At 61.8% G+C, this 57,671-nt stretch carries 47 protein-coding genes, 1 tRNA gene and 1 pseudogene (1 of these 49 running past the window's edge); 26 read left to right on the forward strand and 23 right to left on the reverse strand.

Annotation, left to right across the window (positions count from 1 at the left end):
• Positions 1-100 precede the first annotated feature (100 nt).
• Positions 101-1,612, forward strand: a complete 1,512-nt coding sequence (locus HLH25_RS08880) for an efflux transporter outer membrane subunit (RefSeq protein WP_375288966.1) — start codon at positions 101-103, stop codon at positions 1,610-1,612.
• Between the two features lie 18 nt (positions 1,613-1,630).
• On the opposite strand, the gene aqpZ is transcribed toward HLH25_RS08880, so the two are convergent.
• From aqpZ to HLH25_RS08920, 8 genes are all read right to left on the reverse strand, one after another.
• A complete protein-coding gene (gene aqpZ, locus HLH25_RS08885; RefSeq protein ID WP_182973731.1) occupies positions 1,631-2,323 on the reverse strand; it encodes an aquaporin Z in 693 nt (230 codons plus the stop codon).
• Between the two features lie 281 nt (positions 2,324-2,604).
• Positions 2,605-3,381: an ABC transporter ATP-binding protein gene (locus HLH25_RS08890; RefSeq protein WP_182973732.1), complete on the reverse strand. Its 777-nt coding sequence runs from the start codon at positions 3,379-3,381 to the stop codon at positions 2,605-2,607.
• Complete coding sequence (locus HLH25_RS08895; RefSeq protein ID WP_182973733.1) at positions 3,375-4,376, reverse strand: ABC transporter permease; 1,002 nt, start codon at positions 4,374-4,376, stop codon at positions 3,375-3,377. Before HLH25_RS08895 ends, HLH25_RS08890 begins: the two co-directional genes overlap by 7 nt.
• Positions 4,373-5,410, reverse strand: coding sequence for an ABC transporter substrate-binding protein (locus HLH25_RS08900; protein ID WP_182973734.1), 1,038 nt, complete (start codon positions 5,408-5,410; stop codon positions 4,373-4,375). Before HLH25_RS08900 ends, HLH25_RS08895 begins: the two co-directional genes overlap by 4 nt.
• A 421-nt stretch (positions 5,411-5,831) precedes the next feature.
• The gene (locus tag HLH25_RS08905; RefSeq protein ID WP_182973735.1) at positions 5,832-6,092 is read right to left on the reverse strand and encodes a hypothetical protein; all 261 of its coding nucleotides are present in this window, start codon (positions 6,090-6,092) and stop codon (positions 5,832-5,834) included.
• Between the two features lie 172 nt (positions 6,093-6,264).
• On the reverse strand, positions 6,265-7,128 hold the full coding sequence (locus HLH25_RS08910; RefSeq protein ID WP_182973736.1) for a hypothetical protein: 864 nt from the start codon (positions 7,126-7,128) through the stop codon (positions 6,265-6,267).
• The gene (locus HLH25_RS08915; RefSeq protein ID WP_182973737.1) at positions 7,125-8,117 is read right to left on the reverse strand and encodes a ferritin-like domain-containing protein; all 993 of its coding nucleotides are present in this window, start codon (positions 8,115-8,117) and stop codon (positions 7,125-7,127) included. Before HLH25_RS08915 ends, HLH25_RS08910 begins: the two co-directional genes overlap by 4 nt.
• A 111-nt stretch (positions 8,118-8,228) precedes the next feature.
• On the reverse strand, positions 8,229-8,903 hold the full coding sequence (locus HLH25_RS08920; protein WP_114729646.1) for an ATP-dependent Clp protease proteolytic subunit: 675 nt from the start codon (positions 8,901-8,903) through the stop codon (positions 8,229-8,231).
• Between the two features lie 186 nt (positions 8,904-9,089).
• Between HLH25_RS08920 and HLH25_RS08925 the strand changes: the two genes are divergently transcribed.
• The 9 genes from HLH25_RS08925 to HLH25_RS08965 all read left to right on the forward strand — a co-directional run bounded on the left by HLH25_RS08925 (position 9,090) and on the right by HLH25_RS08965 (position 18,609).
• A complete protein-coding gene (locus tag HLH25_RS08925; RefSeq protein ID WP_246401807.1) occupies positions 9,090-10,100 on the forward strand; it encodes an OmpA family protein in 1,011 nt (336 codons plus the stop codon).
• A 166-nt stretch (positions 10,101-10,266) separates the two neighbouring features.
• The gene (locus HLH25_RS08930) at positions 10,267-11,529 is read left to right on the forward strand and encodes an LL-diaminopimelate aminotransferase (protein WP_182973738.1); all 1,263 of its coding nucleotides are present in this window, start codon (positions 10,267-10,269) and stop codon (positions 11,527-11,529) included.
• A 117-nt stretch (positions 11,530-11,646) separates the two neighbouring features.
• On the forward strand, positions 11,647-12,999 hold the full coding sequence (locus tag HLH25_RS08935; protein WP_182973825.1) for a homoserine dehydrogenase: 1,353 nt from the start codon (positions 11,647-11,649) through the stop codon (positions 12,997-12,999).
• Positions 13,000-13,066: 67 nt separating this feature from the next.
• Positions 13,067-14,062: a class II fructose-bisphosphatase gene (glpX, locus tag HLH25_RS08940; protein ID WP_114729634.1), complete on the forward strand. Its 996-nt coding sequence runs from the start codon at positions 13,067-13,069 to the stop codon at positions 14,060-14,062.
• 39 nt (positions 14,063-14,101) lie between these two features.
• Positions 14,102-15,919 (forward strand): single-stranded-DNA-specific exonuclease RecJ, encoded by a 1,818-nt coding sequence (recJ, locus tag HLH25_RS08945; RefSeq protein WP_182973739.1) that lies wholly within the window; start codon positions 14,102-14,104, stop codon positions 15,917-15,919.
• A 90-nt stretch (positions 15,920-16,009) separates the two neighbouring features.
• Positions 16,010-16,085: transfer RNA gene (locus tag HLH25_RS08950), tRNA-Glu, on the forward strand.
• Between the two features lie 95 nt (positions 16,086-16,180).
• Positions 16,181-17,368, forward strand: coding sequence for a site-specific integrase (locus tag HLH25_RS08955; RefSeq protein WP_182973740.1), 1,188 nt, complete (start codon positions 16,181-16,183; stop codon positions 17,366-17,368).
• On the forward strand, positions 17,358-17,702 hold the full coding sequence (locus tag HLH25_RS08960; RefSeq protein ID WP_182973741.1) for a helix-turn-helix transcriptional regulator: 345 nt from the start codon (positions 17,358-17,360) through the stop codon (positions 17,700-17,702). Before HLH25_RS08955 ends, HLH25_RS08960 begins: the two co-directional genes overlap by 11 nt.
• 139 nt (positions 17,703-17,841) lie before the next feature.
• A complete protein-coding gene (locus tag HLH25_RS08965; RefSeq protein WP_182973742.1) occupies positions 17,842-18,609 on the forward strand; it encodes an NYN domain-containing protein in 768 nt (255 codons plus the stop codon).
• Here the strand turns inward: HLH25_RS08965 and HLH25_RS08970 are convergent.
• Positions 18,599-18,925, reverse strand: a pseudogene (locus tag HLH25_RS08970) (SOS response-associated peptidase family protein); the annotation flags it as partial. The gene HLH25_RS08965 and the pseudogene HLH25_RS08970 sit on opposite strands and share 11 nt — an antisense overlap.
• 32 nt (positions 18,926-18,957) lie before the next feature.
• Positions 18,958-20,976, reverse strand: coding sequence for an ATP-binding protein (locus tag HLH25_RS08975; RefSeq protein ID WP_182973743.1), 2,019 nt, complete (start codon positions 20,974-20,976; stop codon positions 18,958-18,960).
• A gap of 576 nt (positions 20,977-21,552) precedes the next feature.
• On the opposite strand from HLH25_RS08975, the gene HLH25_RS08980 reads away from it, so the two are divergent.
• Genes HLH25_RS08980 through HLH25_RS08990 form a run of 3 tightly spaced genes read left to right on the forward strand, consistent with a single transcriptional unit; the run spans position 21,553 to position 26,952 of the window.
• On the forward strand, positions 21,553-22,335 hold the full coding sequence (locus HLH25_RS08980) for an ImuA family protein (RefSeq protein ID WP_182973744.1): 783 nt from the start codon (positions 21,553-21,555) through the stop codon (positions 22,333-22,335).
• Positions 22,265-23,785, forward strand: coding sequence for a DUF6504 family protein (locus HLH25_RS08985; RefSeq protein WP_310889079.1), 1,521 nt, complete (start codon positions 22,265-22,267; stop codon positions 23,783-23,785). Before HLH25_RS08980 ends, HLH25_RS08985 begins: the two co-directional genes overlap by 71 nt.
• Positions 23,782-26,952, forward strand: a complete 3,171-nt coding sequence (locus tag HLH25_RS08990; protein ID WP_246401810.1) for an error-prone DNA polymerase — start codon at positions 23,782-23,784, stop codon at positions 26,950-26,952. The genes HLH25_RS08985 and HLH25_RS08990 overlap by 4 nt, the downstream gene beginning before the upstream one ends.
• Before the next feature lie 305 nt (positions 26,953-27,257).
• On the opposite strand, the gene HLH25_RS08995 is transcribed toward HLH25_RS08990, so the two are convergent.
• Entirely contained in the window at positions 27,258-27,842 is a 585-nt protein-coding gene (locus HLH25_RS08995) for a recombinase family protein (protein ID WP_182973746.1), read from the reverse strand.
• A 110-nt stretch (positions 27,843-27,952) separates the two neighbouring features.
• Between HLH25_RS08995 and HLH25_RS09000 the strand changes: the two genes are divergently transcribed.
• The 5 genes from HLH25_RS09000 to HLH25_RS09020 all read left to right on the forward strand — a co-directional run bounded on the left by HLH25_RS09000 (position 27,953) and on the right by HLH25_RS09020 (position 32,022).
• Entirely contained in the window at positions 27,953-28,561 is a 609-nt protein-coding gene (locus HLH25_RS09000; protein WP_182973747.1) for a hypothetical protein, read from the forward strand.
• Positions 28,562-28,628: 67 nt separating this feature from the next.
• Positions 28,629-29,282 (forward strand): hypothetical protein, encoded by a 654-nt coding sequence (locus tag HLH25_RS09005; RefSeq protein ID WP_182973748.1) that lies wholly within the window; start codon positions 28,629-28,631, stop codon positions 29,280-29,282.
• A 29-nt stretch (positions 29,283-29,311) separates the two neighbouring features.
• Entirely contained in the window at positions 29,312-30,298 is a 987-nt protein-coding gene (locus tag HLH25_RS09010; protein ID WP_182973749.1) for a hypothetical protein, read from the forward strand.
• Between the two features lie 77 nt (positions 30,299-30,375).
• On the forward strand, positions 30,376-31,020 hold the full coding sequence (locus HLH25_RS09015; RefSeq protein WP_182973750.1) for a hypothetical protein: 645 nt from the start codon (positions 30,376-30,378) through the stop codon (positions 31,018-31,020).
• 204 nt (positions 31,021-31,224) lie between these two features.
• On the forward strand, positions 31,225-32,022 hold the full coding sequence (locus HLH25_RS09020; RefSeq protein ID WP_182973751.1) for a hypothetical protein: 798 nt from the start codon (positions 31,225-31,227) through the stop codon (positions 32,020-32,022).
• A gap of 55 nt (positions 32,023-32,077) precedes the next feature.
• Here the strand turns inward: HLH25_RS09020 and HLH25_RS09025 are convergent, their stop codons facing one another.
• The 7 genes from HLH25_RS09025 to HLH25_RS09055 all read right to left on the reverse strand — a co-directional run bounded on the left by HLH25_RS09025 (position 32,078) and on the right by HLH25_RS09055 (position 38,511).
• Positions 32,078-33,169, reverse strand: a complete 1,092-nt coding sequence (locus HLH25_RS09025; protein ID WP_182973752.1) for a hypothetical protein — start codon at positions 33,167-33,169, stop codon at positions 32,078-32,080.
• Between the two features lie 93 nt (positions 33,170-33,262).
• Complete coding sequence (locus HLH25_RS09030) at positions 33,263-33,880, reverse strand: hypothetical protein (RefSeq protein ID WP_182973753.1); 618 nt, start codon at positions 33,878-33,880, stop codon at positions 33,263-33,265.
• A gap of 174 nt (positions 33,881-34,054) precedes the next feature.
• Positions 34,055-34,255, reverse strand: a complete 201-nt coding sequence (locus HLH25_RS09035; RefSeq protein ID WP_182973754.1) for a hypothetical protein — start codon at positions 34,253-34,255, stop codon at positions 34,055-34,057.
• A gap of 70 nt (positions 34,256-34,325) precedes the next feature.
• Positions 34,326-37,100, reverse strand: coding sequence for a TraM recognition domain-containing protein (locus HLH25_RS09040; protein ID WP_182973755.1), 2,775 nt, complete (start codon positions 37,098-37,100; stop codon positions 34,326-34,328).
• A 76-nt stretch (positions 37,101-37,176) separates the two neighbouring features.
• Positions 37,177-37,329, reverse strand: coding sequence for a hypothetical protein (locus tag HLH25_RS09045; RefSeq protein WP_182973756.1), 153 nt, complete (start codon positions 37,327-37,329; stop codon positions 37,177-37,179).
• Positions 37,330-37,382: 53 nt separating this feature from the next.
• A complete protein-coding gene (locus tag HLH25_RS09050) occupies positions 37,383-37,823 on the reverse strand; it encodes a hypothetical protein (RefSeq protein WP_182973757.1) in 441 nt (146 codons plus the stop codon).
• Positions 37,824-37,827: 4 nt separating this feature from the next.
• On the reverse strand, positions 37,828-38,511 hold the full coding sequence (locus HLH25_RS09055; protein WP_182973758.1) for a hypothetical protein: 684 nt from the start codon (positions 38,509-38,511) through the stop codon (positions 37,828-37,830).
• Between the two features lie 611 nt (positions 38,512-39,122).
• Here HLH25_RS09055 and HLH25_RS09060 point away from each other — a divergent pair.
• The gene (locus HLH25_RS09060; RefSeq protein WP_220791746.1) at positions 39,123-40,883 is read left to right on the forward strand and encodes a ShlB/FhaC/HecB family hemolysin secretion/activation protein; all 1,761 of its coding nucleotides are present in this window, start codon (positions 39,123-39,125) and stop codon (positions 40,881-40,883) included.
• A gap of 266 nt (positions 40,884-41,149) precedes the next feature.
• Here HLH25_RS09060 and HLH25_RS09065 read toward each other — a convergent pair whose 3' ends face one another.
• Together HLH25_RS09065 and mobF are read right to left on the reverse strand one after the other, a co-directional pair.
• Positions 41,150-41,782, reverse strand: coding sequence for an EcsC family protein (locus tag HLH25_RS09065; RefSeq protein WP_182973760.1), 633 nt, complete (start codon positions 41,780-41,782; stop codon positions 41,150-41,152).
• 121 nt (positions 41,783-41,903) lie between these two features.
• Positions 41,904-45,089 (reverse strand): MobF family relaxase, encoded by a 3,186-nt coding sequence (gene mobF / locus HLH25_RS09070; protein ID WP_182973761.1) that lies wholly within the window; start codon positions 45,087-45,089, stop codon positions 41,904-41,906.
• A gap of 110 nt (positions 45,090-45,199) precedes the next feature.
• Between mobF and HLH25_RS09075 the strand changes: the two genes are divergently transcribed.
• From HLH25_RS09075 to HLH25_RS09105, 7 genes are all read left to right on the forward strand, one after another.
• On the forward strand, positions 45,200-45,481 hold the full coding sequence (locus HLH25_RS09075) for a hypothetical protein (protein WP_182973762.1): 282 nt from the start codon (positions 45,200-45,202) through the stop codon (positions 45,479-45,481).
• Between the two features lie 372 nt (positions 45,482-45,853).
• Positions 45,854-46,360 carry a hypothetical protein gene (locus HLH25_RS09080; protein WP_182973763.1) on the forward strand — a complete coding sequence of 169 codons (507 nt, stop codon included), beginning with the start codon at positions 45,854-45,856 and terminating at the stop codon, positions 46,358-46,360.
• 180 nt (positions 46,361-46,540) lie between these two features.
• Positions 46,541-47,308, forward strand: a complete 768-nt coding sequence (locus tag HLH25_RS09085) for a P-loop NTPase (RefSeq protein ID WP_182973764.1) — start codon at positions 46,541-46,543, stop codon at positions 47,306-47,308.
• 15 nt (positions 47,309-47,323) lie between these two features.
• A complete protein-coding gene (locus HLH25_RS09090; protein ID WP_182973765.1) occupies positions 47,324-47,944 on the forward strand; it encodes a hypothetical protein in 621 nt (206 codons plus the stop codon).
• 26 nt (positions 47,945-47,970) lie between these two features.
• Positions 47,971-48,225 carry a hypothetical protein gene (locus tag HLH25_RS09095; RefSeq protein ID WP_182973766.1) on the forward strand — a complete coding sequence of 85 codons (255 nt, stop codon included), beginning with the start codon at positions 47,971-47,973 and terminating at the stop codon, positions 48,223-48,225.
• Entirely contained in the window at positions 48,222-48,443 is a 222-nt protein-coding gene (locus HLH25_RS09100; RefSeq protein WP_182973767.1) for a hypothetical protein, read from the forward strand. The genes HLH25_RS09095 and HLH25_RS09100 overlap by 4 nt, the downstream gene beginning before the upstream one ends.
• Positions 48,444-48,447: 4 nt before the next feature.
• Positions 48,448-53,700, forward strand: coding sequence for a beta strand repeat-containing protein (locus HLH25_RS09105; protein ID WP_182973768.1), 5,253 nt, complete (start codon positions 48,448-48,450; stop codon positions 53,698-53,700).
• Positions 53,701-53,965: 265 nt separating this feature from the next.
• Here HLH25_RS09105 and HLH25_RS09110 read toward each other — a convergent pair whose 3' ends face one another.
• The 3 genes in view from HLH25_RS09110 to HLH25_RS09120 are tightly spaced (each overlapping or abutting the next) and all read right to left on the reverse strand, a layout consistent with a single transcriptional unit that may run on beyond the window.
• Positions 53,966-55,174 (reverse strand): GIY-YIG nuclease family protein, encoded by a 1,209-nt coding sequence (locus HLH25_RS09110; protein ID WP_182973769.1) that lies wholly within the window; start codon positions 55,172-55,174, stop codon positions 53,966-53,968.
• Positions 55,167-57,221, reverse strand: a complete 2,055-nt coding sequence (locus HLH25_RS09115) for a DEAD/DEAH box helicase (RefSeq protein ID WP_182973770.1) — start codon at positions 57,219-57,221, stop codon at positions 55,167-55,169. The genes HLH25_RS09110 and HLH25_RS09115 overlap by 8 nt, the downstream gene beginning before the upstream one ends.
• On the reverse strand, positions 57,218-57,671 hold the 3' portion of the coding sequence (locus tag HLH25_RS09120) for a hypothetical protein (protein WP_182973771.1). The gene runs 380 nt beyond the window's last position; only the last 454 of its 834 coding nucleotides appear in the window; the start codon falls outside the window, past its right edge; the stop codon is at positions 57,218-57,220. The genes HLH25_RS09115 and HLH25_RS09120 overlap by 4 nt, the downstream gene beginning before the upstream one ends.

Below are 57,671 nucleotides of genomic sequence, written 5' to 3' on the forward strand. Positions count from 1 at the left end.
ACCTGCACGGTGAGTGTCGGCCCGCAATCGCGCAGCCAGAAGGGGCATCTGACCACCTGGCTGCAAGACCATCTGTAAGGCCCCCGGCGCGAGCATGACCATGATGACGAAAACCCGACGGGCCGGCCTGGTCCTGACCTCGGCGCTGGTGATGGCGGGGTGCACGGTCGGCCCGCGCTACCAGCCGGACCGGATGAAAGTGCCCGAGCACTTTACCGAAGACGAGCATCCGGCGACCGATGCCGAGATCGCACGCACCAATGCCGAACTGAAGGATTGGTGGCATCGCTTCAACGATGCGGAACTCGACCGGCTGGTGGATCGGGCGATCGGCGGCAATTACGATCTGCAGATCGCCGGCCAGCGCATCCTCGCCGAACGGGCGCTGCGCGACAGCCAGGCCTCTGCCTGGTATCCGCAGATCGACGCCAATACCACCAATGGTGATTCGCGCTTCTCGATCAACGTGGATAACTGGCCGATCCGGCCGGGGAACCCGATCAACCGGCCCGGTGCGTCGTATCTGTCCTATGGGGTGAGCGCGAGCTGGCAGCTCGACGTGTTCGGCCGCATCCGCCGCAGCGTGGAAGCGCAGGAGCGCGCGGTCGAGGAGACGGTCGAGGACCGGCGCGCGGTGCTGATGACGATGCTCTCGGCGCTGGTCGGCGACTATATGGTGCTGCGCGACACCCAGTTGCGGCTGGAGATCTCGAACCGCAATATCCGCGTGGCGCAGGAAGCCTATGACCTGACGCAGCGCCTGTATCTGGAAGGCGTGGGCAACACGTTGCAGATCGCGCAGGCAAAGGCGGAACTGGACAGCCAGCTTGCGGCGCGCGAGCCGCTGCGCACGCATATCGCCCAGATCACGCACGCGCTCGACGTGCTGATGGGCCAGATGCCCGGCACGACGGAAGCGGAACTGAAGATCGCCCGTCCGTTGCCCACGGTGCCGGCGTTCCCCGCGACGATGCCCTCGATCGTGCTGGCCAACCGGCCGGATATCCGTCGGGCCGAACGTGCCTATGCCGAGGCGACGGCGCGGATCGGGGTCGCGGTGGCCCAGATGTATCCGAATTTCAGCATTCCGCTGAACTTCAACCCCAATGCCTCGGCGATGTACCAGCTTTTCCAGGCGGGGGCGCTGAGCTGGCAGTTCTTCATGCTCGCCTCGCTGCCGCTGGCGCATGGCGGCAAGCTGACGGCGCAGGTGCGCGGGATGCAGGCGGCGGCGGAAGCCAGCCGCCTGACCTACCGTCAGACGGTGCTGACGGCGTTCCGCGAGGTCGAGGACGCGATGGCGGCCTGGCATGACGACGTGGAACATACCGAGCTACTGCACAAGGCGGCCGAGGACAGCCGGCTGGCCAGCGACCGGGCGCGCAAGCTCTACAGCGCCGGCCTGGTGGGCTTCCTGGAGGTGCTGACGACCGAGCGCACCGCGCTGGCGGCCGAAAACGCCGAGGCCGAGGCGCGGCTGGAGCGGTTGCAGGATGCGGTCAATCTCTACACCGCCATGGGGGCGGGCTGGCAGGGCGCGGCCGTGACCGCCACCGCGCTGCCCGTCTCGCTGGAAAAGCAGAACAGTCTTGCCCGCGCTTTCAAGGAATAGCACTGGGCTGTGCTTTCCTCATGATTCCGGGGTTGCGATCAGGGATTTCCAGATAAAGGCGCCGAGCAGGGCACCGATGAGCGGAGCTGTCCAGAACAGCCAGAGCTGCCCGAGCGCCGCCGTCTGCGCGAAGAACGCGACCGCCGTGGACCGGGCCGGATTGACCGAGGTGTTTGTGACGGGGATCGAGACAAGATGGATCAGGGTCAGGGCGAGCCCGATCGGGAGCGGCCCGAACCCGGCCGGTGCGGTTCGGGAGGTTGCGCCCAGGATGACGACCAGGAACCCCGCCGTCAGGATCGTCTCGATCAGGAAGCCGGAGAGAAGCCCGTAATGTCCGGGGGAGAGGGCGCCATAGCCGTTGGAGGCGAAGCCACCGGCCACGAAATCCGGTTTGCCGGAAGCGATGAGGTATAACAGGCTGGCAGCCAGAAGACCGCCGAGCACATGGGCGGCCCAATAGGGACCGAGCGCGTTCCACGGCAGGCGGCCGGCGGCGGCGACGCCGAGCGAAACGGCCGGGTTGAAATGGCCGCCGGAGATGCCGCCGACGGCGAAGGCCATGGTGAGGACGGTGAGGCCGAAGGCAAGTGCGACGCCTCCGAAACCGATCCCGAGTTGCGGGAAGGCCGCATCGAGGACGGCGGCGCCGCAGCCGCCGAAGACGAGCCAGAATGTGCCGAAGAATTCTGCGCCGAGCTTTTTTATCATTTTTCGAGCGTCCTTCGTCTGCGGCGTAGGCCCGCCGCGCGCGACCCGGTGTCGCAGGCGAAATTATCGCTTCATCGGGTGCGGAAAGGGCGTGAAATCATCCGGATATTACAGTCATCTTCCAGAGGGATGGTGTTGCCGGAGGGCGGTTGCGCTCGGTCCGGGCAATACGCGCATGGTGCGAGATATGGGAAACGCGCGATGGACCGTTGCCGGTGCCTGACTGGCGTTGCGGCACGGTTTGTGGCCGAGCCCGCCGCCAGTTGGACTTGTCCAGCTTTTTACCAGTCTGCGCTATGGCCGAGCTGGGTCAGGATGTTCTTGCGCAGATCGAGCAGGCGGGGGTCGTCGCGGTGGCGGTGAGGCGGCAGGTCGATCGGCAGGTCGGCGATGATGCGGGCGGGGCGGGGGCTGAAGACGACGATCCGCGTGGCCAGCAGCAGGGCTTCCTCGACATCGTGGGTGACCATGATGGCTGTGAAGCCGCGGTCGCGCCACAGGCGGTGCAGTTCGGTCTGCATCGTCAGGCGTGTCAGACTGTCCAGCTTGCCCAGCGGTTCGTCCAGGATCAGCACGCGCGGGTCGTTGACCAAGGCGCGGGCGAGGGCCGCGCGCTGGGCCATGCCGCCGGACAATTGGTGTGGCCACGCGCGTTCGAAACCCTTCAGCCCCACCAGTTCGATGGCGGCATCGACCGATGCCGGGTCCTTGCGGCCGGCGATGTCGTGGCCAAGGGCGACGTTGCCGCGCACGGTGCGCCAGGGATAGAGCGTCGGGTCCTGGAACATCACGATCCGGTCGGGACCCGGGCCGCTGATGGGGATGTCTTCGGCCAGGATCGTGCCGCCATGCGGGGGCTCCAGCCCTGCGATCAGGCGCAGCAGGGTGGATTTGCCGCAGCCCGATGGGCCGAGCAGGGCGACGAATTCTCCCGGCGCGATGCTGAGGCTGATATCGTCGAGAACCGGCGTGAACACGCCGCCGATCATGTAGCCGTGGTCGATATGGTCGAGTTCCAGCCCCAGAGGATGTGCGATGCGGGTGGGCGTGGTTACCATTTCAGGCCGTCCTTCTGCCAGGAGAGGACGCGGTCGCGCACCTTGAACAGCAGCGTGACCAGCCCCGTGCACATCAGCGACATGACCAGCAGCGCCGCATACATATTGGGATAGGCCGCCCAGCCCTGGGCCCATTGCATGTAGAAGCCCAGGCCGGATTTCACGCCCAGCATCTCGGCCACCACCAGGGTTGCGAACGAGACGCCCAGTCCCATGAACAGGCCGACGAAGATCTGCGGCATCGCGGCCGGCAGGGCGACGCGCAGGACCAGGAAGCGGTTGCGCGCGCCCATGGTGCGGGCGACGTCGTAATAGGCCGGATCGACGGCGGCGACGCCGGACCATGTCAGGATGGTGGTGGGAAAGCCGGCTGCCAGTGCCAGCAGCGCCTCGCTGGCCAGACGGCTGGAGGGGATGATGATGAAGGCCAGCGGCAGCAATGCGACGGGGGGCAGGGGGCCGATCAGGCGGATCAGCGGGCGCACCCAGTAGCGGAACCGCAGCGAACGGCCCAGCCCGATACCGATGGCGACGCCAAGTGCTGCGCCGATGCCGTAGCCGACCGCCAGCAGGCCGAGCGAATGCAGCAGGCTGTCGCCCAGCCGCCTCCAGTCGGTCAGAAACACATCCAGAAGGTCCTGCGGCGTGCCGAAGAAGGGGCGGGGCAGCCAGAGCAATTTGGCCTGTATGATTTCCCATGCCGTGAAGCCCAGGCCCAGTGCGATGGCCCATGGCGCGCGCGCGGACAGGCGGCGCAGGGCCGCCGTCACCGTCAGCGCGAGGCCGATGGTGCAGAACAGGGCCGCGAGCTGGTTGGTGTCGGGGAAATCGTCGGCGTCCGGCCAGCGCCAGGTGACTAGGGCCGCCAGGAACCATGCGGGCCCGGCGACCCAGGGCAGCAGGGGGCGACGGGAGGACGTGCCGGATTTTGTCGCTGTCTGCCCTGATGGGGTGTGCGCGGTCTGGTTCGGTGACGGCGTATTCGGTGAACTCATGTGGCGAACAGATCCTGCGTCACCTTGCCGGCATAGCGGGCGGAATCGAGCGAGGGACGGAAGACGCCGATCTGTTTCAGGGCATCGGCGTAGCGCACGACCTCGTCATGCAGCGACGGACCGAGGACCTGGTGATGGTGGCCCTGGAGGCGCAGCATGTCCGCGATGTCCTCGGCGCTGGCACGGGCGGCGAAGGGTTTGAAGATGCGACCGGCTTCGTCGGGGTTGCAGGCGACCCAGGCGCCGGCTTCCAGGATCGCGCGCGTGACGGCCGCTGCCACGGCGGGGTCGTTGCGGATCAGGCTGCCGCGCAGGCCGATGACGCAGCAGGCGATCTGCGCCCAACTGCCGTTCATGTTGCTGTCGATTTCCACCAGGTCGAACTGGCGCTTGTAGAGATAGGAGAACGGATCGGTGCCGGTGATGGCCTGCACGTCGCCGCGTTTCAGGGCCACCGACAGCAGGTCGGCCGGGTATTGGCGCCATTGGACGTCGGATTCCGGGTCGATTCCGACTTCTTTGAGACGAATACTGAAGAAGTTTTTGTCGGGGCCGCCGATATCGGTTACGCCGATGGTCTTGCCGCGCATGTCTTCCAGCTTCGCCGGGCCGCCCTTGGGGGCAAGCATGTGCATGCAGCCAGCGTGCAGACCCGCGACGAGCTTGACGTCGAACCCCTGCTGGAGCGGCTTCAGCCAGCGTAGGGCCATGCCGGGGGCGCCGTCGGCCTTGCCGGTGGCCAGGGCTTCCAGCAACTGGTCGGTGGAGCCGGCGAAATTGACGTAATCGACGTCGAGATTATAGTGCGCGAAGAAGCCTTTCTCTTTGGCGACCGGAATCGCGGCGGTGCACGTGGAATTCTGGTTCCACGCGATGGTCAGCTTGCGGGTGGGGCCGGGTACGGGGGCGACGCTGGCCGTGCCGGCCGGGCTGCAATGGGCGGCTTCGTCCGCCATGGCGTCGAGCGGTGCAAAGGGGAGCGCCGTGGCGCCGGCCAGCAATGCGCGGCGGGAGAGGCTGGTCGTGTCGGGCATGGGCGTGGCCTTGGAGGATTCGGGCGGCGGGTCGGTTTGGATGTCCCCGGTCGGTCTGTATCGCGGGCGGCCCGCAAGGGGGTGGGACATGGCGGGGGTCTGCGCTCCGACAGGCTGCGGTCGATTTATATTAACGATATAAAATCGTTGTTGAGCATTCTTGTCTCACGATTCGGGAGAGTGCAAGCGTAAAACGGCGGGCTTGTGGTGGGGAATGAGGGAATGCCACCGAGGCCGCGGGAGCGTGTGGAATGTCTCGGCCCATGTTTTGGGAGGAAGATTGGTTCTTTTTGAAAAAAGAACTAAAAAATCTTGATCCGTTCAGGAGCCTTGTGCTTGCGGCTTAGGATTGTTCTGAACGGATCAAAGTCTCTGTGCTTCTTTTTACTTGGAAAAAGAAGACTTCAATATTTGAGTTTTATCAGGCGTAGAGATCGACACTATCTGAATCGGCTGAGGCGTTCTGGCTGCCGGTGGTGGTTTCGGAGATGATATTGCCCTGCGCGTCCTTGGTCACGATGGTGATGGAGCCGTCGCTATTGGCGATTTCGCTCGTCGTGGTGGTGGAAGACGAAGAGGACGATGACGACGAGGAAGACGTGTCGCTGCTGCTGCTCGTGCTGCTGGTGCCATACAGGCTGTCGAGCGCGCTGCCGCCGAGGCTGGAGATGGATGAAGACATGTGGCGATTCCCGTAACTCGTGGCGAAGGGTGAGAACCCCTTGCGCGGTGGACCAATTGACCCGGCCAAGAGTCCGCGACCGTATCGCTGGCAGAGTAGGGCGGGGCTAACTTAGCGCGAAGTCAGCTTTTTCTTTCAATTTGCAACAGAACATTGCAGCTCGGGTGGCCTTCTACCGTACGTCGGCGCGCAGGTGAGGGCGGCTGCGGTCCCACAGGCGCATGCCGCGCAGGGCGAGGTCGGCCATGGCGGGCAGCAGGCGGGGCTGCATCAGGTCGGGGTCGAATTCCTGCATCCGGCGGGCGTTCTCGCGGTAGCAATCCTCGACGAACTGGCGGAACGAGAAGCGGTCGAGGAAGACGTTGGCCTGGGTGACCGCGAAATCGCGCCCGTCATTGGGTTGGTGGCCGCGCCGGACCATGGCCAGCAGGCGTTTCAGCGCGCGGCCGTAATAGCGGGTGGATTTCAGGGCGCGGCGCATCGAGCCCAGGCCGCGCCGGTGCTCGCGCCAGGCCATGTAGTTGATGAAGAAGACGATGTGCCGCGTTTCCTCGAACATCAGCAGGTCGAAGATCTCGAACAGCTTTTCGGGCAGGAACTGCGACTGGCGGGCGTTCTTGAAGGCCCCGAAGCCCAGGAAGGCGTCGAGGCATTCGCCGAAGCCGAAATCGATGAACGCGGTTTCGAGGTCGGCGGGAAATTGCTCCAGGGGCTGTTCGGTCGCGTCGATGCCGTAGCGGTCGATCATCGTGCGGATCAGCTTTGCGTGACGTGCTTCCTCCAAGCCCTGGAGGACCACCGCCTCGCGCACCACCGGGTCGGTGATCTGGGGGGCGAAGGCATCCACGATCGCGCCCGCCCGGCGTTCGGTGTGGTAGACCTCCTGCCAGAACGGGATGGTGCGCAGACGGTCCAGTTCTTCCGCCGTCAGTTCCGGCCATGGCAGGGTCTCGGGGTCGAAGACCTGGTGCGTGGCGATGAACTGGCGGCAGAAGAGGGACTTGTGGGTTTCCGATCCGGCTTCGATTCGGCTCAAGCAGTCTTCTCCAGCGCCCTGGCGCCGGAAGGACGGCGGAGGAACAGACGCAGGAAACGCGCGAGGTTCGGCGCCAGTTTCGGACGCAGCAGGCGCGGATCGTAGCCGGAGAAGCGGCGTTCGTTCTCTTCCAGGCACAGATCGATCATGTCGCGCAGGCTGACATCCATGTTCGTCATGTCCTTGGCGCCGCTGACGGTGAAATTGTTATCCTGTTCCTGCACGTTGCCGTCGGCGTCGATGCTGGTGGCCAGGCCGATCCGCTCGTAGACCAGGAACACCCAGACCGCGAGAACGCGCAGCTCGAACCACGGGCGATGCCACAGGGGCATGGTCGCGCGGTGCCAGGCCAGCCAGTTGGCGAACAGCAGGATGTGACGGCATTCCTCCTGCATCACCGGCTCGAACGTCTCGGTCAGCTCGGCGGGGAAGAAACCGGAGCGCTGGGCGAGGGCGAACAGGCCGAAGGCGAAGAAGCTGTCCACGCATTCCGAGAAGCCGGTGACGAGATAGGCCCATTCGGTGTCGCGCGGCTCGATATAGGGCGGCTCGGGCGCCATCTTGATGTCGTAGGCTTCGACCAGCTTCGACAGGACTTCCTTGTGGCGGTTTTCCTCCCACGCATTGCGTGACAGGGCGTCCTTCATGTCCGGGTCGTCGATCATGCGGGCGTAGGCGGCCATGCGCAGGCGGGCCTTGCCCTCGGTCTGCACCGCGATGTCCCAGATTGGCAGGGAGGTGACGCGCCGCAGCGTTTCCGGGTCCAGCTTCGGCCATGCGATGACCGAGGGCTTGTACGGGTTGAACGTGTCGCGGAACATTTCCGCCACCGCGCGCTTGTGCTCAGGCGAGCCTGGTTTGAGCGGGCCGGGGACCGGGCTGGACCAGTGACGGGCGTTGAAATCGGCCTCGGCGACCGTTTTCGTGTCGGCGCCCTTGGGGTCGATCGCCTCGGGGAGGGAGGAATAGATATCGGAGAGAGAGGTCATGCTTCGCAAGCTCGCACAATGAGTACAGACGTCGGTCCGGCCTGGATCAGGCCGGACCGAACGTCACCTTGCGGCCCCCCCTGCGATGGGGGGGATGAGGGGGGCCAGCGATCAGTGGATGTCGGAGATCGTGGAAATGATCCGTGTCACCAGGCCGTAGGCGATCGCCTCTTCGGCCGACATCCAGTAATTCCGGTCGGTATCGCGGCAGATCTTTTCGTATTCCTGCCCGGTTTCGCGCGCGAACAGGCGGTTCAGCCGCTCGCGCATCTTCACGATTTCCCGCGCCTCGATGTCGATATCGGTGGCGGGGCCGCGCACGCCGCCCATCGGCTGGTGCAGCAGGAAGCGGGTGTTGGGCAGGCAGTAGCGGCGCTGGGGGTTGCCGGCGGCGAAGATCAGCGCGCCGGCCGAGGCGACCCAGCCGGTGCCGATCACGTTCACCGGGGCGACCGAATCGACGAAGCGGATCATGTCGTGGATCGTGTCGCCGCTTTCGACGTGGCCGCCGGGCGAGTTGACATACACGTCGATCGGCTTGTCGGACGCGCCGGCCAGCGCCAGCAGGCGGCCGGTGACGTCGCGCGCCAGCTTGTCGTTGATCGCGCCGAACACCAGCACCTTGCGCTGGTCGAACAGGCGGCTTTCAAGCTCGTTGACCGGGGAGGACAGGGTCTTGTTGTCGTCGGGCTCTTTCGGCTCGGGACCCTGGGGCTCGGGGATGTCGGGACCGTTGGGGTCTTCGTCATCCATCCGGATACGGTGGTTCGGCTGCATGCCGTTCAGCATCATAATCTCCCTGTATCCAGGACTGGTCTTCGTCATCGTTCTATCCTGCGCCGCCTTCGGCCCGGTGCCAAGACCCGTCCTTGTCCGCCTCTCTCGCTAAAGGTTCGGGGGCGGGTTAGTAAGGGGGTGGGTAGTCGTGCCCCGAATGGAATACGGCCGCCAGACGCTGGTCATGGAGAGAAGATGGGTATGAAAGCGCCGCTGCCAAGAGACCGCGTGGCTTTGGCCGGCCCGGCGGGCCGCCGGGGGGCGGCCGTGGGCGCGGCGCTGGCGGGGATGCTGGCCGGCCTGTTGCCCCTGGGCGGCTGCGCCCATCGCGATGCCGTGGATACCACGCTGGACTGGTGGCATCAGTATCAGGGCGGGGTGATCGCCCAGCAGCGGCCGCCGCCGCCGGGGGCGCATGATCCCTATCCCGCCGTGGGCCTGACCCCGACCACGCCGCCTGTGTTGCCCTCGGCCGAGCGGCGGCAGGATGTGACCGAAGCCCTGATCGAACAGCGCAATCTGGCGCACCGGATGGCGGCGGAGGTCGGGCCGCTGACGAATACGGTCGTTCCGGCACCGGCACCGGCACCGGCGCGGCCGACCGTGCCGGCGGTGGCCGCTGCCGCGTCTTCGGCGACGCTGGAGGCGGCGGAGGCGCCGCCGGCCGCGCCGGTCGTTGCGCCAAAGCCGGTCGGAAAGGCGTCTTCGGCCCCTGCTGACGACAGCGCTGGACCGCTGGTGGCGATGCCCGAGGTCGGGGAGGATGTCGGCGGGGTGGGGGGCAAGGCGCCGGCCGTGGCGGCGCCTCTGCCCGCGATTCCGGCCGCGCCGCCGACGGCGCCGCAATTTCCCGGCTTCGCCGTGCCGGCCGATGCCGCCGTCGCGGTGAGCCGTCCGGATTATGCGCTCTCCGACCCTGGCGGCACGCGCATTCTCTTTCCTGTCGGCAACGACCATCCTGTGGCAGGGCAGGAGAAGGAGATCGATAACGTGGCGCGCCATACTCCCGGCGGCCCGTTGTTCGTTCATGGCTATGGCGAGGCCGCGTCGACCGATTCGGCGGAACAGGCGCGGGCGATGGCGCTCGCGCTGCTGCGGGCTCGTGTGGTGGCCGATCGCCTGGTGGCCGATGGCGTGCCGGCGAAGGCGATCCATCTGCGTGCCCACCCCTTCGGCGATGGCGTGCGCATTCGCACGGCGGAGTAGAGCGCGGCGCGGTTGCCTGCCGGGCCTGGGCGTCGCTAATATCCGCGATTGGTGGGGAACCAGCCCGCCAGTCGCGACATGCCGCCGGAAGAGCGGCGCGAAACGGCCATCCTGAACCTTGTCGGGGGCGCTGGGTCCCCGGCAGACAGTCTCAACGAGCCAACCCATGACCGAAGAATTCCATCGCATCCGCCGCCTGCCGCCCTATGTGTTCGCCGAGGTGAACAAGGCCAAGGCCGCGGCCCGAGCCAGGGGCGAGGACATCATCGATCTGGGCATGGGCAATCCCGACAGCCCCACGCCGCCGCACATCGTGCAGAAGCTGGTGGAGACCGTTTCCAACCCACGTGCGCATGGCTATTCGGTGAGCAAGGGGATTCCCGGTCTGCGCCGGGCGCTGGCGGCTTATTACGAGCGCCGTTTCGAGGTGAAGCTGGACCCTGAGACGGAGGTGATCGCCACCCTTGGGTCGAAGGAGGGGCTGGCCAATCTGGCCGCCGCGATCACCAGCCCCGGTGACACCATTCTGGTGCCGAATCCGTCTTATCCGATCCATCAGTTCGGCTTCATCATTGCCGGGGCCTCGGTGCGCTCGATTCCCGCGACGCCGGATGAAGAGATGCTGCGGGCGCTGGACCGCGCGGTGCGCCATTCGGTGCCGAAACCGACGGCGTTGATCGTGAACTTTCCCTCCAACCCCACGGCTTATGTCGCGGACCTGGATTTCTATCGCGAACTGGTGGCCTTTGCCCGCCGGCATGAAATCTGGATCATGTCCGACCTAGCCTATGCCGAGATCTATTTCGGCGACAGGGTGCCGCCTTCGATCCTGCAGGTGCCGGGGGCGAAGGAGATCGCGGTGGAGTTCACCTCGTTGTCCAAGACCTATTCCATGGCCGGTTGGCGCATGGGATTCGCGGCCGGCAATCCGCGGCTGATCAATGCGCTGACGCGGATCAAATCCTATCTGGATTATGGCGCGTTTACGCCGATTCAGGTGGCGGCGGTCGCGGCGTTGAGCGGCCCGCAGGATTGCGTGGCCGAGATGCGCACGCTGTATCGCGACCGGCGTGACGTGCTGATCCGTGGCCTGCATGCGGCGGGGTGGGATGTGCCGTCTCCCGAGGGGTCGATGTTTGCCTGGGCGCCGCTGCCGCCGGCATTCCGCGAAATGGGGAGCGTCGATTTCTCCAAGCTGCTGCTGAAGGAAGCCGGGGTGGCGGTGGCGCCGGGGCTGGGCTTCGGCGAGTATGGCGAGGGCTTCGTGCGGATCGGGCTGGTGGAGAACACGCAGCGCCTGCGTCAGGCGACGCGCGCGATCCGGCAGTTCATGGGCCGGCATGGCGTCAATCTGCCGGACCTGGCGGGGAGTGGCCGCCGGGTGGGGAAGGAGGCGGAGCAGGCGGCCGACGCGGCGTCGGTGATCTGATCCGTCTAGGCCGGCGAGCCGGCTGTTTTTTGACCCGGACGTGGCGCGGTGGGCGCTGCGTCCGGCTGTTTGCTGAATTCAGGAACGACGACAGGATATCAGGTGACCGGACGGATGATGGCTACGGGTGGTGCGGGCGGACAGGCGGACGGAACGGGGCCGGCGCCATTGCGGATCGGCATCGCGGGGCTGGGGACGGTGGGGGCCGGGCTGGTCAAGCTGCTGCGGGGCAACGCGGCGATCGTCAGTGCCCGGGCCGGGCGGCCGGTGGTGGTGACGTCCGTGGCCGCGCGCGACCGCACCCGTGACCGGGGCATCGATCTGGACGGCGTGACCTGGCATGACGATGCGGCGGCGCTGGCGCACGACCCGGACGTGGATGTGGTGGTCGAACTGATCGGCGGGGCCGAAGGCATTGCCCGCCGGCTGGTGACTGAGGCGTTGCGGGCCGGCCGGCCGGTGGTGACGGCCAACAAGGCGCTGATCGCGGTGCATGGGGCCGAACTGGCGGCGCTGGCCGAGCAGGCGGGCGTACCGCTGATGTTCGAGGCTGCGGTGGCCGGTGGAATCCCCGCCATCAAGACCGTACGCGAAGGGCTGGCCGCCGACCGGTTGAACCGGGTGGGTGGCATTCTGAACGGCACCTGCAACTATATCATGACCGCGATGCGCGAGAGCGGCCGGGCTTTTGCCGATGTGCTGGCCGAGGCGCAGGCGCTGGGTTATGCCGAGGCCGATCCCTCGACCGACGTGGACGGCATCGACGCGGCGCACAAGCTGGCGATTCTGGCCGGGCTGGCGTTCGGGCGGCCGGTGGCGTTCTCCTCGGTCCATGTCGAGGGGATTCGCGGCATCGATGCGCTGGACCTGACCTTCGCCCAGGCGCTGGGCTATCGCATCAAGCTGCTGGGGCTGGCCCGTCGGCGCGAGGATGGGGTGGAGGCGCGCGTGCATCCCTGCCTGGTGCCGGAGAAGATGCCGATCGCGCAGGTGGATGGCGTGTTCAATGCCGTGCTGGTGGAGGGGGCGTTCGTCGGTCGGCTGATGCTGGAGGGGCGTGGCGCGGGCGAGGGGCCGACGGCTACCGCCGTGGCCGCTGATCTGATCGACATTGCGCGTGGCAATGCGGTGCCGGTCTGGGGCCGCAGCACCGATGGGCTGACGCAGGTGGAGGCGCTGCCGCGCACGGCCTTCCACGAGGAATATTATCTGCGTCTGCAGGTGCAGGACCGGCCCGGCGTGATCGCCGATGTGACGGCCGTTCTGCGCGATCATGGCGTGTCTTTGCGCAGCATGCTGCAACATGGGCGCGCCGCCGACGATATTGGTGGAGCGGACGAACCGTCCGTGCCGCTGGTGCTGGTCACACATCGGACACAGGAATCCGCCATGATGGCGGCATTGGCACGGATCGGGGCGTTGCCGGCCGTGATCGGCGAGCCGGCGATGATCCGTATCGAAGCCGGCTGACCACGCCTGCGGGCCCGCTCATCAGGCCGGCGGTGAGAACCGGCCCAGACAGTCAAGGAACAGAGTGATGACGTCCAGACCCACTACCGCCTATCAGGTTACCGACCGCAATCTTGCCCTGGAACTGGTCCGTGTGACCGAGGCGGCGGCGATGGCGGCATCGCACTGGACCGGTCGCGGCCAGAAGAACGATGCCGATGGTGCCGCCGTGGAGGCGATGCGTCTGGCGTTCGATACCGTGGCGATCGACGGCACGGTGGTGATCGGCGAGGGCGAGATGGACGAGGCGCCGATGCTGTTCATCGGCGAAAAGGTCGGTGCCGGCGGCCCGGCAATGGATATCGCCGTGGACCCGCTGGAAGGCACCAACCTGTGTGCCAAGAACATGCCTAATGCCCTGACGGTGGTGGCGCTGGCCGAGGCCGGCAATTTTTTGCATGCGCCCGACGTGTATATGGACAAGATCGTGGTCGGGCCTGACCTGCCGGAAGGTGTGGTGGATCTGGATGCCAGCATTGGTGCCAATCTGCGTGAACTGGCGCGGGCCAAACGCAAGGATATCACCGAACTGACGTTGTGCGCGCTGGAGCGCGAGCGCCATGAGGAACTCATTGCCAAGACCCGCGAGGCCGGGGCGCGGGTGATGCTGTTGAGCGACGGCGACGTGGCTGCCGCCATCGCCGCCTGTCTGCCGGATGGGCAAGTGGATATCTACGCGGGTTCGGGGGGGGCGCCGGAAGGCGTGCTGGCTGCCGCTGCCGTGCGTTGCGTGCGTGGCCAGATGCAGGGCCGGCTGCTGTTCGAGGATGATGAGCAGATCCGTCGTGCGCGGGAGATGGATCCGGGTAAGGACCCGTCGCGCAAGTTGAGCCTGTTCGACATGGCCAAGGGTGATGTTCTGTTCTCGGCCACCGGTGTGACGACCGGTCCACTGCTGCGTGGCATCCGTCGCGATGGCCGTCGTGCCGTCACGCATTCGATCGTCATGCGTTCGAAATCCGGTACGGTGCGTTTTGTCGAGGGGCATCACGATTTCAGCACCAAGACCTGGCCGGCCTACTGACGGCCGATGTCGCTTTTGACCATAGCGGACGGGACCCTGATGGACGCGGCACCTTCCGATCCGGCTGAGGGGGCGGTCGTGCTGGGGGTGCGGTCCAGCCTTGGCGGCCGGCGTTGGCTCTGGCGGGATTCCCGTCTGGCCGATGCCGGCGGGCGGATCGGGCTGATGATCGCGCAACAGGCAGGGGTGTCCGAATTGGTCGGGCAGATGCTGGCGGCGCGCGGGCTGGATGGGAACACCGCCGCGACCTTCCTGGACCCGACCCTGCGGGCGCTGATGCCTGATCCTTCCGCGTTGCAGGACATGGACGTAGCGGCTGATCGGCTGGCCGAGGCGGTGCGCCAGGGCGAGACGGTGGCCGTGTTCGGCGATTATGACGTGGATGGGGCCTGTGCCGCCGCGCTGGTGACCGGGTTGCTCCGCCAGTTGGGCTGCCCGGTGATGACCCATGTGCCGGACCGGATGACCGAGGGCTATGGCCCCAATGCTCCGGCGCTTGACGCGCTGGTGGCGCGGGGGGCGACGCTGGTGGTCTGTGTCGATTGCGGCACGGCGGCGGGCGATGTGCTGGCGACGCTGGCGGGGCGGGCTGATATCGTGGTGCTGGATCACCACAAGGCCGAGGGGCCTCCGCCCTCGGTGCTGGCGACCGTCAATCCCAACCGTCCCGACTGTGTGTCTGGCCAGCGCGGGCTGTGTGCGGCGGGCGTGGCGTTTCTGACGGCGGTGGCGACGATACGGGCGTTGCGGCGGGCTGGATGGTTTGCCGGACGGCCGGAGCCGGACCTGATGGCGTTTCTCGATATCGTGGCGCTGGCGACGGTGTGCGACGTGATGCCGCTGACCGGGCTGAACCGCGCGCTGGTGACGCAGGGACTGAAGATTCTGGCGCGGCGGCGGCGGCTTGGGCTGGATGCGCTGATGGAGGTGGCGGGCGCGCGCGATCCGCTCTCGGCCTTTACCTGCGGTTTTGCGCTGGGGCCGCGCATCAATGCCGGCGGGCGGATTGCCGAATCCGGGTTGGGGCTGGAACTGCTGCTGTGTGATGACGCGGCCGAGGCCCGGCGTCTGGCCGAGCGGCTGGATGCGGTGAACCGGCGTCGCCAGACGGTGGAGAGCACGATCCTGGACCGGGCGATGGAAGAGGCGGCGGCACAGCGTGCGGCCGGGCATGCGGTGCTGGTATTGTCGGGGCGGGACTGGCACCCTGGCGTGGTGGGCATCGTTGCCGGGCGGATCAAGGAGCGGTTCAATCGCCCGGTGCTGGTGGGCGCGGAACTGGAGGACGGCACCGTCAAGGGATCGGGCCGGTCGGTTGCCGATATCGATCTGGGGGCGGCGATCATCGCGGCACGGCAGATGGGGCTGCTGACGACGGGGGGCGGCCATGCCATGGCTGCCGGGTTCTCGCTGCCGGGCTATGGTGTGTCGGCGCTGCATGATTTCCTGAACGAGCGGTTGCGCGATGCGGCGGCGCTGCCGGATGCGGTGGATGTGCTGATTGAGGGCGTGGTGCATGTGGCCGGTGCGACGGTGGCTCTGGCGACCGATATCGGCCGGATGGCGCCCTTTGGGGCGGGTAATGACGAACCAGTGCTAGCCATTCCGCGCGTGCGGGTGGTGAGGGCCGATCGGATCGGCCGCGAGGGCGGCACGTTGCGGGTGCTGGTGGAAGGCGAGGGTGGCGGGCCGCGGCTGAAGGCGTTGCTGTTCCGTGCCGATGACCATCCTGCCGCTGCGATGCTGGAAGACCGCAACGCCCCGCCGCTGCATCTGGCAGGCTGGCTGCGCGCGGAGAACTGGAATGGCCGCACCGACGCCAGTTTCTTCATCCGCGACGCGGCCGTGGCGACCTGAGGGGTCGCTTTCGCAAAGAAAATGTCATCATCTGCCATGGGGGGCTTGACCGCCCCGCATCATCGGGATACGAACCCGGCCAAGCCAGATGTCCCATTCGTCTAGAGGCCTAGGACGCCGCCCTCTCACGGCGGCAACAGGGGTTCGAATCCCCTATGGGACGCCATTGATTTTATTGGGTTTTTCGGAAAAACCCTCCCATAAATTCCCGGTTTTTGCACCATTTTTGCACCACCGCGAGGAACGTGACATCCTGTCTCCATGGCGGGTGAGGCTACGGTTCCAGGCGGGCAAACGGTGAGCGGGCGCATTGACCCGGCTACGGGGAAGCCTCTGCCCAAAGGGGTCTCGTATCGCGGCCCCAAGCAGTACATGGCGCGCAAGGTGGTCAATGACCGCCGAGTCCAGCAGACGTTCAGCACCGCCGCACTCGCTCGACGCTGGCTCGCGGAAACTGCCGCGAAGGCCGAGCTTGGCCAGTTCGTGGATACCAGCGCGCTCGACAAGACGACCGTGGGCGAAGTCGTGCAGAAATACGCCGACGAATGCATGGCTGACCGTGATGCCGACCGGACAGGGCATATTCCGGCGATTCTGAGGGACAAGGAACTGCCTGGGGTGGCCATGTCCAAATTCTGCCCGGCTGACGTTCGCGGCTTCCGGGACAGGATGCTCGCCGCTGGCTATTCCCCGGCAACGGTGGTCAAGCGCATGAATCTGCTGGCGTCGGCGATGCAGCATGCGATTTCGGAATGGGACTTGCCCATCGTCAATCACGCCTCCGGACGGGTCGTGAAGAGGCCGGAAGGTGCGGATAAGAAGCGCAACAGACGACTCGACGAGGATGAGGACAAGGACGGGAAGACGGAGTTCGACAGGCTGATCGTGGCCGTCTCGGATTCCGTCTATCCCGACGATGTGTGGCTGGTTCGCTGGTCGATCGAGCAGGGCACCCGGCGAGGGGAAGCGATCGGTCTGCGATGGTGCGATGTCGATATCGAACGCCGACTGATCAAGCTGGGCGGTGAGGCTGGCAAGACCAAGACACACAAGCATCAGGAAGAACATGGCCCCGAAATCCGCCCCCTCACACCAGGGGCAAGACGGCTTCTGCGCGAGAAATTGGCCACATACCCCAAGCCTCCAAAGTCGGGCGACAAGGTGTTCAGCGTAGGCGCCGAGGCGGCTTTCAGCGTGCGTTACGGGCGGATGGTCAAGCGCGCCGGACTCCATAACCTGACATTCCACGACCTGCGTCATGAAGCGACCAGCCGGCTTGCCAGGCTGTTGCCAAACCCGTTGGACCTCAAGAGGGTCACGGGACATCGTGACCTGAAGAGCCTGGACAGGTATTATCAACCAGTCCCTGAGAGTATCAGCAAGCAGATCGAAGAGGCCGAACGGCTGGCTGGCATCATCGCCGACGAGGAAGACGACGATGGCGAGTAAAGAAGAACACTCACGCCGCCTGCCGGCCGTGATGGATAGCAAGCAGGCCGCAGAGTATCTGGGGTTGTCCTACGGGCGCCTGCGGAATCTTCTTTGGCTCGGCCTCGGACCCAAGTCGTTCAGCTTCGGCAAGCGTGACCGCCGCTTCCGTGTCTCTGACCTGGATGCGTTCATCGCCGCCAAGGTTGGAGACGTGGCGCCTGCGACGGCGGTCAAGCGCAGTCCAGGGAGGCCACGCAAAGGGCGTACGAGCATTGCGGCGGTAATAGCCGTGAGCGTCCTGGCTGTAGCGCTTGTGGTCGCTTGGATAATCATCGCCGCATCCATGCACTGATGGCTGGACCTGCTGCATCGCGATTGTTTCGAACTGGCCAAGGCTGATTGCTTGGCACTTACGGCATTTTGGATTGTCGATACAGGAAGTGGGGGATCATACTACACGTTATTCAACTACAATACGAGCAGGAAGCGATATGACAGATATCAAAAAAACCATTTCCTTTACGCCAATGACGCTCGGTGAAATCATTGGAGAGAAAGAGGCGGAACAAATATACAATGAAAATCCATCGAATAGCGATATAATTGAAAATATGTCTTTTTATGACGTGTCAATTATCGTTGACGGCTACCATATAAGAGAACCATTTCTTAATAGATATAAAGGTAATAAATATAGTGGATCGGCGATGCACAAACTTGTCGAGTCATGGGTCCGCTGCGTCGAGAATTGGGTATTCCACGAATATATGCATATTGCCGAGAAAGACCACGATGGGCTGAGCATGCACACTATCGGATATGACGCCATGCTCGATGAAGATAAAAACGATGAAGAAAAATTCTCCAACGAAGCAACGCTGAAGAATTTCCAGGATTCTCGGTTCAATGTTCACGGAAAAATAAGAACATTGGATGTATCTGCGATATGGAATATTTGCACTCTGAAAGTTCGAGAAGGTGGGGTGGCCTTTCAATCCGGTGTGGATGCCAGGATCGCAACCCAGTTGTTTATAGAAGCTGACAAAGGAGCCGATTTAATTTGCTTAGTGACAGCAGATGGCGATTTTGGACCTGCCATTTCGTATATTAAGACACGATATAAAAATGTAAAAATTTGCGTCCTTTCCTACAATAATCTGGACCGTAAGAAAGAACTCGTATCAAGTTCGGACGCCTTTTATAGAATGAACAGAGACGCGAAACTTGAGGATATAAGAGATTTTATTTTCAAGGGGTAATATATGTCCGCATCAGGGCGCCTTCGATGGTGCTTCCCACCAACCCCCCATCCGCCAACGGCCGCTGAAGCCTTAACGCCTCGTCCGCCGGTGCCGTCATCCACAAATCCATATCCTCCTGCCGCGTCAGGATGACAGACATGGCCTTGGGATGAACGGTGCCGACCTCCTGGTTGGCTTCAGTGGTCAGGAATCCATACAGGTCGTCTGTCGTCTCGCCATCGGCCAGCTTCCTGACTGATGTCCACCGGCACCAGAGCCCGGCGAAAAAGGCCAGCGGCTCACCATCGGCCCCGGCGAACCAGACCTGGCGGCTTCCTTTGTTCATGTCAGACGAACATGTTCTGGCTATGAATCTTTAGCTGAATGGCTTTCATTTAAGTCCTTTAATGCTCTTGAGAATCGTTCTTCGTGCGGGTCACACTCAACGGCTCGCTCGAAGGCGTGGCGTGTTTCTGCCAGGGGGGCTTTGCGCCAACGCAGCACGCGCCCCAAATCGTACCAGGCCCAAGCATGACGTGTTTGGGGGGCTGCCATCTGCACAACACGCTGCAACATTTCCTTCGCGTCGTCCAATAGGCGCGTATATGCGATTCTACTGCTTTGCCGATTTCGCGGCCTGCTTTTGCTGGCGAGCTTTATTTTTACTTGAGCATACTCATGGAGTGCTTTTACATCACGTAAAATAGCATCTCCGGCCAGCCCGAAGTATCGGTGGGCTCTTTCGAGCCGTCCGGCGCGCTTCTCTTGTATTGCAGCGTCAAATGCTTCGTCTACCGCTTCCAGTAACGGCAGTTGATCAAGCCAAGAAATAGCTTGTGGCTTACTCCCTGCATCGAGGTATGCTGACGCAATGGGGGTAATCAACGGTGCTGGATTGACTTCCGGATTTCGACTTCTGAATTCCAGACATATTTCTTCGGCACCTCGAATATTGCTCCGCGATATCAGTTCTTTTGCCAACTCTACGGCAAAACTAAGTGTGGCAGAGTTACTTCTATATGCTTCTTGTAGGCGTTCTAATACTCCTTGTGCATCACCAATCATCCGCAAATGTGCCACATCCTGAAGGACGAGAATAGCTTTGTACTCTGGATGTACTGGCAAGGTTGCGCGAAAATATGACCTTGCTTCATCGAAATCAAAGCGAGGCGGTGGGGAGCCATTCTGCTCCATCGTGCGTCGGACTTTAGGTATACCCGTTCCTCGCCCTTCGGCTAGCCTCAGTTCTTTTAGAAGATCTCCAATGCGGCGATTACGAGCGGGCACGGGCGGCAACGGCACAGAGCCGTCCAGATGCTTGATTTCAATGCCCGGCACGGGACCCGGATAGCTAATGATTTCCATGCGGTCTGGAAAGAGATAAATCTTAATCGGCTCCGGCTCGCCCTCATACGAACGGTGGTAGACAGCATTCACCAAAGTTTCTCGCAGGGCAGGTGAGGGATAGCTAACTGAATGAATAGCTTGCGTGCGTCCAGGTAGTTTTTGAATCATACGTACAGACAGGCTTTCCAGATAAGAAAGACATTCTCGAAGCTGCTCATGAATGGGGCGCTTGCTGAACACTTTTTCTTCCAGAACGTCGCCTGTATTATCTGCCGTGAATTGAACAACTTCTATCCTCGCTCCGGGAAACCACTGTTCCGGGTCTTGGCTGAAAAAAAGAAGCCCTACATTACGCGGAGCATCATGCCCGTTAACCGGGTCCGCAATCCGTAGCATCCGATAGAGTGTTTTGGTGTCGGTCTCGTCCACTAGGCCACTATGAACATCGTTCAGAAACTCGCGCACCTTGGTTTCGCGAATGTCCAGTACGCTGGCATGTAATGCGCGCCGATCATCGAACGGTACGCGCGCAGTCATTTGTATGAGTTGGCGCTTCAGTTCCGGCTTGCTATCGGAGTCTACGGATTCAGACCCCAGCCTAATATAAAATTTGCGGCGTGTGCCTTTTTCTGTAGATTCAGGCGCTTGGTGAGGACGTGCGTCGCTACCTGGAGCCCAAATTACCAGAATTCGTTGTCCTTTGTAGACTTCTGGTGAAAGGACAGGTTGATATAATGGGTCAATGGTGTTGCAGTGTCCTCGTATCCATATTTGGGCATCTTCGATCTCTTTGGCAGTCAGCCCCTTAGCCGGCAGAATGGCGGCACCATCTTGCTCAGCAACGCCAACGACGATGTAGCCACCATTTAGGTTCTGAAAGTCATTCGCAAAGGCGCAAATCGTTCGAATACATTGAGCGCCGGTGGTCTTCTCGTCCCAAGATGCCTTGAACTCAACACGGGCAGATTCGACGCCTTGTAGGTGTAGCAAATCATCGACGTTGATGGGAATAATGGAAGACAAAACTTGGACTTTCATGGAAGATGTTGATGGAATCTGTTAGTATAAATGTGGCGGTTGCATCGGTTTATCCTAGTGCCCGATGTTATATACTCTCGCTATTATCGTGCTATCTATTTTCCTAGCTTGCCTGTCGGTCGATTTATGAAGCATCGTAACAGAAGGCGACATAAGTGGCGAGAGATATCCCGGCTTTCCGCAAGGGGCTCATGCTGATTACTTTTCCGCCATTCTCCAACGCACCCTTGAGCGGACTTAGCTCGGGATCGAGGGCTGCCGCGATCAATTGAAAAAAAGACCCCGAGTACTGTGTTTCTGCATTTCTGGATGGCCTACTCTTCGTCGTAATCGTTCGTATCGTCTGCTGGGTTTGTCATCACGGAATACAGGTTGCACATCGCTGCCTGCCTTCCACCGTCGGCCAGAGAAAACGCCCGTGAGTCAAAGCCTTGCAGATATCAGAAACATAGCCGGGCCTCAGCCGTTCCCCGCACTGTGCCACATCTCCGGAGATCGTGCCTTGACTCTCGTCGCATTTAAGGAACAAATCATGAACTCTTATCACTGACGCCCGCCAGCATCGGACGGATCGAGATGACCACGAAGGGGAGCCAAGCCCAGAAGAAGCCTGCCCTGGAAGCGCTCCAGGCGACCATTGCCCGCATCGAGGGACACAAGAACCGCAAGCGTGCCGTCCTGCCGTTCGGGGTGAAGGCGATCGATACGAGACTGCCGGGTGGCGGCCTGGCCCTCGGGGCGCTCCACGAAGTGGCCGGGGGCGGGAATGACGCCCTGAACGCGACGGCAGCGGCCCTGTTCGCCGCAGGGATTGCCGCCCGGACCAAGGGCAAGGTGCTGTGGATTGTCACCCGGCAGGACATCTTTGCGCCGGCTCTCGATCAGGCTGGCCTTGCTGCCCGCCGGGTCATCCATGTCGAAGCATCCTCGGACAACGACGCCCTGGCCTGCTTCGAGGAAGGGCTGCGCCATGGCGGGCTGGGTTCCGTGGTCGCCGAGGTCGGGCGGCTGACGATGACGGCCTCGCGGCGCTTGCAGATCGCCGCCGAAGGGACCGGGACCATCGGCCTGGCTGTCCGGAGATGGCGCCGCCAGACGGAAGCCGCCGATTTCGGACAGCCGACAGCCAGCACCACACGCTGGCGGGTCTCGGTCCTGCCATCTGCGCCGCTTCCCGTGCCCGGCGTGGAACGGCCCCGGTGGATGCTGGAATTGCTGCGCGCGCGATCGGGGGAATGCGCGGATTTCGAGGTGGAGGGGTGCGATGCCAACGGGAGGATCGAATCGTGTGGTGTCGCTCTACCTGCCTCTGTGGCCGACGGAGCGCATCAGGAAGAAGCTGAGCAACGCCGCGCCTGAGACACCGCTGGCCCTTGTCGGCCGGGAAGGCAGCCGTCGCGTCGTCATGTCCGCCGACCTCGCCGCCCGCAAGATCGGGGTGACGCCCGGCATTCCGGTTGCCAAGGCCCAGGCGCTCTATCCCGATCTGACCATCATGGATGCCGACCCCGACGGCGACCGGGCCGGGCTGGAGGCTCTGGCTCTCTGGTTCCAGCGGCGGATCGCGCCGATCGTGGCGGTGGACGCATCCGGCGGCCTGCCCGATGGCATCGTAATGGATACGACCGGCACGGATCATCTGCATGGTGGCGAGCCGGCGATGCTGGAAACCGTGGTCCGTCGCCTGGCTGATTCAGGCTTTACCGCCAAGGCCACGATCGCCGGAACCTGGGGTGCCGCCCATGCAGTGACCAGATATGGACGCGGCCGGATCGTCATCGTGCCCGATGGAGGCGTCCCCGACGCGCTCTGCAACCTGCCGATCGAGGCATTGCGGCTTCCGGCTGCCGTCATCGAGGGCTTGCGGACGCTGGGTATCTCCCGGATCGGCAAGCTGGCCGCCATGCCGCGCGCGCCGCTGACCTTGCGGTTCGGGCCGGAACTGGAACGCCGTCTGGACCAGGCTTATGGGCGCGTCGCCGAACCGATTCTGGCCGTGCGTCCGGTCGATCCGGTTTCTGTCGCGCGCAACTTCGCCGAACCCATCGGCGCGGCCGAGACCATCGCCCGTTATATCGGCAAGCTGGTTCCTGTCCTGTGCGAGGGGCTGGATGCGAGGGGCGACGGCATCCGCCTGCTCGACCTCCTGTTGCACCGGGTGGACAGCCAGACCCAGACCATCCGGATCGCCACGGCCCGGCCGGCAAGGGACGCGAAGCATCTGACACGCCTGCTGTGCGAGAAGATCGAGACGATCGATCCGGGCTATGGCATCGAGCGCATGGAACTGGTCGCCGTCCTCGCCGAACCGATGGAGGTCAGGCAGCGGGTTTCCTCGCTGATCGAAGAGGAAGAAGCTGACATTTCCGGCCTGATCGACACGCTGGCCAATCGTGTCGGCGGGGAATCGCTCTACCGGTTTGCCCCTGTGGAGAGCGACATCCCCGAGCGGTCGGTCTGCCGGGTGCCGGCACTGGCTCCGGATGACGGCACCACCTGGCCGGCCGGATGGCCACGACCGACCCGGCTGCTCTCCCGGCCGGAACCTGTCCAGGCCATGGCCGAACTGCCGGACCAGCCGCCGATCTTCTTTATCTGGCGCGGCATCCGGCATCGCGTGCGCTGCGCCGACGGGCCTGAGCGCGTCTTCGGAGAATGGTGGCAGGGCGATGCGGAACTGACGATCGCGCGGGATTATTTCCGGATCGAGGACACGGCCGGCGACCGGTTCTGGGTCTTCCGCGAGGGCGACGGCGAGCATGGAGAAACCGGCTCGCAGAGATGGTTCATGCACGGGCTGTTCGCATGACCCGATACGCCGAACTCCAGGTCACCAGTTATTTCTCGTTCCTGCGCGGGGTGTCGTCGCCTGCCGAACTGTTTGCCCAGGCCAAGCGCCTCGGACTCCCCGCCATCGGGATCACGGATCGCAACACGCTCGCCGGCATCGTCCAGGCTCATATCGCGGCGAAAGATACCGGCATACGGCTGGTGGTCGGATGCCGGCTCGACCTCGCCGACTTTCCGCCGGTCCTGGTCTATCCGATGGATCGTTCGGCGTACGGCCGGTTATGTCGGCTGCTGTCGATCGGCAAGGCGCGCGCCGGCAAGGGCAAATGCCTGCTGAACTGGGCCGATCTGGCCGAGTGGGGTGACGGACTGCTGGCCGTGCTGGTGCCGGATGTCGCCGGCGAGGACTGCGCCCTGCATCTGCGGAAGCTGCGGGATGCCTTCGGGGATCGGGCCTATATGGCCCTTACCCTGCGCCGCCGGCCGAACGACCAGATGCGGCTCTATGAATTGGCGAACCTGGCCCATGCGCGCCGGGTGAAGACCGTCGTCACCAATGACATCCTGTTCGATATCCATGACCGTCGCATCCTCCAGGATGTCGTCACCTGCGTCCGGCATAATACGACCATCGACCGGGCCGGCTTCGTCCGTGAGCGTCATGCCGATCGCTATCTCAAGCCGCCCCAGGAGATCGCGCGCCTGTTCTCACGATATCCCGAAGCGATCGACCGGAGCATGGAGATCGTCGATCGCTGCCGGTTCAGCCTCGACGACCTGGCCTATCAATATCCGGACGAAATCACGACGCCAGGCCAGACACCCCAGGAGGCACTGGAGGCCCTGACATGGGAAGGTGCCCGAGCCTTCTACACGGATGGCATCCCCGAGGACGTGGCCGAAATTCTGCGTCATGAACTGGCGCTGATCGGGCGGATGGCCTACGCGCCCTACTTCCTGACGGTGAACAGCATCGTCCGCGAGGCAAGGCGGCGGGGTATCCTGTGCCAGGGTCGCGGATCGGCGGCCAATAGCGCCGTCTGTTTCGTGCTGGGCATCACGGCGATTGACCCGTCGCGGACGACGTTGCTGTTCGAACGGTTCATCTCGGAAGAGCGGGGCGAGCCGCCGGACATCGACGTGGATTTCGAGCATGCCCGTCGCGAGGAAATCATCCAGTGGATTTATGACCATTACGGTCGCACCCGCGCGGCACTGACCGCCGTGGTCACCCGGTATCGGGCCAAGGGGGCTCTCCGTGATGTTGGCAAGGTGATGGGGCTGCCGGAAGACCTGATCTCCCTGCTGTCGAAACAGATATGGGGCTGGTCGCGCGAGGTCGATGCGGAGAAATTCGCCGAGACCGGAATCGACCTGACCGACCGGCGTATCCGTCTGACGCTCGATCTGGCGCGTGCCCTGATCGGCGTGCCGCGTCATCTGTCCCAACATCCGGGTGGCTTCGTGCTGACCCACGACCGGCTGGACGAACTGGTGCCGATCGAACCGGCGGCGATGGATAACCGTCAGACCATCGAATGGGACAAGGACGATATCGACGCGCTGAAATTCATGAAGGTGGATGTGCTGGCGCTCGGCATGCTGACCTGCATGAAGAAAAGCCTCGACCTGCTGGCCGAGCATAAGGGGCAGGCGCTAACCCTGGCCACCATCCCGGCCGAAGACCCGCGAACCTATGCCATGATCCGCAAGGCGGACACGATCGGCGTGTTCCAGATCGAGTCCCGCGCCCAGATGTCGATGCTGCCGCGCCTGAAGCCCCGGACCTATTATGACCTGGTGATCGAGGTCGCCATCGTCAGACCCGGACCGATCCAGGGTGATATGGTTCATCCGTATCTGCGCCGGCGGGAGGGATTGGAGCATCCGGACTATCCGACGCCGGAACTGGAAGAGGTGCTGAAGCGGACCCTCGGCGTGCCGCTCTTCCAGGAACAGGTGATGCAGGTGGCCATGGTCTGCGCCGGGTTCACGGCAGCCGAGGCGGACGGCCTGCGCCGGGCCATGGCGACCTTCAAGAACACCGGCACGGTATCGAAATTCCAGACCCGCCTGCTCGAAGGCATGAGGGAGAACGGATATCCGGAGGAATTCGCCGAGCGCATCTACCAGCAGCTTGAGGGCTTCGGCTCCTACGGCTTCCCGGAAAGCCATGCCGCGTCGTTCGCCATCCTGGCCTATTCGTCGTCGTGGATGAAATGCCGCCATCCGGACGTGTTCCTGGCCTCATTACTGAACAGCCAGCCGATGGGCTTCTACGCGCCGTCCCAGCTTGTCCGCGACGCCCAGGCTCATGGGGTGGAAGTCCGGCCGATCTGCGTGAACCGGTCCCGGTGGGATGCCACGCTGGAAGGGCCGGAACGGGCGAACGGCCTGTTCGCGGTGCGGCTCGGGATGAACCTGGTGAAGGGGCTGGCCAACGAGGATGCCGCGCGGATCGTGGCGGCTCGTGGGAATCGGCCCTTTTCCTCGATCGACGATCTGTGGCGGCGATCCGGCGTGAAGGCCGCTGCCCTGACCCATCTGGCCGAGGCTGATGCGTTCCGTCCGGGGTTCGGGCTGGCCCGGCGCGAGGCATTGTGGGCCATCAAGGCGCTACGGGATGAACCGTTGCCCTTGTTCGCGGCTGCGGCCATCACGCGGGAGGCCGAGGAACCCGATGTCCTGCTCCAGCCCATGCGGGCCGGCGCCGAGGTGGCAAGGGACTATAACCGTGTCGGCCTGACCCTACGGGATCATCCGGTTGCCTTCCTGCGGGATGATCTGCGCCGGGAAGGCATCCTGTCATGCCGGGACGCAATCGGGGCCAAGGACGGCAAGCGGATGACGGCAGCCGGAATCGTCCTGGTGCGCCAACGGCCGGGCTCGTCCAAGGGGGTGGTCTTCATGACGCTGGAGGATGAGACGGCGACGCTGAATGTCATCGTGTGGGCGGACGTGTTCGAGAAGTTCCGGCCGGTGGTCCTGTCCGCGAGCATGGTGGCTGTGAAGGGACGGCTTCAGAAGGAGGGGGAAGTGATCCATCTGATCGCCCTGGAGATTACGGACCGGTCGGCGCTGCTGGCGGATGTCGGGAACCGGGCGGGTCGTGGGGATGGGGTCGGGATGGGGGTGGATGAGATCGATGGTGACCTGATCGCTGTTAGGTCGCGGAATTTCCACTGAATCTGGGGCTGGCCGTGTTCCTCCGGAGGGGCGGACGGCGATGCCTCTCTGGGGGATTGTCCGGCTGCCGCCGGATGTGGCGGTTACGGGGCTGCGCCTGCGGGCCAAGGGTCGATGAATGGCACCGTGACGCGGATAGGGACGTGACCACGATCTCCCGGCGGAGCCGGGCATGCCGTCCTGCCTCCTTCGAGGCCCCCTTCAGCCATCCGCATAAGCGCCATGACCTATGACATCGCCGAGTCAAAAACGGTGGTTTCCGGGTTCCGGTCAAGCACTCATCTTTTATTCGCAACGGATCGTGTTCAAAAAGCGGCCTTTTGGTGAGCATTTGGGGCTGTGAGGCGCTGAATCGTAGAGATCGAGACGCCCAGGACACCGGCGATCTGCCCGTTCGTGCTGCCAGTCGCCGCCATCTCCATGGCATGCTCTTTTTGCCTGACCGTCAGCTTCGGCCGCCTTCCCAGCCTCTTCCCTGCGGCCCGAGCGGCCTCCAGTCCGGCCAGTGTCCGCTCTTTGATGATTTCCCTCTCAAACTCTGCGAATGCCGCCAAGATGGTCAGGAAGAGGCGCCCGTTCGGCGTGTTCGTCTCGACGCCGATATTCAAAATCCTCAAGTTGATCGCGCGATCATTCAGAATCCTGATTAGGCCGATAACGTCCACGGTGTCCCGGCCCAGCCTGTCCAGCTTCGCCGCCACCAGACTGTCGCCGGACTTCAGAATCCGCAACAGAGAGGACATGCCGGGACGCGACAGAGCCGGAACTCCGCCAGAGATAATGTCCTGAATGATCATGTCGTCAGACAGTCCCTCCCGTCGTAACGACAATATCTGCGGGTCATTTGTCTGGCCCTCTGTTGACACCCGCGCGTAACCGAAACGTCTCATGCTCAAAAACCTCGTTTTCAATCTGTGGTTCTGGGCGCGCCTGAATACGACGCGGGCATGTTCAAAAACCACGGATTCTGGTCACTGCAATCAGTGTAGTGTGGCCAGAAATGCATTTCATATTTCTGGCCACACTGCGTTCGGGCTTTGGCTACGGGGATGATGGGCGGCAGATGAAAAGTCATCAAAAGAAAATGTTTCGTATCAAGGGGGCGGTGATTGCCGCCCTCTCCATTTATGCATCAGGGGCCATTTTATTTTCCTCGGCGCAGGCTGAATCGCCCCGTGAAGACCAGACCCGCTATGGGGTGGCGTCTGGAAGCGGGCCGCTCAATACGCTGCTCATCAATGGCCACCCCACGACCCCCAGGATCGCCGGGAACGGTGCCCTGTTCGTCTCCAAGGTCGCCGAGGCCGGGAATGCCGACATCCTGCTGCTGACCTCCGTTGGTGGGCAGGCTTGTGACGCGCAGTATTCCATCGTCCAGGTCACGCCGACCGGAATCAAGCCTCCGACGGCATTTTTCGGAAATTGCATCTCCGTCCGGCCAATGATCTCCGGGCAGACTATTACGATGAAATTCCCCCGGAACGTGGGACGCTACGCCACCATCCCGGCTGAGATCGACGCATACGACATCGCGACCGGCCAGATGACGAAAAACGGGAAGCCGGTCAGCGCGGTGTGCAGGCTCGATAACGGCGTTTGCCAGGGATGATCCGCCCGTAATCTGCCGGCAGCGCAAAACAACCCAGTAATGCAAACGAACTGTCAGGATTCGTAGAATGAAGATTAGAGACGTGTCGCTGCATTTCGATCGCATGACCGGTGTGATGATGGCCTATATCGGCACATTCGCCATTTGCGTCATCGTGTGCGCAGTGATGGGGGAATACTCTCTGCTGCTGGGATATTTTCTGGTGACGTGCCTGACTCTGTTTCAAATTCAGGCATGGCTCGGAAAACTCATTGCGCGGAAGATGTTCGGTGACCCAATGGCCGCGTTTCCAAAAATGTATGGCGAACTGTTTGCCCACCCGCCTGTTCAGATCGATTACAGACTCGATTTCGACAATTACCTGACTGCCATCTGCTACGACGGAGAGTTCCTTTATATCGTTGACAAAAACAAGATGGTTACGCTGAAATGGAGTGATGTAAGGTCGTGGTCATGGGAAATCATTGATCCTGCCGTGCAGGTAACGACCGCCAACACACCAGGTCTCGCCGTGCAGGGGGCAGTCAACGATGCATGGGCCAATCTGGGACCGAGGGTAAACGCGATCAAGAGCAGCGGTATCCGGCTGACCGTCAAGGATATCAATCATCCACAATGGTTCTACAACACCGGGAAAGACAAGAAGGCCGAAGCGGTCTGCCGGAAATGGGAAGAGATTTTCAGGCAGTTCAGCGACGGATCGCTCAAGATCGCGGCCTGATCGGGCGATAGCAACAGGGGGGCAGGATCATGGGACCGGAAGAGCTTTCGATCATTATGAGTCCGCAATTTATCAACGCGACGTTCCGTGCGGGCGAAGACTGGTATAACAACCTGATGGAGCGGAAGCGGGCAGTTGAGCAGCAGGCGCAGGAGGCCGCACGACAAAACCAGCTTCATGCTCTCCGCGCAGCCAACGCGAATCTCTGGCAATTCAACTCCGACCTCCTGCGTGAACTGTCTAACAAACGGCTGGAGAATCGGGAGCAGAGCGCAGCACTGAGTGTCGCCGAACGTGATCTATTCCTAGCTAATGCTGCGAACGCAGGACTCAGTAGCCGACTGGAACAAGTGACGTCGCCACCCAAGCCCGTCGAAGCCGTGCCTGATCTCGCGACGTTCACGGCCGACCTGCAAGCCAGCGTCCAGCGCGCCATCGCAAACGAACAGAAGCGAAAGGCCGATGAAGCAGCGACGGCGGCGATGGCGAGTGAGCGTCGATCTCAGGAACGCATTCTGGTGCAAGCACAGGCCCAGGCGCAGGAACTGGCACAGGTCCGGGCCGAGAGAGATGAAGCAAAAACCGGTTTGGAGGCCGCCAGGGCGGACGGCTATCGGCTCCAGTCGGAGGTTGATCTGGCCACGAGTGCCCTGAAGACGAAGGATATTCTGGTCACCGCTCTCGAAGCCGAACGCCGGGACAACGCGCTGGCGGCTCAGGCCATCGAGGCGGCGGGCATGACCGTGATGTATGTCACGGCGCAGGCGATGGAGGCGTGGGCCGCCCAGGGCAAGGCGCCGATGCTCGACAACCTGATGACCTCGCACGCCAAGGCCGGCGGGAAGCCGATGACGATGCGCGAGTATCTATGGTTTGCGACGTTGATCAGGGAGATGAAGGCGCGCCATGTGCCCGATCACCTGATCCGCGCCCGCTGCGCCGTGGACGGGATCGAGGACTTCCTGGCACGGAAGGCGGATGTGTCGGATCGGAGAGTTGCGTTTACCCTGCCCTGAGATGGGGCCGGCGCAGACGGGCGAGAGCCGATCAAGTCAGATTCCGAACGCAACGACCAGTATAACCGGGGGAAGCCATGGCCGAGATCATCAATCTGAATAGAACGATCCAGCACAGAAGCCGCATGAGCGTCTTTGTGGGCTACCTGACGGTGGACTGGAAATGTCATGCCTTCGCCGCCGAGACCAAACGCGAGTGCATGCGTCAGATAGCCCTGTTCATCTGCGAGATGGATGAAATGCATCGAGCGGACGTGCGCGATTACCCGGAGGTCGCGGCGTTGCGGCCATATTATTACTCCGGTGTTGTTGCATCGAATGACATCTGTCGGATCGCATCGCTTGCCGAGATTAATCCCGATCGCCTCGATGCCATGTTCGTTGATGCGATCGATGCATATCTCGTCGATCCAGATGTCCGGATCACATCCCACGCGACCCCCGTTGTCGTGCCTGTCCACGGCGTCGATTTCGGGAATGCGCTGCATGCGGCATTTGTCGAAAGCGAAAGCGGGATCGCCGGACATGTCAGCACGAAGAAGGAAGCGGCGCAGGTCTGGATGACGGATTACGTCCGAGACCAAATGAACATGACCTTGCCCCAGGCGGAGCGGCAGTTTCGGAACTGGAACGACGGGTTCCTGGATGTTGTGCTGCTCCGATTGTCTCCCAACCTCCAGACCGTCGTCACGCTCGCCTCGCTGACGCCTACGGCGGGCTAATCAGAATCATCGGATTCAACCCGTCCGCTCTTTGATCTGATAGCGTCAATACCCCGGAACCCCGCAGGAAACAGCCATTCCTGCGGGGTCATCCGTGTGTTTGACGTGGGGGTCGGGATGGTGCTGCCGGGCTGCTGGTCCGGGCATTGTCGGGGCCGACATTACAATCAACTGGAGAGCCACGAGAGGCCCCAGGAGATTGATATGCACGACAGAAGCACCCATTTTGACGATGCAGAGTCCGGTTTTATCCGTGACCTGATGCATTTCACACTCGACGAACCCGACGTTCAGCCGCTCGTCTGCGCGAGCCGTGACTTGGATTTCTACTACGGCGCGGAGGGGCCGGATAGCGTCGGTCCGCTCTGTGGTATGCCCGGTCGCGAGCGGATACCGTCCACCGCTGCCGATCTCCGCTATGAAGACCGGAAGTGCATTCTGACCGTCCAGGAGGCAAAAATCCTTCGCTGGACGCAGAGGAATTTCGATCAGTCGGGGCGGAATATCTATCTCGCACTGATCGCGCTCAGGGTGATGATCGGCGCTGAGTCACCGACGATTGCGTGCTATCGCTGTCAAGTGAGCAATGCCGTCGTGTATCCGGACCTGCCCGTCCGCATGGCGTTGATGCCTGTCCTTGGTGTGCATCGCGATGACGTGCCGGCTTGGGCGGATATCGTCCATGCGCTTGCTCGGGCGACCGGTCGGGTCAAACAGGATGTCAAACCGCTGAAGCTGCTCCTGTTGCGCCTGTTGAGCGGGATACTGCTGAACATTGTGGATGCTCGCACGAGCGCCTTGAATACGCCCGGCTTTAATGACCGATCTGGCGAAGTCGAGGATCGCGTGCGAGGCATAATCGAGACGATACCTGAACGTGACCGCGCCGAGAGTGGGGCTTATGGCCAGGCCGGACGGGCGTCGGAGGGCGGAAAGAGGCCGACGCCAGCACCACGAGGGCCAAGGCCGCGTCCGCGCTCGCCTCGGCCGAGGATGTTCTGAGTATGTATTCCCCGTCTCCGCACGCTCGGAGACGGGGGTGGCCGCTGAGACGGCATCAGCGACGTTTATGGACCGACTCGTCTTCCTTCTGTTGTGTCGCCTGGTGCTGGGCGAACGACTGGTCGGCCTTCTCGATCTGTCGTTCAAGGGCCGTCCTTGGCGCGGACTTCACGTCCTGAGACGACCCGCCCATCGCCATTTCGGGTTCCAGTTTCTGTTCCTGCCCCCTGTCCTCGTCCGGGTTACGGGACAGCCTCGCGGCGTCACGCTGCCGGTCCAGTTCGCCCTGTGGCAGGATGTGCGCGGCCTCCCGGCCCAGGAATTCAGCGTCATCCCGCTTCTGCTCACGCTCGTCGGGCTGCTGACCGATGTGGGGGCCGGGCGGGGTCAGTTCGCGATCACGAGACTGCCCGGCGCGGCGCTCGTGATCTTCGTTGAAAGAATCCTGGGCCTCCCGATCCTGATCACGGGCGTCGCGCATCTCCGCGAGCCGGTCCTTGAGTTCGTCGGCATTCGGTCGCCGGTCGATTTCCCGCTCGACCTCTCTGACGTTATCGCGCGCGTCCTCGGCGAAATGCCGTTCCTCGACCGTGCGCCAGTCATCGGTCAGTCCGCGCGCATCGGCGACGGTCCTGGCACGCATCACCGCATCGTCGGCCTCTCGGGCCTCGCCCTGCGCGTCGTTCTCCAGTTCGAAGGGGGGCTTGTCGGGCGATTTGATCAGCGCATCGATGTAGCGGCTGTTCGATGCATCCAGCCGCTCATTGTATGTTTTCCGGAGATCGTCGTCGCTCATTCCGATCAGCGACCGCCAGTCCCCCTTCGTCGCAGAATCGTCCGGCAGTTTGTCGGCCATGTCGGCGACATCGCGGATATGCCGTTCACGCTTGACCTCGGCCTTGTCGATTGCTTCAGCCAGGTAGCCGTCGCAATCCTGAGAGTATTTGTCCCACAGACCGACCTCTGCGAGCAGATCGCGGTCGGACATTTTCGCGTAGTTCTCATTACGCTCATCAGCCGATGCCGGTGCGGAGTCCGCGCCAGGGAACCGCCGGCCGAGAACAATGTTGTTTCCGGTCGTCCGCAGGGCGCTCTGTTCCCGTTCCTCAGCAGCAAGTTCTTCAGCAGTGCGTTCCATTTTATTCATCCATTGTCTTTACCGTCAGCATCATCGCCGCCGGTTACGACGAAGCCCCGTGTCGAGGCCCCCTCGAAACCAGCAGGGAAGTCGCCTCGCCGGTTATCGGGTGACTGCTCGCTTCTCGTTTCGCGGGTCATTCTGATGGTTGACGTAGGCGCGATCGGCGGTCTCGATCTGACGCTCCAGCGACGTTTTCCGCGCGCCAGCAATGGGCCGATACGGAATCCCTGGCCTCGGCGGCAGAGCGGACGCCCTCCGTTTCGCTTCCTGTGCCTGCTGTCCGACCGAACCCTGTCGGGCCGGCGCCTGCACATTTGTCGCCGTCTCCGGAATCCGCGTATCTGAAACAGCCTTGTCCTGGCGCCAGGTGTCCGTGATCCCACGCGCGTCGCCGACCGCTAATGCTCGCAGATGTGCCCGGCTCGGGAATGGCTCGCCTGGCTTGGCCGAGAACATGCGATCATCGATTTCTTTTTGAAGCCGATCCGCCGGCATTTCGAAAAGTGCCTCGTAGTCTTTGCGGCTCTCCGTTTCGTGGCCTTTGGTCTTGACCATGAAATGCAGGGAATACCGCTCGTCCGCGCGTTCTTTCTGTGCCTGCTGTGGCGAGAACAGGCCGGCCGAGGCGGTGTCAACAAAACCAACTTCAGCGTCGTTTACGTTCTGGAAGTGACGCCGATACGTCTGTTTCAGGATGTCGTCTTCGTTGAATGACACGATCATTCTCCGTATATTTGCCGGCGTGTTGTTCGCTCGGGCATCCAGGCCGTCCGGGAGGGGCGACAGGCGGCCTGGATGACTGAGTGATGAATTGATTGTCTCTATATTATACCGTGGATTTCAAATTTCCGGGGTGGAGGCCGGGATGGGCAGTCCGGGCCTCCATGTCGATCAGTTCGCCCAATCGTCGTCGGTGTTGTCGCCGTCGTCCGGCCCGGTCGGGACGTAGTTGCCAGGGATGATGACCGGCTGCGGAACGCTGACCGGCTGCGGAACGACCGATCCCGTGGCCGGCGGAAGCCTGTGGGGCTGGCCTGGGGAGCATGCAGCCAAGATCGGGAGACTGGCCGCGAGGATGAATTTCTTTGTCATTTTATTGTCTTTCAAATTTCCGAGGTGCGGTGATGAAGACCCAGACTGTCCATCCGGGCCTCCATGCCGATCAGGCGGCGAGGTCGATCACGTCGATGGTGTGACCGCCGGCGCGCTGGACATATGCCAAGGCAAAATTCGAGCCCTGCTTGATGTCGGTGGCGGTGAAAAGTGGCTTGTTTTCAACGCCATGTCCGCGCATTTCGCGTTCCTTGTCCTCCTGGCGCCAGTAAGCGTCCTTGAGCGAGCCGGTCACCGCGTCCGCGTTGTCGGTGTGTTTGTTCGAGTAGAATCTCAGAATGAATCGGGGATCGAACCGCTTGAGCGGCCGCATCTGATGGGTTTCCAAGCCGGGCTGGGCCGGACGGAGGCTGATCTGTTCAGCGCCGGTCAGGAATGGAACCGGCAGGTCCGGGAACTCGATCTCGCGCTGCCCCTGGGTCTCGAAGTATTCGTCATCGACCACCAGACCACGCAAGGTCTCGCCGGCCATTTTCTGGAAATATTCGAGCGTTTCCTGCTCTTCGATGCGGAGACAGACCTTGGTGCGCAAGTTGTTCAGGAGGTCCTGAGAATGTTTCTCCCCCAACCGTTTCTGGAGGGATGGAAGGCCCTGCGTCGCCGCGACCATGAAGACGCCGGTCGAGCGGGCGATATTGAAAAATTCCGCGTCACTTTCGCTGCCGCCCTTAGTGGCCAACATCTGAAATTCGTCAACGATCAAAGCCACAGACTGCCGTTTCGCGGCCTCCGGATCGGCGATCTGTCGTTTACGAGCGGCAATGAACAGCCTGGTCTTGAGCCACACCGCCACCACCTGGCCGACGGTGCCCCATTCGCTCTCGCCAATGGCAACCGCAAGAATCCCGCCGTTCAGGGCATAATCGACATCGGTGATCTGATCGGGCGGGAGCAAGCCGGATGCGAAGCGGGCCGCGACCGGTGGGGCGCCCGAGAATTTTCCGGTGACGCTCGACACGTTTGCGATGATTCCGGACCGGGTGTCCTGGGCCATTTTTTTCCACTCGCCGAGCGCATAATCGCCGGAGATCGCGACCTCGCGGCTGTTGATGAGGTCGCCCAGTTCCCGGTCCTTGCCGCTGTCCGCAATGAGTTTTCCATGCGCCGCAATGCGTCGGAATGCAGCATCGAGCGCATCAGGGTTGGTTGCGAGGTGCGCGATGCCCTGAAGGCTCCAGGGGCGGAAGTTTTTCCAAGTCGCGTCGGAGTCATCCGAAGCATCGCCCTGGTCCGCTCCCTCGGCAGCGGCAGGTTGGGCGGCAGACGGCTCATCGAAATCGCCCGATGACAGTAGGTCCTCCCATGACGCCGACGCATCGGTCACTGCGTCGTCAACCTCAGTTGCGTCACGCTCCTTGGGGCTATCGGGGCAGGGCACGATCTGTTCGAGAACGCTCGCGATCACTGCCGAGTGATACACGATGATCGATGCCTGCTCCGACCAGAAAACGTCTTCTTTTTCGCCGATGACCTGAGCGCTGACGGTCTTGAGCATCGTTGCGACTTCGAGAGGCGTCATGCCCGCAACCAGGTTCACGCCGTAATGGCCATCATCGGTTCCCAGCACGCGGACATCGCCCCGATCAGCCAGTTCCGGCAAGGAAATCAGGTCTTTATACAGGACCCCCTTGCCATCGGTGATGTATCCGCCGATGCGGCGAGGCGCCCGGCCGTCGGTCGGCTTGTCCCACGTCGCCGAGAAGATGCGCCGGGCCATCGGCTGGAGAAATGCGCGCGTCTTGCCCTCGCCCGTGCCGCCGAAGGCGATGACGTGCTGGCGGATGGATTCCGCATCGAGCGCAACGGTCTGGCCGACACCGGGGGAACGCATCGAACCACGGGCGCGCGCGATGCCGGTCGCGACGCCGACCTTGATCACCGGCGCGTCCGGATTCATCAGGGCCAGATCGATCTGGCGAGCGTATGCCTCCTGTTCCGTCTGCCGAATGTCGGCGCGGTTCTTGTATGCGACGATCGCGTCCCGCGTGGGTGTCGCCAGCGCCGACGATGCACGGGCGAAATAGGACTGGAGCCCGCGCACGACGTTGAACAGGGCCAGACCGGGGGCCATGACCGCCGCTGCAAGCAGGGCCAGGCCGAGGGTGCCGGCGGCCGAGACAGCGGTCGTGATGATGGCGTCTGCATACCACGCGATCTGGGGAATCAGCGCGTGCAGTTCACCCGAGCGCGCCCAATCGGGGTATGGAATGGCCGAATGCAGGCCGGTCAGGCAGACGGAGAGCAGGGCCGCTGCTGCGAACACGATGGCCATGCCGGCGGAGTAGCGGACGGATTTCTGGATTTGCGTGCGCGCGATTGTCGAGATTGCGTCGATCGTCAGATGGCGCCAGGCGAGCCAGGTCACTGGGATACCGCCGGGGAGCCGCCCATCCCAGGTCGGGGGGCGCACGAGATCGTCGGGGATGTTGCGATACAGCCAGCGGTAGCGATCCTCCGGCCACGTCGCGTTTGCGGCGGCGCGGATATCGCCGTCCAGGAGAGGATTGCCCGTGCCCGCTGTCCGGGCTGCGAGCCATTTGTCCAGGCGTGCGGGCTCGCAGAAGGCATCGATGCGGCTCGTGACACCGTGCGGGATCAGGCGATCGATCAGACGGCTCCACAGTCGGCCTGCGATCCGCCGGGGCGCGCGGGCGGTGCGGACGGTCAGCTTGCCGAGAAGGGGAACGAAACAGGCGACGGCCGCGAACAATGCGCCGCCGACGACGATCTCGCCGAAGGTGGACATGCTGGGGAACGACAGCAGTGTTGAGGCCAGCGCCGTCGTGCTGTCGAGGCTCGCGAGGTTCTGCTGAAACAAATCCATTGTCGTGTCTCTCTATATAGAGTGTGCGGTGTCCGGAGCGACCGATGCCGCTCCGGGGTGGACGGGGCGGGTTGGGTCAGCCCAGGTTTCCGCTGACCAGAGCCGCGATGCGGACGCTCGTCGAACGGGCGTCGTATGCCGCGTCGGCGTGACCCCAGGCGACCGTTCCGGCCGACCCAACGGCGCCGGTGATGACGATGGCGATTGCAGCGGCGATGATGATCTTCATTGCTCTAATCCCTTGATTTCTTTGCGGCATGCTTGCGGTGTGAGTGGGGTCGATCAGGTCCGCTTCGGACGAAGGCCGTTGGCGAGGCCCTTGGCGCAGGCTTCGTGACGAAGAGCGGCCAAGCGACGGTCGGGATGGGCCGAGGCGTGAAGGGCTGCTTCCTCACGGCTGATGCAGACGTTCAGGCCGGCCCGGATCGCGGATGCATCGCTCGGCTGCATTTCCGCCAGTTCCAGCAAGGCCGCATCGACGGCATCGGCGTTCTGGCGAGCGCCGACATAGTTCGAGGCGGTGTCGGGAACGGACATGATGCGGTCGTTGATGAACTGATTAAGCAGGTGCGGCTGCGCGGTGGCGCTCACGTCGTCGTTGAGCGAGACGTGTGGCAGACCATCGACATGCAGGGGGCCGCATGCCGACAGGGCCAGCAGGGTGCCCATGCCGCATACTGCGACGATCAGGCTACGGGTTGAGCGGTAATGACTTGAGAACATTGTCTTATTCCATCTCGGTCATGCCCGCGAGCAGATCGCGGACGCATGTGCGGTTGAAATCGAGCAGATCGAGTTGGGCGCTGCCGCGAACGATGTGATCGGGGGCTGCTGCGCGCAGGCGGGCCGACATCGCGTCGCGTTGACGGCCACAGGATTCGTAACCGGCGGTCACGCGACTGCTGATTTGCGGGTTGGGGTCGTTGACGAGGCCGGTCATGATCTCATCGATCCGGTGCCCCATCACGGCGCCCTGCGTGGGGGTCTCCGGGCGGGTCATGCGGCCAATCGCGGCCAGGGCAGCGGCCACCGCCGGAGAGTTCACCGGGACGGCCGGGGCAGCGACGGGCGCTGGAGCGGCGGACTGAGCCGGTGTCGAAGTCGAGGACGCCTGCGCTGCCGATGCTGCCTGAGCCTGGGCCGCATGTTCCCTGGCCTCGGCGGCGGCGAGGGCGGCCTGGGCGCGGGCGTCGGCTGCACGCTGATACACCGACTGGTCAGCCGTGAATGCCCTGTCGAACCATGTCGGCATCGTGAGCGCATGACCGCCGACGCCGCTGACAGCGCAGAGCGCGAGGATAGCCCCAGCGCCATACGAGACCAGGGCCGGCGCATAAAATGGTCGCAGCGCCGCCCGCGTCCTGTGCCCGGCGACATGGCCGGGCGTGATCAGTTTTTGGAATTCCTGCATAGCAGTTCTCCCGAGTGTGGAAATGCACGATGCATCGCCGTCACTGTTAGATTATCATATTTGTCGCACACTTACCTGTCGTGAGCCGGTCGCCCCGGAAATCAGCACTCACTTCGATGCGGAAAAGAGATGAAATACAAAGGACAATTGCGATATCTATGGTAAGTGACTGATTGCATTATTGATTTATCGCCGCGCTAATCCTTGAAAATATTGCGTCGGGAACTGGTCTGCTTTGAATCGGCGAGTTTCTGGTGCCTGCCTCGATCCGCAGAAATGGCGGAAAACAGCCATTCCTGAAAATGGATTCCGGGAAGATTCCGAATGGATTCCATCCGATTCATTTTTCTCGAAAAAATATTTGTGACGCCAGAAAATATCGGAATCCTGGGATCAATCGGGCGGTCGGATTCCCGGCGGATTCAGAGAAGGTGCTATTCGCTGAATGCCATAACCATCTGAAAAGGCTCGACGATTATTGATGGGGTCTTCGTTGGTGCCTTGCCGAGCTTGACCGAGAACGGAATCCGGCAAGGAAGGCACTTACCATAGTTCCGAAAGCCCTCGTGGAATCCTGCGGTTGTCGCGGATCGGCTTCGGAGATTATGACGATGATGCGCCGAAATGTGGTGGTTACTGCGTCCGCGATTGCGATGATTGTCGGATGGAGCGCAAATGTTTACGCGCAAGCGTATAACCGGGTCGCCCCGCATGCGGCCGATGTGTCCGCGCCGGTCCTGGCGAACGGGCCGGGGGTGACGCCGAATCTGCTGCCGGATACGGAGCAGGTAGGGACGAAGAGGCTGCTGGGGATATCCATCGTGCCGCCAGGGCTGGACGGATGGCAGGGGGGCGGCGACGGAGTGTTCGTCAGTCGGGAACTGGACGATACGCTGAGGGGGACTTCGTTCCAGGCGGCGATGCGGGCCAGGATCGGCAGGCCGCTGACCATGGCCGACATCAACGCTGTGGTTGACACTATATATAAAGAGTATCGCCGAGCCGGTCGGCCGTTCATGTTTGTTTCCATCCCGCCACAGAAAGTCTCGGGGGGCCACCTCCAGATCGTCGTTGATGAGTATCGCGTCGGGAAGGTGAGCGTGAGCGGGAACCGCTGGTTCCGGACTGCTGATCTGCTGAACGTCGGCGGGCTGGAGAGCGGGCAACGGCTGACGTTGGGGCGGGAGCAGGAGGCGCTGGACAGGCTGAACGGCAATCCATTTCGGTCGGCTGTCGCTGTGACGGCGGCTGGGGCGGAGCGGGGGCTGAGTGACGTGACGCTGAAGGTCTCCGATCACATGCCGCTGCGCGGATACGCCGGGTTCGATACGGGCGGAACACCTATCCTTGGCAGGCAGGAATGGTTCCTGGGTGGCTCTGTGGGCCGGTTGCCGCTCGACGGGACGCTGAGTTACCAGTTCACCCATGCTGTCTCTGAGTGGTATTCAGCGCATGCCCTGAACTACTCGATGACGCTGCCGTGGCATGACCGGATTCAGGTGTTCGGCGACTATGCGTGGGAGCGCCCGCAAATCAGCATGAGCAGCGCGCTAGGGCCGATCCGCATGACGGAGAACGGCCATTCCGGGCAGGCATCAATTCGGTATCTGCACGATTTCCGGCCATTGTTCCTGGGTGACGTTCTGATCAGGCAGCAGCTTTCTGGCGGATTCGACTACAAGACGACGAACAACGCGATCGAATTCGGCGGGGTCAATGTTTACGCGGGCAGTGCCGAGGTCGCGCAGTTTCCTGTGTCTTATCTGCTGTCAGAGACGGATAAGTGGGGACAGACGACATTCAGGAACACGCTGACATTTTCGCCGGGTGGACTGACCGGGGGGAACAGTAAGCGGGCCATGCAGACGATCGTGCCGGGGGCTTCGGCGGGATACGTCTATGACACGATGTCACTGTCACGGCTGACGTATCTGCCGCTCGGGATGTCGTGGTCGCTGGATGCCGTCGGCCAGGTTTCCAGTGGGAACCTGATGTATAGCAACCAGATCGGGCTCGGCGGGCTCTACACGACGCGGGGGTATTTTACGTCGTCGGCCTATGGGTCCGAGGGTGTGACTGTTCAGAATGAACTGCATTCGCCAGCGTGGAGCGTCTGGAAGGGGTGGGACACTGAGCAAGTCGGGGCGTTTGTCGATTACGGACATGTCTCGCAGGTGAAACGGATTCCCCAGGGAGTGAATAGCCTGGACCTCGCGTCCGTGGGGCTGGATGCCAAGATGAAAGTCAGGGACTACCTGGATGTGACCTTCAATGTCGGATGGCGGCTCGCGGGGATGCCTGCGGAGAGGCGAGGGGAGGGGTATGGTGACCGGGGCGCCTTCGGGAACGTCGCCGTGACGGTCGGATTCTGATGGCCGCTGGGGGGCGAGCGAAGGCTCTTCGGGGGATGCCGGCTCCCGCCGGGGTCGCGGCCGTGACGCAGGGCCATGTTGGCAACATGGCATGGCTCGGCGAGCTTATGGTCTGCATCCGGCCACACCGATGAATGCGCCCGGCAGGGCCGGCGGAGCCGGACATCCCCTCGTCGCTCTCAGCGCCCCCTTCAGAAGACCTTGTAAACACAACCAGGGTTACGGAAGGGGGCTGAGACGTCCTCGATTCAGCGGCGTAAATTTTGTCAGACGTCACTGATAAACGTATTACGTGCGGTATTACCTACTATGTTTGTCGTAACCCCGTCGAATGCGCCACCAACGACACCTCCAACGAGAGGAACCATCTTCGTAAGATTTAGAATTCCAGTTGTTCCAGCTTTTGTTACCAGTCGAAAACCCACGGCCTGGTTTATCTTTACCAGCATTGCCCCGGTAATGTATTTTTGTATTGCGGCGGCGGTGAATTTTGTCCCAAATTGGACTCCCGCAGCCTTCACGACTTCAGCGGCGCTATTCCCCGTAAGGCACACAAAACAAAGGGTTTTTGTTCTGTCGTCCAGAACATCATGTCCGCCAATGTGGGCAATTCCTGCAATCATTCTTAACTGTATATACAGTGTGGACGCCATATTTGCTGGTATTGATACCGGCATAGTCACTAGGCCGCCGAGGTTTGTTACGAACCCTCCTGTCGCAGCTTTCGTATTTTGCCACCTGATTAAGCTATTTGCGGCGTCCTTCTGGTTGTCTTTGTTGGCGCGAAGATATTCTTCACCAAGTGACTGTGCGGTGCCTAATACACCTGCTCCGGTTACGGCCTTTTCGTAGCTCCATTCCAAGGCTTTTCCGATAACACTTAGTTGGTTTTCTGACATATCTATTCTCGAATCCGTGATTACGCTCTGTCCAACGAAATTTCTTGGACACTACCTATCAGAGCGATTTTTCTACTAGGTCGGAAGGCCCTTGGATAGGTGTCCCGATGGGAATTTTGGTTTACCGCCCCCTGACCATCCCCTCCGCCCGATGCCGTGCCGCTTCTGCCTCGGCCCGGCGCCTCGCCTCGGCCGCCGCCTTCTCCGCCTCTGCTGCTGCCTTGGCTGACTGCCCGTCCGTCACCGCCGCCATCGTTTTTTCCGCCGGAGCCACCCTGTCTGGCGCGGTCACCTTTTCAGCGGCCCAGGATTCTTTGATGGTCTCCATGCGTTCCTCGGCCGACTTTGGCGCCTCCTTGATATGCTCCAGAGCCACCCGCCGCATCTCGATGTCGTTCCGAACTGCCTCCTGAGCCGACGGCGCGGATGCCCAGGCGTGCCTGTCCATCACGAAATCCGCCGCGTTCCCTTTTGTGTTGCTCTGCTGTCCCTCGTAGATGATCTGCCGGATCGTCGCCTCGCGATCGACGGCATCCCCGACATCGCCTCGGTCGGCCGCATCCGGGGCCTCCAGGCGGCCCTCATCGCTGATCGTCGCAGTTACTCCGTCTCGCCGGATGCGGTTATCCCGAACATTCAGGCCGATGCGCGTGACGTCAGTATAAAGATGACAGTCCTCGCGGTGCCTGGTCATACCGACATAGAGTGACTCCCGGTCCAGCCCGGCGGCATTGAGAACGTAAGCCCTGTCCACCGAGGCACCCTGGGCGGAATGCACGGTCACCGCATAGGCATGCTGGACGCGAAGCGGCCTCGTATCCGGCTGATCCCCTTCCTGCTGTGACAGCCGTTCCAGGTCACTCCATCTCGTCGTCACCTCGAATCCGCGCTCAAACACCAGAGTCACGACAGGCTGTCCGTCCGCATTGTCCCGGCAGACATCGCGAACAACCGCAACATCGTTGTTCCTTATCATGTCTTGCCCAGCCTTAATGTTTTCGCCGAAAATGATCCGATCCCCGACTGCCAGCGCTACCATCCCCGTTACCGGCTTGCGTCCCCGACTGAGCGCTTCGATCTCAATATCGTCTCCAGCGATCCGTCCCTCCTGACGCAGCAGGGCACGCAGATCGGAGTTCAGGTTCCGGACCTCATTATGTGTCCGGGCCAGGACCATGCGCGTTCCGGCCGGGTTCCGCCGAACGTCCTCAAGGTAGTCCCCGATCAGCCGGGTCCGGAGTTCCTGACCCTCGCCGATGACGATCCGGCCATGGTCATCGTATGCCCGGACGGCTTTCTCGATATCACCCGACGCGAAGTCCCGGCTGGCCTGTCTCTGCCATTCCTCTTTCTGTCGCCGGATTTCATCGATGCGCTGCGCTCCCAACGTTTCCGCCAGAAGCCGCATTGGCGACCCTGGCGCGACCGGCTTGAGTTGCCGTGTGTCCCCAGCGAGGATCACCTTTGCACCGACCCTGGCTGTCTCCCGCAACAGTTCTCGCATTTCCATCGTGCCGACCATGCCCGCCTCGTCGAGGATCACCACGTCGTTTCTGGTGAGCCGGATTGCCTGTCCATGTTTCTCGTCGGAAATGCGGTTCAGGAATGACCGCAGAACCGCCGCTTGCGCCTGATCGGTGTTCGTGTCCTTGGCGATGACCGATACCGCTTGATGGCTCGGCGCAGTCACCCAGACCCTCATTCCTGCATCCCGAGCGGCCTCGGCGGCGGTCCCCAAGGAGAATGATTTTCCAGTCCCGGCCGAACCTTCGACGACAGATACGCCGGCACGATTCAGCGCATGCCGGACCAGTGCCGCCTGCTCGTCAGATATTGTCCCCCGGCCGGCAATGGCCCGGTCAACGATATCACGCGATACGAATTCCCGCTCACCACGCCTGGCGAGTGCGATCCGGACGATCTCCCGTTCCGCGTCGATCATCTCGGGCGTTGCGTAAAACCGTTCGCTGGTCCTAGCGCTGACGCCGCCAGTCAACTCGATCAGGTGTCCCGATCGGCGGGCGGCATTGGCCTGCTCGATGGCGTGATCGACGGTGACGCCGCGTCCCTGATGATGCTCCAGGACCGTTCCGATCAGGCGTCGATCCTCGATCACCGATTCCGTCGATGTCAGTTCCGTCAGTGCCCGCTGGAATGCCGTCTGCCTGTCCTTCGGTTCGTCCTTGGCGATTGCAGATGCAGCCAGCGCGGATTCCCAAACCGACTCCCGTGTCCAGCCTTCCTCGCGCATCTCTTTGTCCCACCGCTCACGCAGTTCGGCGCGCGTCGGCATGTCTGCTTTCGATCCCCTTGTCGCCATTGAGATGTTAGCCGCCGCTTCGCGATGGATTTCTGTGTCGATTCCCATCTTGGAGGCTGCGGCTTCGATAGCAGCGCGGCGCTTCGAGAATTTCTGTTCCAGGACCTGCGGAACGCCGAGGACGCGAAAGTTCCGCTTGACCTTAACCGTTGTTACCCCCAGTTCCCGTTCGAGTCCCTGAGCCAATGCCAAGCGATACACTGCGCCCATCGCCTGCTGATGCCGAAGCAGTTCGAAATTATCGAGCGTCCCTGTCGTGCCGTCAGCCCGACGACACACGTTCGCTAATACCGCATGATCGTGGAGTTGGGGATCGCCAGCGCGGCTATGACCCTGTTTGGGTTTGTGAGTGTCCGTCGGATCGCTAGGGCGGCTGGTTGTGTGCTGGAATACCGCAACCACAATCTCGGCCGGCACCTCTTTAATCTCCCCGTTCTTGCCACGGCGAGTTACGATGAGCCCATTCTTGTGTGCATATTCCAGCGCAAAGATAGTTGCCTGACTCTGCGCCCGCTCGATTTTCTCACGCTGAATGTCAGTCCCGGAGGCCCATAAAATTGATACCGATTTTGGTGCCGCGAATTGCAGATCGTAGCCCACCCTGCGGTTCTTGCCATGCTGAACGATCGACCTCTTTGTGAGCGGATCGCGGCCCATCGCGAGGTTCCGAAAATCTTTGGAATCGACCTCCGTGCCATTCATCACGAACGGGAGCGGCTGGTCATCTTCGAGACGTGCATTCGTCCACCAGGTGCCCGGACGTTCTCCGGTTCCATTGTCGAGGTAGTAGGCCGCGCGGTCCCGGCCAGACCAGTCGCCTCGTTTCCGGCCCGTGGTGGACTTCTGTCCCGATGACGCTGCGGGGCTGTCTCCGGAGCCTGCCGAAATCTGTTCCCCGGCAGCCGTCACGGCTGCCTCGTCGGTCAAGCTCTCGTCCACGGATTCAATATAGTACTCAACGTCGGACAGTGGCGTGCAGGTGAACATGATTCCGGTTCCTGGAGAGGTGGGTCATCTGCTTGATGATACCTCCGGCAAGCGCATGTTTCCGGTTTCGGAGACGGCAGGACGGGATGTCTCGCGGAATACAGCCATAAATGATCGGGGTCAGTTTGAATCGGCGGCTGATCGCGTCCCAGAGTGCCGCGATGGCGGTTGCCGGAACGGGCTCCGTTTCGGCGTGGTTGAATGCGTGGGTGAGTGTCCAGGACAGGCAGGATGGAGGCTCGGGAACTGTCGTGTTCTCAGGGAACGCAGTTCCCGTGTCGCGCAGCGATAAAATGGCGGAAAACAGTCATTTTCTGTCCCTACCCAGCATCGAAGGTGCGTGGTGTGTTGAGAAAAAGATTCTATTGTTTTTGGAGTTTCGGGAATGCTGAGGGTGTCTTGTCAATGCTGAGGTGTAGGTGGAAATTGAGGGGGTGGGGAGGATATGGGATGTGGTGATTCTGAAATGTGTAGCGATTCTGTAACTGAGGATGTGGAAATGAAGAGACGGAGATGTTGGGAAGGACGAGGTGCTTGATGGTGAGGATTCTGGGCGTGGTGAGAACGGAGTGATCGTGCATGACGAAGGAATGCTGGCGAGAAGGGGGTGGATTCTGGCTGATAGAGGCTGCTTCGGATCAGCAGCATGGGATCAAGATCGCTGAGAATGAACATGAGGTCATCGGCGATCTGATCGGATGCGTGATGCGATCTATAATAGATTTAGACGGTCAACGTCTGAACGCATCAGGAGACGAAATACCATGTCAACAACAACGAAACGGTCGCGCCACAATTTCGTAGGAACGGTCGATGATCTGATTCTCGAACTGGAGAACGAGCGCAAGGATTGGGCGGCACGGAAACCAGCAACAACATACGATATGATCCGCGCGATCCATCCAACCCTGGCCGGCATGAAGGCGGACGGGTGGACTGACGCCAGGGTCTGCAATGTCCTGGGCAAACGCGGCATCGTCATCAGCGCCGGAACCTTCGCGACGTATATGAAAAGGATCAACAGGGAACAGCGCGAAGGGCGGGCGAAACCGGGCCGCAAGCCGAAGAACGATTCCCGGACACCCGGCTCGTCCAAACCCCCTCGCGCCGCTGAGGATTCTCCCGTCCACCAGAAAAATGCTGCGGACGATTCCACGGATTCAAACGCGCACAGTTCCTCGCGTCCGCCCGTGGATTCCGGCACGACACGGCCCGCTGCGCCAACCATGGCGGGCTTCACGTCACGGAAACCGCCATCTCTGGACGCATAACACCGGACATGGCGGCGCTGGAGAGTGCATCGGGCGGATCGGGGGATGCCTCGTTCCGCCCGATCTATATGCAGTCGCCGGTGAAAATGCCTGCAACGATCTGAGTTATTCACTCACCTGCACTACAATGACTCCATGGAATGCGATCGGGCATTCCAGGAAATTATTGGAGTGTGCAAGATGGCACAGAAGACGAAACGCCTCGTGCTCGTCGTCAGCGGCAAAGGCGGTGTCGGCAAGACGACGTTCAGCCGCCTGATGACGGACGTGTATCGGGAACGCAACACGAAGGCCGCGATCTTCGACGCGGACGGCTTGGTTGGCGGGCTGGCTCGCGTCTATCATGGCGCGGGCGTCGCCTTCTATGATCTTCGCGACGACGCGGATCGTGTCACGCTTCTCAATTCGATTGCCCTCGATGCCGATGTCATTCTGCACGATCTGCCGGGCGGTAGCCTCTTTGAGATCAGCAAGATCGTGGACACCGGCGATGGGAAACAGGTCGGGGGATTCCTCGAAGCCCTGCGCGACAATGGTGTCCGGCTGACGCTCGCGCATGTCATTGATAGCGAGATCGAAAGCGCTGATAGCGTCGGCAAGCACCTCGACATGTTCGGAACGGACGGTGTCGATCATGTCGCCGTGCTGAATATGCGCGAGGCCCGTGACCCAAAGGCCGACTTCCCATACTGGTTCGGCTTCGACGACGCGGACGGCAAACGGCGCTATGGCAAGGCTCGCGATCGACTGATTGCCGCCGGCGGTGTCGAGATCACCATGCCCGCGATGCAGGCCGGGACGCGCGCCAAAATCAACGCGCTGAACCTTCGCTATTCGGAGTGCGCTCGGCACCCTGAACTGACGATCACGGAGCGATCGATCGCGTCCCAGTTCCTGCGCGGATTCCGGAAGGCCATCGAACCGGCCGGCGACTTCCTCGGCCTGTGATCGGAGGACCGTGCGATGACCATTTTCAACGATACGGCCGATGCTCTGGGCGTCGCCCCGGAGGCCCGCAATCGGGCATGGGCTGCCGTGGGAGCGGCCGGGATCAGTCCTGATGATCCCGAGGTCGTGCGGTTATTGGTCAACGAGCATGTCCGTTCGACGATGGCCGCACTCACGAGCGACCTGGAAACGGCGGCGGGCAAGGCGATCCGGGAATTCGGGGACGCGCAGGCACAGGGGGAAGCGGCGGCATCGGCACGGCTCGCAACACGCGGGACGGAGTTGGCGCAGAGCCTGTCGTCTGCAATAGCAGCGAACGTCGAGCGCACGCTGGATCGGCGGGCTGAGGCCAAACTGAACATCTCGATGACGACGCAATGGGCCTGCGGGGCGATCGTCTTCTCGGTCGGATTCTACCTGGGGTCGCTGAGTATTGGTTACGTTGATGTGCCTGACGACCAGATCACGCGCTGGCTTCAGGCCCGGACGCCTTGGTTTCTGCTGTCTGCCGGCGCGGTCGGGTTCCTGGCTCTCCGCCTGATCGTCGCTTGGGTCGCTTCGTCACCCCTGATCCGATTCCTGCTGTGCCTGCCACCGCGCGAGAGCATCCGGGCGTGGACGGGCCGCGACTACTGAAACCTGCAAACACAAGGAGAGGACCGATGATCAAAATCGTCAGGACATCACTGAATATCGCGGCGGGGACAATGTTCCTGTCCGCCGCCAGCCCGATCGTGAGCATCGCGAATATGACCGGCACCGGTGCCGCGCTGCCCGCTCCGGTCCAGGCGATTGGGCAGACGATCCATCAGATCGCTCAGGCCGCGATCAGCAACGCGGGTCTGCCGACAGCGCCGGCCGACCTCGCCATCGGGCCGAACCTCGAAACGCCAGGGCGGCTGGAGTTCGGGCAGTGAAGGGCGACAGCAAGCTCGGCGCCGGCCGGCGCGGGACCCGCGCAGCAATCACGGCCGCATACAGGGCGCGGCGGATCGCAGCCGGCTGGGTTGATTTCCGCCGCTATGTGCCTGGCGAAATCCGGGGCGAGATCGGGAAAACGGTCAGCCGGAAAATTCGGCGCTGGCAACTCAAACAGAACAAACCGAACGACAACGACAAGACGGACGGAGAATGACATCATGTTCCGCAACTCACGCACACGCATCATCGCTGCATTTATGCTCACGACAGCCCTATCGTCGGTTCGCGCCTCGATCGCGATGGCCGGCGCCCTGCCCACGGGTGGCGCTTTCGTTGCCGGCTCGGGCCAGATCGCCACCAGCGGCTCGGCGATGACGATCAACCAGACGTCCGCGCGGGGCGTCATCGACTGGCGTGGATTCTCGATTGGCTCGGGCAACTCTGTGCAGTTCAACAATGGCGCCGGAGCGACGATGAACCGGGTGACTGGCGCCCAGATGAGCCAGATCGACGGCAAGCTGGGAGCGGCTGGCTCGGTCTTCCTGATCAACCCGAACGGCGTCGTCGTTGGCCCCGGCGGGCAGGTGGTCACGAACGGCTCGTTCGTTGCGTCCACGCGCGATATCAGCAACGGTCAGTTCATAGCCGGCGGGTCGATGACCGCCTCGGGGCAGTCGTCCGGCGCTGTTGTCAACAGGGGCACGATCAGGGCTGCGAACGGCAACGTCGTGTTGATCGGTCAGAGCGTCACAAACGAGGGCGTCATCGTCACCGGCCATCGGACTGCGGCGATGATCGCAGCGGATTCCGTCGTTCTTTCTGAGACCGGCGGGCCATCTGGCATTTATGTTGCCGCCGGTTCGACCGGCCGGGGTGACGTGACCAATGCCGGCCGCATCCAGGCGGCGGCGGTTGAACTGGCATCTGCTCATGGCAACGTCTATGCGCTCGGGGGCAACCACCAGGGGGCCATCCAGGCGACCGGGGCTCAGGAGGTCAACGGCGAGGTCTATCTGACGGCCGGCGACGGAACGGTCGATGTTGGTGGCCGCATCACCGCCCACAACACCGACGGCTCGGGTGGCCAGATCGTCGCAAACGGCCGTGATGTGGCGCTCGCGTCCCGCGCTGTCATGGATACAGGATCGACGGTTGCCGGCCGGGCCGGGGGCACCATCCTCGTCGGTACGTCGGGCCACGGCCAGAACCTGGCCCAGACGGTCAAGCTCGCGGACGGCGCCCGGCTGACAGCGGGAGGCAAAGGGGCCGGACTGATCGAGACATCCGCAAACAGCGTCTCGACCGGCGCGCTGACCGTCGATGCCGGACGGGGCGGCACATGGCTGACTGACCCTGATGACCTGACGATCGACAGCACGGCGGCGGGGACGATTCAGACGGCGCTGAATGCGGGGACGAACGTCACGGAGCAGACGACGGCATCGGGCACGTCCGGGGCAGGCACGGTGTCTGCCGGGAGTGGCGACATCAACGTCAACTCCGGCATTTCGTGGAGCGGCAAAGCGACGTTGACGCTCGATGCGTATCGGAATCTGAATGTGAACGCGCCGATCACCGTGAATGACGCAGGCGCGGTCGTGATCCAGACGAACGGGGATGACATCTTCAACCCCGGCGGGTCGCTGACATATTCCACCCAGAACGCTGGTTCCCTGAGCGTGAACGGCGCGGCCTATACCCTGCTCTGGGGCCTTAGCGGGCTGAACAGCATCGGCACGGCCGGGTCAATCTCCGGCAATTTCGCTCTTGCGGGCAATGTCGATGATGCAAGCGCGCTGTTCACGCCTATTGCCCATACCGGCAATTTTGTTGGCGTTTTCGACGGCTTGGGCCACTCCGTCAGCAACCTGAACGTCAATGATCCCACCCATGCCGCCAGCGGTCTGTTCGGCATTTCGTCGGGGACGATCGCCAACGTCTCGGTGTCCGGCATCATCGACGGGCGCGGTGGCCCGACAACGTCCTACGTCGGCGGCGTTGTCGGCCAGAACAATGGCCTGGTGCGTGATTCTCATTCATCCGCGACTGTCTATGGTTATTATGTTGGCGGCCTGAGCGGCGGTTCTGCGACAGGGACTGCGACGATCGAGCGTTCAACATCGTCCGGCAATGTCTATGCCCTGGACGGATCGCCTTACTCGGGCGGTCTGGCAGGCACGGCTGCTTCAGTCATTGATTCCTCCGCTTCAGGCAATGTGGTCTCGTCCGTTGCCGGCTCCTGGGTTGGCGGGCTGGTCGGTTATATGACTGGCGATGTCTCCGGCTCTTCCGCATCCGGCAACGTCACCGCATCTGGCAGCGGCGTTAAATCCGGCGGCCTGGTGGGCTTTACGACCGGCGGAATTTCTGACTCCATCGCGACCGGCACGGTTACGGCTGGCCAGAACGCCATCGCGGGCGGGCTGGTTGGTCAGGCGTCAGGCACGCTTTCCAGCGTCCGCGCTTCAGGCAATGTGACCGGCGGTGATAGTGCGACGGTCGGTGGTCTGGCGGGCCGCAATTATGGCCAGGTCACGCAAGCGATTGCGATCGGCGATGCGACCACGGGCGTCGGGGGCTCGGCCGGCGGGCTGGTCGGGCAGAACGAGGGCGGCATCAGCGTTTCCTATGCGACGGGCAATACCACGGCATCCGGCGCGACCGGCACTCTCGGCTATGCCGGCGGGCTTGTGGGCGACAATGAGGCTGCGATCTCTCAGGCATATTCGACCGGGTCGGCCACGGGGCTGACCAACACTTACACCGGCGGGCTGATCGGAAAATGGGGCGCCGGCACGGTTTCGGATACCTATGCGACGGGCCTCGTAACCGGCCAGACCAGCCAGATCGGCGGGTTTGCCGGGCTGCGCGTGGGGAATCCCGGCGTATCTCACGGTTACTGGGACACCGTGACGACCGGCACGCAGACGGCGATCGGAAAAATCGACCAATACACGTATGTCATCAATATCAACGGCCTGACGACAGGGCAGTTCGCGCGAGGCCAGGAAACCCTGGTCGGGGGATGGGTGACCGGAGCGCCCTATGAGGTGCTTTCAGGGCTGCCCTACATCGTCGTGACGGGGGCTGGCTATGCCCACGAAACGTATGGCTCCGCGACCGTGACCGCGCCGAAAACAGTAACGGCCACGGCTTCAGATGGGATCGATACGACGGCCGCCCTTGCCGGAATCGGCCCGTGGCACGGCTATAGCCAGAGTGCGGCGGGTAATGCCTATGCGACATGGGCCGAGGGTGTGACCGCGCCGTGGCACCAGACCGTTTATCACGCGACTGTCATGATCGATCCGGCGGCGCTGACGATCAAAGCGGGTGATGCGACATCGACGTATGGCCAGACGCCGGACGTTTCTGGAGCCGGATACACGGTTTCGGGGCTGCTCAATAGCGATTCTGTTTCTGGCCTGAACCTGTCCACGATCGCGACCAAGTCGAGCAATACCGGCACGTATGACATCACCGCGTCTGGCGCAACCGGCACGGGGATCAGCAATTATATTGTTGTTTACCAGCCGGGGACACTGACAATCGATCCGGCGGCGCTGACGGTCATCGCCAATGACAAGACCTCGACCTATGGCCAGACGCCCGCGCTGGGGACAACGGGATTCACGGCGAATGGCCTGGTCAACGGCGACACGATCTCCGGGGTCAATCTGACGACGACGGCAACTGGCGCGAGCAGTGTCGGGCAGTATGGCATCACGGCCTCGGGCGCGGTGGGTTACGGCTTGGGCAACTATGCGATCAGCTATCAGCCGGGGACACTGACCATCGATCCGGCGACACTGACTGTAACAGCCGGGAGCGGAACGTCTGTGTATGGCGAGGCTGTGTCCACGCCCGGTTACAAGGTCAGCGGGCTGGTCAACGGCGATACCGTGACGGCCGTATCTGTTGACAATACCGCATCGTCCGCGTCCGCCGTTGGGGATTATGCCGTTAATGCCTCGGGGGCTGCCGGCACGGGCCTGGGCAATTACAATGTGCAGTATGTCGCTGGAGATTGGTCAATCACGCCGCAGACGCTGACAGTAAAAGCGGGGAGTGGGTCGGTCGAGTATGGTCAGACGGCGGGCGGGTATGGGTTTACCGCAACCGGGCTGGCGAACGGAGACACTGTCAATGATGTCACGTTGTCAACCCCGGCGACCGCGCAGTCGAGCGTCGGGCAGTATGCGCTCAATGCCAGCGATGCGGTCGGGACGGGTCTGGGAAATTACACGATTGCGTATCAGCCGGGAACGCTGACGATCACGCCCGCGCCGCTGACGGTGACCGCAGGGAGTGGTTCGAGCGTTTATGGAACGACGCCATCTGCCGCTGGGTATAGCGTCGCTGGCCTGGTGAATGGCGATACTGTCTCCGGGGTCAGCGTCAATCAGCCGGTGACCGGGGCATCCGGGGTCGGGTCGTATGTGACGACGGCTTCAGCGGCGACCGGCAGCGGCTTGGGCAATTATGTGATCGACTATGAGAACGGATCATGGAACGTCACGCCCGCGACGCTGACGATCGCTGCGAATGATGCTTCGTCGGTCTATGGTCAGGCCCCGAAAACGGCCGGGTTCACGGCCAGCGGTCTGGTCAATGGCGACGCGGTTTCCAGTGTCGATCTGTCCACGACGGCGACGGCGGCTTCCTCGATTGGTGACTATGCGATCAATGTCAGTGGAGCGACGGGAACGGGCCTGAGCAATTACACGATCGGCTACCAGAGCAGCACGCTGACGATCGATCCGGCCGCGCTGACGGTCACGGCTCTGAACCAGAACTCGACGTATGGCCAGAACCCGGCTCTCGGCACGACCGGCTTCTCCGCGAGCGGCCTGGTCAACGGGGATACGATTTCGGGCGTGCGACTGACGACTGCGGCGACGGGCGCGTCTGGGGTTGGTCAGTATGGGATCGTCGCAAGCAATGCGTCAGGCGTCGGGCTGGGGAATTACGCGATCAATTATCAGGGTGGCACTCTGACTGTTGATCCTGCCGCGCTGACTGTGATTGCCGGAAACGGAACGAGCGTTTACGGACAGCCGGCCGAACTGCCGGGCTGGACGGTGAACGGACTGGTCAATGGGGATCGCGTGACATCCGTCACTGTCGATACCGGGCATACCGTTGCAAGCGGCGTCGGGACATATACGACGACAGCGTCGGGCGCGACCGGGTCGGGGCTGGGGAATTACACGATCGCATATCAGAACGGGTCGTGGACTGTGACACCTGCTACGGTTGTCGTGAAGCCCGACGATCAGACGAGCGTTTATGGACAGACGCCTCTTAGCCAGAATCCGGGGGTCATCGCGGTTGCTGCTGTCACGCCGGCGGCTTCGGGTGACGCGACGACGGAGAATGACAAGGTGACGGCCGAGGCGACTGTGTCGTGCAACTCGGGCGGGAACCTGGTCGGGCAGACAGAGATGACCTGTCAGACCAGGGGGAAGTGATCCAAGGCGGGCGCGGCTTCGGGCTGCGGCTGATGGAAGAGGGGGCGCTCCGGTTTCGGGGCGCTCCTTTGTGTTTCGAGGATGCTGAAGGGGGATCGCGCTGCGACGGTCAGGGATCGGCCGGGCTGCCGCCGGCCTGGGCGGTTACGTCCTTTAATGCTTCTCAACACCACCTCGGCGGAGCTGAGGCTGCCCCCATCGCCATCCGCGCCCCCCCTTGGACTGCTTCAGCATCAAAGAATATGGGGAAGCAGCGCTGGGGGCATTAGCCCTTCCGTTTGACCAGCGACGCCGTTTTGGGATCATAAACGTATCCGGTTATTGTCCCATCTTTGATTTTTTCCACGGCTTCATTGATGACAAACAAGGGGACAAGGAACCATTCGCGAGGAATGACAGGGTTCCCGAACCTATCCTCTATCTGGATGTCCAGCCGTGCCGGATCGAAAATGCGATGGATGATGTTCTCAAGTTTTGTCCGGCTGATATTGAACAGATTGTAAGTCGCCGCGACCTCGACATCAGCTAACAGGAACGTCGGATCAAGTTTTGCATTGGCTATCCGTTTGGCAACGTCTCCCCCAGTTACGCCAATCTTGTGGACAAGGTCTCTGTTGGCCGCGATAATGGGATTGTCGGATTCACTTCTCAGAACGTAAATAGTTCCGCTTGCAAGATCGTCTTCGTCGTTGTCTCCGGCGAATAATGGCCCGGCACTGGGTTCGGACACTCGGCGGCTGGCTTCATCTTTATAAAGCGCACGCTGAAGGGAACGAAGCAGGATGTTGCTTTCGGTTCCATTGGAATAAATGACGCGGAGACGGGCATCACTCTCACCATTGGGCGCTCTGAAGGTCTCACCAATCTCGGCAACATATGCTGTCTGACCACCCAGGATAAAAAATTCTCCCGGTCTGATGTCAGTTTTCAGGAGGCCGGCTTCTTTCCGGATAGGGCGTGTAATGCGCGTTCCGATCTCGATGTCTTTCTGGACTGCCTCGAATATCGACTTGAAAGTATCGAAATCCTCACAGCGCTCCCGGTTGGCGACTTCCTCGGCTGCCCGCTTTTCTGCTGTGGAGCGGACGTGGCGCAGTTCAGTGATTGAATTCTGCTCGATGCCGTCCACGCCGAGCATGGAAAGCAGTTCATCGTCGCTTATGTTTTCATCGATCTCTTCAATGACAATAGCATTGGAGAGAATACCCTGATGATCCATAGGCAGAAGCAATGCCATGCACTCGGGTTGCGAGCGAAGCCGATCGAGGCGGACTGCGTATAGACGCTCGAAAATGTCGTGATCTTCCCCATGGCGGGGAGAGCGTCCGTGTTTGTCCACAAACCGCTGGATTTCCTCAAAACCAGCTATGATGCGCTCTTCTTTTGGAGTTCGGGAGGCTTCTTTCTTTGTCTCGACTTCAACGCCCAGCGCTGACAGGAGCGCATCATCCTCGTCGGTAAAACCTTTAGCCACGAGCCGCCTCCGCCTTCATGCGGGCAAGGAACGCGACGCCCTCGGCCATGCTTTTCTCCCAGGGGTCGGTCGATGTTATGGAGGGGAGCCGGCCACGTTCCTGCATGAACTTCAGCGCTCGTTTAGATAAAACACGCGCTTCTTCCAATGTCATCGTCGCACGTTTGGCACCGATTACGGCCGCAACCTGCTTCAGACTCTCTTCGCTCATTGCTTTAGCCAGGATGGAATAAGCCTCCCCAAACGGATTGATGCGATCAATCAGATCAATGTCCAGTTCTCGCACGTCCATTGCGAATTTACGCACGCCATCGATCAGGGCCGTGTTGGCTCCTGGTTCTCCATCGCCACTCGTCGCAATATGAGCCGCCTGTTGTGTCAGGTTCAGAGCCGCGATGGCGTGCTGTCGAACGGCCTCCTGATCTTCCTCATCCAGTTCGGGATATTTGTCTTTGATGATTTTTCCCATGCGGGAGATCGTCAATTCCTCCGGAACGAGTTCTTTGTCGAAAAGCCCACGTTCAAGAGCGGTCTTGTCCTGCACGAAGGCAGTGATGACTTCGTTCAGGTCTTCCTGGCAGATACGGGTTGCCTCTTCGCTCCTGGGTTCGGACAGCCCCTTAATCTCGATCTGGAACTTTCCTTTCTCTTCGTTGAACCCGACATTGCATTTGTCCTGTTGGTAGCCGTCGTCTCCATAATCGAAGCCGTCAGTCGGCTCGTTGGTTGACGCTTTCGATCTGAATTCGAAGCGGGGGGCGAGAACCTGTTCCATCAGCAGACTGGCGGCAATGGCTTTAAGGGTATCGTTCACGGCCTCTGTTACGGCCTCTTCCGAAGCATCTGGCTCGGCGATCAGGTTGGTAAAGCGAGCGCGGGTTTTCCCAGGCGCATCGCGGGTAGCACGCCCTATGATCTGGATAATCTCGGTCAGGCTGGATCGATAGCCAACGGTGAGCGCATGTTCGCACCAAATCCAGTCAAAGCCCTCCTTGGCCATGCCCAGCGCAATGATGATGTCCACATGGTCGCGGTTGTTCTTCTGGGTTGGGTCTTTCAATGCGGTGGACACGCGGTCACGCTTGCTCTTGTCATCGTCCACCAGATCAGCGATCCGCAACGTCCGGCCGTCTTCCGTTTTTACCAACTGAAAGCCGGTGACAGGGTCGGCTCCTTGCCAATCGCCAAGCTCCTCGATGATGTGCTCCACTTCCCTCATCTTGTCCTTCGTGCTTTCGCGCGAATTGACGCTGGGGATGTGAATGATGGTTTTTTGCTGTGGGTCGAGAACCTTCAGGATGTCGTCGGCGTAAGACCCGGAGTAGAAGAAATAGCCGATGTCGAGATGCTTGAGATACCGATAGCCGTTTAACTGCTCGTAATAGGTATAGGTTACGGTATCAAACTTGGCCTCGTCCTGTGGCGATAAGACATCGACCGCGTCGCCCCGGAAATATGAGCCGGTCATGGCGACGATATGCACTTTGTCACGGGCAATGAACGCGCCGAGGTGATGACCCAGTTTGTTGTCTGAGTCGGATGATACGTGATGGAATTCATCCACAGCAATCAGACGATCGTCGAAAGCCTCAACGCCGAACCTGTCCACGGCGAAGCGGAAGGTGGCGTGCGTGCAGACAAGCACCTTGTCGTCACTCTTGAGGAACGCTTCGACCGAATTGACCTTGCCCCCATTATCACCGCCGGCTGCATCACACAGGTTTCTTCTGGGTTCTACGTGCCAGTCTTCCCAGAAGCCGAACTGGGTCAAAGGCTCGTCATGGAAACTTGCGCCAATGCTTCTTTCAGGCACGACGATAATGGCCTGCTTCAGTCCCTGGTTGGCCAGCTTATCGAGAGCGATAAACATGAGCGCCCGGCTTTTACCCGAAGCCGGAGGAGACTTGATGAGAAGATACTGTTCACCGCGCTTTTCATAGGCGCGTTCCTGCATGGGGCGCATCCCCATGGCATTGGCCTTGGTTGAACTCCCATTGGCCGAGTAAGAGACAGAGACGGAAGGGACGGATTGGATTTTTTGGGTCATGCTCTTTCTCCCGCGACACTGGCCAATGCCGCCTTTAATGTTTGGAAGCAAAGTGTCGCAGTGTGTTTATCTGGCGAGAAGCGGGATAACATTTGCGCGTATGGATGGATGTAATTTCGAAAATCACGAAGACCATGACTGAATTTCTGCACGTCTGGCTTCAGCAATCCTATTTCACACGAGACATCTATCAACTGACTGAGCGTCCAGTCATGAAATAGCTTGGGCTTGCCCTCGGTGGTTTTGGGACAGGAAGATGAACGATTAAATCGTGCCGGCTCTTTCTGCGCTGCACCCAGAAGAACGGCTTCCAGCACGCTACCGCACAAAAAAATTGTGGAAAGATACGCTTTTGCAGACATTGTCGCTTGCGCTTCTTTTAACCGACTTTCGATGATAGATGCGACCGCTCCTTCAACCGGGAGTTTCTGGAGGTTTGGAATGGAAAAT

The sequence above is a fragment of the Gluconacetobacter dulcium genome (assembly GCF_014174165.1).
Taxonomy (GTDB): Bacteria; Pseudomonadota; Alphaproteobacteria; order Acetobacterales; family Acetobacteraceae; genus Gluconacetobacter; species Gluconacetobacter dulcium.

Excerpts from the sequence above, each read along its gene's own strand:
- HLH25_RS09025 (WP_182973752.1), bottom strand. The coding sequence starts at position 33,169 with ATGAATAAAATGGAACGCACTGCTGAAGAACTTGCTGCTGAGGAACGG.
- HLH25_RS09065 (WP_182973760.1), bottom strand. The coding sequence starts at position 41,782 with ATGTCAGAAAACCAACTAAGTGTTATCGGAAAAGCCTTGGAATGGAGC.
- HLH25_RS08895 (WP_182973733.1), bottom strand. The coding sequence starts at position 4,376 with ATGAGTTCACCGAATACGCCGTCACCGAACCAGACCGCGCACACCCCA.
- HLH25_RS09010 (WP_182973749.1), top strand. The coding sequence starts at position 29,312 with ATGGGACCGGAAGAGCTTTCGATCATTATGAGTCCGCAATTTATCAAC.
- HLH25_RS09020 (WP_182973751.1), top strand. The coding sequence starts at position 31,225 with ATGCACGACAGAAGCACCCATTTTGACGATGCAGAGTCCGGTTTTATC.
- HLH25_RS08935 (WP_182973825.1), top strand. The coding sequence starts at position 11,647 with ATGGCTACGGGTGGTGCGGGCGGACAGGCGGACGGAACGGGGCCGGCG.
- HLH25_RS08925 (WP_246401807.1), top strand. The coding sequence starts at position 9,090 with ATGGGTATGAAAGCGCCGCTGCCAAGAGACCGCGTGGCTTTGGCCGGC.
- recJ (WP_182973739.1), top strand. The coding sequence starts at position 14,102 with ATGGACGCGGCACCTTCCGATCCGGCTGAGGGGGCGGTCGTGCTGGGG.
- HLH25_RS09005 (WP_182973748.1), top strand. The coding sequence starts at position 28,629 with ATGAAGATTAGAGACGTGTCGCTGCATTTCGATCGCATGACCGGTGTG.
- HLH25_RS08990 (WP_246401810.1), top strand. The coding sequence starts at position 23,782 with ATGACCCGATACGCCGAACTCCAGGTCACCAGTTATTTCTCGTTCCTG.
- HLH25_RS08890 (WP_182973732.1), bottom strand. The coding sequence starts at position 3,381 with ATGGTAACCACGCCCACCCGCATCGCACATCCTCTGGGGCTGGAACTC.
- HLH25_RS09050 (WP_182973757.1), bottom strand. The coding sequence starts at position 37,823 with ATGTTCTCAAGTCATTACCGCTCAACCCGTAGCCTGATCGTCGCAGTA.
- HLH25_RS08905 (WP_182973735.1), bottom strand. The coding sequence starts at position 6,092 with ATGTCTTCATCCATCTCCAGCCTCGGCGGCAGCGCGCTCGACAGCCTG.
- HLH25_RS09035 (WP_182973754.1), bottom strand. The coding sequence starts at position 34,255 with ATGACAAAGAAATTCATCCTCGCGGCCAGTCTCCCGATCTTGGCTGCA.
- HLH25_RS09095 (WP_182973766.1), top strand. The coding sequence starts at position 47,971 with ATGATCAAAATCGTCAGGACATCACTGAATATCGCGGCGGGGACAATG.
- HLH25_RS09055 (WP_182973758.1), bottom strand. The coding sequence starts at position 38,511 with ATGCAGGAATTCCAAAAACTGATCACGCCCGGCCATGTCGCCGGGCAC.
- HLH25_RS08995 (WP_182973746.1), bottom strand. The coding sequence starts at position 27,842 with ATGAGACGTTTCGGTTACGCGCGGGTGTCAACAGAGGGCCAGACAAAT.
- HLH25_RS09105 (WP_182973768.1), top strand. The coding sequence starts at position 48,448 with ATGTTCCGCAACTCACGCACACGCATCATCGCTGCATTTATGCTCACG.
- HLH25_RS08975 (WP_182973743.1), bottom strand. The coding sequence starts at position 20,976 with ATGAAAGTCCAAGTTTTGTCTTCCATTATTCCCATCAACGTCGATGAT.
- HLH25_RS09060 (WP_220791746.1), top strand. The coding sequence starts at position 39,123 with ATGATGCGCCGAAATGTGGTGGTTACTGCGTCCGCGATTGCGATGATT.
- HLH25_RS09080 (WP_182973763.1), top strand. The coding sequence starts at position 45,854 with ATGTCAACAACAACGAAACGGTCGCGCCACAATTTCGTAGGAACGGTC.
- HLH25_RS09090 (WP_182973765.1), top strand. The coding sequence starts at position 47,324 with ATGACCATTTTCAACGATACGGCCGATGCTCTGGGCGTCGCCCCGGAG.
- HLH25_RS08960 (WP_182973741.1), top strand. The coding sequence starts at position 17,358 with ATGGCGAGTAAAGAAGAACACTCACGCCGCCTGCCGGCCGTGATGGAT.
- HLH25_RS08955 (WP_182973740.1), top strand. The coding sequence starts at position 16,181 with ATGGCGGGTGAGGCTACGGTTCCAGGCGGGCAAACGGTGAGCGGGCGC.
- HLH25_RS08965 (WP_182973742.1), top strand. The coding sequence starts at position 17,842 with ATGACAGATATCAAAAAAACCATTTCCTTTACGCCAATGACGCTCGGT.
- HLH25_RS08930 (WP_182973738.1), top strand. The coding sequence starts at position 10,267 with ATGACCGAAGAATTCCATCGCATCCGCCGCCTGCCGCCCTATGTGTTC.
- HLH25_RS08880 (WP_375288966.1), top strand. The coding sequence starts at position 101 with ATGATGACGAAAACCCGACGGGCCGGCCTGGTCCTGACCTCGGCGCTG.
- HLH25_RS09045 (WP_182973756.1), bottom strand. The coding sequence starts at position 37,329 with ATGAAGATCATCATCGCCGCTGCAATCGCCATCGTCATCACCGGCGCC.
- HLH25_RS09115 (WP_182973770.1), bottom strand. The coding sequence starts at position 57,221 with ATGACCCAAAAAATCCAATCCGTCCCTTCCGTCTCTGTCTCTTACTCG.
- mobF (WP_182973761.1), bottom strand. The coding sequence starts at position 45,089 with ATGTTCACCTGCACGCCACTGTCCGACGTTGAGTACTATATTGAATCC.
- HLH25_RS09000 (WP_182973747.1), top strand. The coding sequence starts at position 27,953 with ATGCATTTCATATTTCTGGCCACACTGCGTTCGGGCTTTGGCTACGGG.
- HLH25_RS09085 (WP_182973764.1), top strand. The coding sequence starts at position 46,541 with ATGGCACAGAAGACGAAACGCCTCGTGCTCGTCGTCAGCGGCAAAGGC.
- HLH25_RS09040 (WP_182973755.1), bottom strand. The coding sequence starts at position 37,100 with ATGGATTTGTTTCAGCAGAACCTCGCGAGCCTCGACAGCACGACGGCG.
- HLH25_RS09015 (WP_182973750.1), top strand. The coding sequence starts at position 30,376 with ATGGCCGAGATCATCAATCTGAATAGAACGATCCAGCACAGAAGCCGC.
- HLH25_RS09075 (WP_182973762.1), top strand. The coding sequence starts at position 45,200 with ATGATCGGGGTCAGTTTGAATCGGCGGCTGATCGCGTCCCAGAGTGCC.
- aqpZ (WP_182973731.1), bottom strand. The coding sequence starts at position 2,323 with ATGATAAAAAAGCTCGGCGCAGAATTCTTCGGCACATTCTGGCTCGTC.
- glpX (WP_114729634.1), top strand. The coding sequence starts at position 13,067 with ATGACGTCCAGACCCACTACCGCCTATCAGGTTACCGACCGCAATCTT.
- HLH25_RS08980 (WP_182973744.1), top strand. The coding sequence starts at position 21,553 with ATGACCACGAAGGGGAGCCAAGCCCAGAAGAAGCCTGCCCTGGAAGCG.
- HLH25_RS08900 (WP_182973734.1), bottom strand. The coding sequence starts at position 5,410 with ATGCCCGACACGACCAGCCTCTCCCGCCGCGCATTGCTGGCCGGCGCC.
- HLH25_RS08915 (WP_182973737.1), bottom strand. The coding sequence starts at position 8,117 with ATGACCTCTCTCTCCGATATCTATTCCTCCCTCCCCGAGGCGATCGAC.